The organism is Streptomyces sp. NPDC002680 (genome assembly GCF_042889145.1).
GTDB lineage: Bacteria > Actinomycetota > Actinomycetes > Streptomycetales > Streptomycetaceae > Streptomyces > Streptomyces adonidis.
Genome location: NZ_JBIAQP010000016.1, coordinates 115,344 through 173,014 on the forward strand (window position 1 = coordinate 115,344; position 57,671 = coordinate 173,014).

Here is a 57,671-nt window from a genome sequence, read left to right on the forward strand (position 1 = left end):
GTCGAAGCCGGCGACAAGGACGAGGAGGCGGCCAAGTGACCGAGCTCACCACGATGAAGTTCCACCCCCAGCCCCAGGCGGGCGAGGCCAGGCCCTGGGCCTTCCCGGCCCCCGGCCGCGGCACGCTCGACAACGGCCTGACCGTCCTGCGCTGTCACCGCCCCGGCCAGCAGATCGTCGCCGTCGAGGTGCTCGTCGACGCCCCCCTGGAGGCCGAGCCCGCCGGTCTCGACGGCGTGGCCACGATCATGGCCAGGGCCTTCTCCGAAGGCACCGACAAGCACTCCGCCGAGGAGTTCGCCGCCGAACTGGAGCGCTGCGGCGCCACCCTCGACGCGCACGCCGACCACCCCTGCGTACGCCTCAGCCTCGAAGTCCCCGTGTCGCGGCTCCCCAAGGCGCTCGGTCTGCTGGCCGACGCCCTCAGGGCACCCGCGTTCGCGGACAGCGAGATCGAGCGGCTGGTGCGCAACCGGCTCGACGAGATCCCGCACGAGACGGCCAACCCGGCCCGCCGCTCCGCCAAGCAGCTCTACAAGGAGCTGTTCCCGGAGACCTCGCGCATGTCCCGTCCGCGCCAGGGCACCGAGGAGACGGTCGCGAAGATCGACTCCGCGGCCGTACGCGCCTTCTACGAGAGGCACGTCCGTCCCGCCACGGCCACCGCCGTGGTCGTCGGCGACCTCACCGGCGTCGACCTGGACGCGCTGCTCGGCGACACCCTGGGGGCCTGGACCGGCTCGACGGCCCAGCCGCGGCCCGTGCCGCCGGTGACCGCCGACGACACCGGCCGGGTCGTGATCGTGGACCGCCCGGGCGCCGTACAGACCCAGCTGCTCATCGGCCGCGTCGGCGCCGACCGGCACGACCGTGTCTGGGCCGCCCAGGTCCTCGGCACGTACTGCCTCGGCGGCACCCTCACCTCCCGCCTGGACCGCGTCCTGCGCGAGGAGAAGGGCTACACCTACGGTGTGCGGGCGTTCGGCCAGGTCCTGCGCTCGGCCCCGGACGGCTCGGGCGCCGCGCTTCTCGCTATCAGCGGCTCCGTCGACACGCCGAACACCGGTCCCGCTCTGGAGGACCTCTGGAAGGTGCTGCGCACGCTCGCGGCCGAGGGGCTCACCGACGCCGAGCGCGATGTCGCGGTGCAGAACCTGGTGGGCGTCGCCCCGCTCAAGTACGAGACGGCGGCGGCCGTGGCGAGCACGCTGGCCGACCAGGTCGAGCAGCACCTGCCCGACGACTACCAGGCCACGCTGTACCGGCAGCTCGCCGCCACCGGCACCGTGGAGGCCACCGCGGCGGCCGTGAACGCCTTCCCGGTGGACCGCCTGGTGACGGTCCTCGTCGGTGACGCGGCGACGATCGAGGAGCCCGTCCGGGCCCTCGGCATCGGCGAAGTGAGCGTCGTCCCCGCCGAGTAACGGCACTCGCGTACACGACAGGGGCCCGGTGACGGAAGCGTCACCGGGCCCCTCTTGTCCATATTGATGGGCAAGTTGCCCGTATTGATGGAGAGGTTGACTGTCTGCCCTGTGGCATGCGCTACAAAACCCGTGATCGGTTTGTTGATTGAAAGTTACGCGGCTTAGCGTCGGTCCGGCTGTCCGTCATGCAGTGCGCCGCAGCCGCGGCACCCGGGCAGTCATCGCCGAGTCCCCACATGGCGCGAGCCAGGGGAGCCGGGGACCCACTTTGTGCAGTCCCTGGGGTGAATCGGACGCCCGCGCGTGCTGCGAGGGGGTCCGTAGGAGACCTTCCTGCTCCGAACCCGTCAGCTAACCCGGTAGGCGAGAAGGAAGGAAAGGACCAGCCACTACATGGCGTTCACCCGCGCCACCGGGAAGCACCGTCGTCCCCGCCGCCCCAGTCTTGTCACCCGTACGACCGTCCGCGCGGCCGGCGTCGCGGCCCTCGCCACCACCGGCGCCGTCGGCAGCCTCGCAGCCCCGGCGCTCGCCGCCGAGTCCGCGGTCGAGCAGACCGGCCTCACCCCGGTGATCTCCATCGGCGAGACGCTCGCCGACAAGATCGACGCGCAGGCCGCCGCCCAGGAGCAGGCCGCCGAGAGGGCCGCCGCCGAGAAGCGGGCCGTCGCGGCCGAGAAACGCGCCCTGGCCGCCGCGAAGAAGGAGGCGGAGGAGCGGGCCGAGGAGGCACGCGAGGCGGAGGCCCGCGCCGCCCGTGCGGCCGAGCGCAAGCGCCTCAACACCTTCGTCGCCCCGATCTCCGGCTCGTACATCTCCACCGGCTACAAGGCGGGCGGCGCCGTCTGGTCCTCCGGCAGCCACACCGGCATCGACTTCCACGCCTCGTCCGGCACCACCGTCCACGCGGTGGGCTCCGGCACGGTCGTCGAGGCCGGCTGGGGCGGCGCCTACGGCAACAACATCGTGATCAAGATGGTTGACGGTACGTACACCCAGTACGGTCATCTGTCGTCCATCAACGTCTCCGTCGGGCAGACCGTCACCCCGGGCCAGCAGATAGGTCTCTCCGGGGCCACCGGCAACGTCACCGGTGCGCACCTCCACTTCGAGGCCCGCACGACCCCGGAGTACGGCTCGGACATGGACCCCGTCGCCTACCTCCGCTCGCACGGTGTGAACGTCTGACAACCACGCGCATCTCTTGTCGTGGCCCCGGCTCCCCGAGCCGGGGCTTTCGGCGTTTCCGGCGGCCCTGTGTCCAAAAAATATCCCCGGATTCCGGCCTGCCGTCGGAAATTCCGGTTCTCTGCAATAGAGTCACTGAACACACGTCAATCGTCGACGTTTCACGGGGATTAAAGCGGAGGTCGGACATGCGTATTCCGGCGCACTCGGTATGCACGGCGATCCGGGACGACATCGTCGCCGGTGTCTACGAGCGCGGCAGCCGGCTCACCGAGGAACTGCTCGCGCGCCGGTACGGCGTCTCGCGCGTCCCCGTCCGCGAGGCCCTGCGCACCCTGGAGGCCGAGGGCTTCGTGGTGACCCGGCGGCACGCGGGCGCGTGCGTGGCGGAACCCACCGAGCAGGAGGCCTCCGACCTGCTGGAGATGCGCATGCTCCTGGAGCCGTTGGGTGCCTCCCGGGCCGCCCAGCGGCGCACCGAGGCCCATCTGAAAGTTCTGCGCGGCCTGGTCAGGCTGGGGCAGGAGCGGGCCAGGAGGGGCAACAGCGAGGATCTGCGCTCCCTGGGCGGCTGGTTCCACGAGACGCTCGCCCAGGCCTCCGGGAGCCACGCCCTGACCTCGACGCTCACCCAGCTCCGGCACAAGATCGCCTGGATGTACGCGGTGGAGGCCCCGGCCAACCCCGTCGAGTCCTGGACCGAGCACGGGGCGATCGTGGACGCCGTGGCGCGCGGCGACAGCGACCGGGCGCGGGCGATCACGGCGCTGCACACGGAGCGGGCGACCGGCGCGCACCGACTGCGTTTTCCGGGCGGCGGAGACCGCCCGGAGCGCGTGAGGACTTCGCAACATCCCGTAAACATGACGGGCCTGCGTCATTAACACGGGCGCCGTATACAAAGAGGGTGGAATTCGCGGGGGATTATTTCTGCTGCCCATAAACGATAAACGTGAAGGGCTCACCCGGAATTCCGGGTGAGCCCTTCACGTGTGCGGGTGGTGCCTTTGAGGCGACGGCTGACAGCGGCAGTCGGCGCCTTCAATTTCTCAGACCGTCTCGGGGAGTTCTTCCAGTCCCTCGGCCACCAGCTTCGCCAGGCGGTCGAGCGCCGCGTCGGCGCCCTCCGCCTCGGAGGCGAGGACGATCTCCTCGCCGCCCTGGGCACCCAGGCCGAGGACCGCCAGCATGGAGGCCGCGTTGACGGGGTTGCCGTCGGCCTTGGCGATCGTCATGGGGACGCCGGCGGCCGTGGCCGCACGGACGAAGATGGAGGCGGGGCGGGCGTGCAGGCCCTCCGCCCAGCCGACGTTGACGCGGCGCTCAGCCATGTGATGCTGCCCTTCACTGTCTCAGGGTTGTCTAGACCATTGTTCCATAGCGTGGAGCGTGCCGGGAAGCAGGAGGAAACCCGTCCCGGAACCGCGTTCGGACACCGGCCTGGGCCCGACTTCGGTCCCCCACAGACTGCCTCGCGACGTTGTCGGACGCGAGCCGTACTCTGGGGCGCATGCAGAACTCGTCGGACCGGCACGAGTACCCCGCCCACTGGGAAGCGGATGTCGTGCTGCGCGACGGCGGCACCGCCCGCATCCGGCCCATCACCGCGGACGACGCCGACCGGCTGGTCAGCTTCTACGAGCAGGTTTCGGACGAGTCGAAGTACTACCGCTTCTTCGCGCCCTACCCGCGCCTGTCCGCAAAGGACGTCCACCGCTTCACCCACCACGACTTCGTGGACCGGGTGGGGCTCGCGGCCACGGTCGGCGGCGAGTTCATCGCCACCGTACGCTATGACCGCATTGATGCCGACGGCCTGCCCGCGTCCGGTCCCGCCCACGAGGCCGAGGTCGCCTTCCTGGTGCAGGACGCCCACCAGGGCCGGGGCGTCGCCTCCGCCCTCCTCGAACACATCGCGGCCGTCGCCCGCGAACGCGACATCCGCCGCTTCGCCGCCGAGGTGCTGCCGGCCAACAACAAGATGATCAAGGTGTTCACGGACGCCGGATACACCCAGAAGCGCAGCTTCGAGGACGGCGTCGTCCGCCTGGAGTTCGACCTGGAGCCCACCGACCGCTCCCTGGCCGTCCAGCGCGCGCGGGAGCAGCGGGCCGAGGCACGCTCCGTACGACGGCTGCTCGTCCCGGGCGCCGTGGCCGTCATCGGCGTCGGCCGGGCTCCCGGCGGCGTCGGCCGCAGCGTTCTCGACCACATCAGGGACGCCGGTTTCACCGGTGACCTGTACGCGGTCAACAGTGCCTTCCCGGAGGAGCAGAAGGACATCGACGGGGTGCCGGCCCACCGGTCGGTGCGGGAGATCGAGGGCTCCGTCGATCTCGCGGTCGTCGCCGTCCCGGCCGCGCACGTCCCCGATGTCGTCGCCGAGTGCGGAGAGCACGGGGTGCAGGGGCTCGTCGTGGTCTCCGCCGGGTACGCGGAGAGCGGCGGGCCCGAGGGACGGGAGCGGCAGCGTGAACTCGTACGGCACGCGCGCACGTACGGGATGCGCATCATCGGCCCCAACGCCTTCGGTGTCATCAACACGGCCGAGGACGTCCGGCTGAACGCGTCGCTCGCCCCCGAGATGCCGAGGCCCGGCAGGATCGGCCTGTTCGCGCAGTCCGGCGCAATCGGGATCGCCCTTCTCTCCCGGCTGCACCGGCGCGGGGGAGGGGTCACCGGGGTCACCGGTGTGTCGACGTTCGTCTCCTCCGGCAACCGGGCCGACGTGTCCGGCAACGACGTACTCCAGTACTGGTACGACGACCCGGACACCGATGTCGTCCTGATGTACCTCGAATCCATCGGCAACCCGCGCAAGTTCACGCGCCTCGCGCGGCGTACGGCGGCGGCTAAGCCGCTGGTGGTCGTGCAGGGGACGCGGCACGGCGGTGCCGCTCCACAGGGACATGCCGTACGGGCCACACGGCTGCCGCACACGACGGTGTCCGCGCTGCTGCGGCAGGCCGGGGTGATCCGCGTGGACACGATCACCGAACTCGTCGACGCGGGGCTGCTGCTGGCCCGGCAGCCACTGCCCGCCGGGCCCCGGGTGGCGATCCTGGGGAACTCGGAGTCGCTTGGGCTGCTGACGTACGACGCGTGTCTCTCCGAGGGGCTGCGGCCGTTGTCCCCGTTGGACTTGACGACGGGGGCGTCGCCGGAGGACTTCCGCAGGGCGCTGTCGGAGGCGTTGGCGGACGAGGGGTGCGATGCGGTGGTCGTGACCGCGATCCCTACGGTGGGGGAGGGACCCTCACGGGACGCCGCGTTGGCCGAGGCGCTTCAGTCGGCCGCGGCGGAGGTTCCCGGGAAGCCGGTGCTGGTGGTGCACGTGGAACTGGGCGGACTCGCGGAGGCGCTGTCGGCCGCCGTGAGCACCGCACCACAGGCGGGTTCCCAGGCGCCCGGCGCTGCAGGCGGTGCCCACCCTCCCCCACTCTCGGCTTCGCTCGAGCGGGGGGACCCCCATCGCCCTGCGGAACGCCTGCCCACCGCGGTGGCGGATCGCCCGCTCACGGCGGGGACGGGGGAGCCCGCCGCCGGGCCGGGACAGCTGCCCACCCCGCCCGTGTCACAGACACAGGCATCGCCGCCCCCGCCCACCCCTGACTCCTGCTCCCGCCTGATCCCCGCCTACCCCGCCGCCGAACGAGCCGTCCGCGCCCTCGCCGAAGCCGTGAAGTACGGGCAGTGGCGGCGGGAGGTCGCCGAGCCCGGGAAGGTGCCGGGGTATGAGGACATCGACGAGAAGGGCGCCGCCGAGCTGATCGGCGGGCTCCTTGCGCGTGGGCAGGGGCTCACGCTCGGTACGGACGAGACGTGCGAGCTGCTCGGGACGTACGGCATCCCGGTGCGCGAGGCCCTGTCCGCGCTGAGCCCCGACGACGCCGTGGCCGCCGCGCGGACCATCGGTTACCCCGTCGCTCTCAAGGCCACCGCCCCGCACCTGCGCCACCGCGCCGACCTGGGCGGCGTACGCCTGGATCTCGCGGACGAGGAGCAACTGCGGCGGGCGTACGCCGAGTTGACCGGTCTCTTCGGGAATCCGCACGAGGTGCGGCCCGTCGTGCAGGGGATGGCGTCGCGGGGAGTCGACACCGTCGTACGGGCGGTCATCGACCCGGCGGCCGGCGCGGTGCTGTCCTTCGGGCTCGCCGGGCCCGCCTCGCAGCTGCTCGGGGACACCGCGCACCGGCTGATACCGGTCACCGACCGCGACGCGGCCTCACTGATCCGGTCGATCCGGACGGCCCCGCTCCTCTTCGGCTGGCGCGGTTCGGCGCCGGTCGACACCGGGGCGCTGGAGGAACTGCTGCTCAGGGTGTCGCGGCTCGTCGACGACCACCCCGAGGTGATCGCCGTGTCCCTGGAGCCGGTGGTCGTCGCACAGCACGGGCTGAGCGTGCTCGGGGCGTCGGTGCGGCTGGCGCCGCCGCCCGTCCGTGACGACCTGGGTCCCAGGACACTTCCTGTGTACTGAGCGGTGCCTCGCAGTCAGTGGGCCCCCGTAGGATGGGCACATGGCCAAGACCAGTACGACGACCCAGGGGCTGCGAGCGGCGATCGAGCGCAGCGGCTACTACCCGGCCCTCGTGGCCGAGGCGGTGGAGGCCGCGATCGGCGGCGACTCCATCAGGTCGTACCTGGTCCACCAGGAGACGACGTTCGACGCGAACGAGGTGCGTCGGCATGTGACCGTGCTCGTCCTCACGGGCAACCGTTTCATCGTCAGCCACACCGACGAGCAGGCCGCGGACACCACGTCCCCGACGCCGTACGCCACCACGTCCACGGAATCCGTGAAGCTCGGCCGGATCTCGTCCGTCGTGCTCAGCAGAGTCGTCGCCAACCCGGAGTCGTACACGCCGGGCACGCTGCCCCGTGAGGTCGTCCTGACCATCGGCTGGGGCGCCGTCGCCCGTATCGACCTGGAGCCGGCCGCCTGCGGCGACCCCAACTGCGAGGCCGACCACGGCTACACGGGCAGTTCCACGGCGGACGACCTGAGCCTGCGCGTCAGCGAGGCCGGCGACGGCCCCGAGACGGTGCGCCAGGCCCTGGTCTTCGCGCAGGCCCTCTCCGAGGCGACCGCGGACGTCGCCCGCTGATGTCCCAGCCCACCACCTGGGACCACCCGGAACCACTCGCAGTCTCCTCCGCCCCCGTCCCGCACTACGGCACGGGTTCGCTCGCCGACCTGCTGCCCACCCTGGCCGCCGGTATGGACGTACCGGGCATGTCCTCGGTCATCCCGGAACTGGCGCCCGCCGACCGGAACTGCGTGTTCCTGATCGACGGACTGGGCTGGGAGCAGCTCCTCGCCCACCCGGACGAGGCCCCCTTCATGAGCTCCCTCATAAGCAGCTCGCGAGGGAACACGGGCCGCCCGATCACCACCGGCTACCCGGCGACCACCGCGACCTCCCTCGCCTCCGTCGGCACCGGGCTGCCGCCGGGCGCGCACGGCCTGCCCGGCTACACCGTCCGCAACCCGGCCACCGACGAGCTGATGAACCAGCTGCGCTGGCAGCCGTGGACGGAACCGCGCGCGTGGCAGCCGTACCCCACGGTGTTCCAGCAGGCGCACGAGGCCGGTGTACACACGGTCCAGGTCTCCTCGCCGACCTTCGAGAACACCCCGCTGACGAAGATCGCGCTCAGCGGCGGAACGTTCCGGGGGAAGCTGTCCGGCGAGGACCGCATGGACCTCGCGGCCGAGCAGCTGGCCGCCGGTGACCGCTCGTTGGTCTACACGTACTACGCCGAGGTGGACGGCAAGGGCCACCGCTTCGGCGTCGACTCGGACGCCTGGCGCGGTCAGCTGATGTACGTCGACCGGCTCGTCCAGCGGCTGGCGGAACAACTCCCGCCGCGCGCCGCGCTGTACGTCACCGCCGACCACGGCATGATCGACATCCCGTTCGACGAGCAGCACCGCATCGACTTCGACGAGGACTGGGAACTGCGCGCCGGCGTCGCCCTGTTGGGCGGCGAGGGCCGGGCGCGCCATGTGTACGCGGTGCCGGGTGCCCAGTCCGACGTACTGACCTGCTGGCGCGAGGTCCTCGGCGAGCAGTTCTGGGTGGCCTCGCGCGACGAGGCGATAGCGGCGGGCTGGTTCGGACCGACGGTCGACGAACGGGTGTACGCCCGCATCGGCGACGTGGTCGCGGCGGCGCGGGACGACGTCCTGATCGTCGCCTCCGAGCGGGAGCCGAGGGAGTCGGCGATGGTCGGCAACCACGGCTCGATGACCCCCGCGGAACAGCTCGTCCCGCTGCTCCAAGTACGCTCCTGACGCTCGCCTCCTTCCCGACCCGCCTGCCCCTCTCCCGTGTCCCTCGCCGAAAGGTGCTCAACCTCCCATGTCCGAGCTGGTGTTCTTCTCCGGGACGATGGACTGCGGGAAGTCGACCCTGGCGCTGCAGATCGCGCACAACCGGTCGGCCAGGGGACTGCAGGGCCTGATCTTCACCCGGGACGACCGCGCGGGCGAGGGCAAGCTCTCCTCGCGGCTCGGTCTGGTGACCGACGCGGTCGAGGCGGTCCTGGGGATGGATCTGTACGGCTATGTCGTGGACCGGGTGTCGCAGGGCGGCCGGGTCGACTATCTGATCGTGGACGAGGCGCAGTTCCTGGCGCCGGACCAGATCGACCAACTCGCGCGCGTGGTCGACGATCTGCGGCTGGACGTCTACGCCTTCGGTATCACCACCGACTTCCGCACGAAGCTCTTCCCGGGCTCGCGGCGGCTCATCGAGCTGGCCGACCGGATAGAGACGCTCCAGGTGGAGGCGATGTGCTGGTGCGGCGCGCGTGCCACGCACAACGCCCGCACCGTGAACGGCGAGATGGTGGTGGAGGGCGAGCAGGTCGTGGTCGGCGATGTGAGCAGCCTCGCCGCGGAGGTCGGCTACGAGGTGCTGTGCCGACGCCACCACCGTCGCCGTATGACGAGCGCCTCCGCCCATGCCGGCGCGCTCTCCCCGGACGTCCTGCCGGTCGGCCCTGCCTGAGCACCGCAGACTGAACGGAGCACCCCGTTCCGCCAGGTCGTCTCGCCTTCCCCGAACGCCCCGCCCGAACCCCTCGCAACCCCCGATACGACGAAGGTCACAATTACGTATCGGACATTTCGCGCTTCAACCTTCACTTGAACCGCACAAGTTGGCTAAGTTGACCTCCGTACGACTTCTTCCCAAGTCGCTGTTCGAAGCAGACAGTTGACTCGGGGGTGGAACACGGAAGGAGCTCGTCCCGCATGGCGCCGGAACGAACCCGTAATGATGGGCCGAGCCGTGAGGAGGTCCAGCAGCGGATCAACAGCCTCTACGACCAGGCCGAAAGCGCCACCGGGACCTTCAACGCCACCCGCGCGATGAAGGTCGGCATGCGCAGGCGCGTCGAGCCGACGCCCGACACCGCGCGCAGGCGCTCCGACCCCGCTCTCGACGAGGTCACCCGACCGTGGTTCGACGCGGCGCGCGCCAAACTGGGCCCGACCCTGCCGGCCGTACTGCCGCCCGACAGGAGGCCGGCCCGCGCGGCCGAGTCCCGCCCCGCTCGCCCCGCGAGCCCTCCCGCCGAACCGGCCGCCCGCGCCGTGCCGGAGCTGACCGCCGGACCCATGCCCGAGCTGCCCTCGGGATCCGCGCGCGAACTGTCGCCGGTACCCAGGGCCGAACTGCCGCCCGCGCCGGTCGCCGAACTGCCCGCCGCGCCCATGAACGCGCTGTCGGCTGTGCCTTCACCGCGTCAGGAAGCCCCGGGGGGCCTGACCACGCTGCCCGCCGAGCCCAGCTGGTTCCCGTCGCCCGCCACGAGCACCGCTCCGTTCCCGGCCGAGGTGCCGCAACTGCCCCAGTCGGCAGGCCCGAGCACGGACGCGTCCCTCGAGGGCACCCCCCTCTACGCGGGCACGCTCCGCGACGGGAACTACGCCCTCGTCACCGAACTCCCCCTGGTCGCCGACCCGTTCCCGGCGGTGGACCCGTTCCCCGCCGCCGCCCCGTTCCCCGTCGCGGAGATGCCCTACGTCGCCCAGGCACCGCACGTCGCCCAGGCGCCCCACGTCGCGCAGACCTCGTACGTCGCACAGACCTCGTACGTCGCGCAGACGTCCTACGGCACGGGAACCTACTTCGGCACCGACCCGTTCCTGGGCGCCGGTGCCGTGGTCGGCGCGAGCATCGGCAACGGCATCGCGTTCGGTCTGGAGCCCGGCGCGAAGGCCGCGAAGGCGGCCGCCTTCGCCCGTGCGCAGATCGGCAGGCCGTGCGTCTGGGGCGCGGTGGGACCGGGGTCCTACGACAACTCCGGTCTCATCCAGGCCGCCTGGAAGGCCGCCGGGGTCGCGCTGCCGCGTGCCGTGCACGAGCAGGCGAGCGCCGGTATGGCGATCCACCTCGCCGACATCCGGCCCGGCGACCTGGTCTTCTTCCACGGCGACATGGGCCATGTCGGTCACGTGGGCATCTGTGTCGGCGACGGAACGATGATGCACGCACCGAGTCCGGGCGCGACGGTCCGCGAGGACTCGATCTTCGCGGCCGGCGAGGCGGCGATCCACAGCGTCCTGCGGCCGGCGTAGGGGCCCTTCAAAGGGGCTGTCAGTGGGCCCCCTGGATCAGCGCGAACATCGCCCCCTCCAGGTCCGTCACCGTCGCCACGCGCCCGTGTGCGCTGTCGTGCGGAGGCTTGACGACATGGCCGCCCAGGTCCACCAGACGGGTGACCGCCGCGTCCGCGTCGGAGACCTCGAAGTACGTCATCCAGTGCGGACCCCGGTCCCGGGGCAGGGAGTTGCCCACGCCGTGGATGCCGGCGACCGGTCGGCCCTCGACGTTCAGGGTGACGTAGTCGAAGTTCGCCGACACCACGGGCTCCTCCTCGTAGCCGAAGACGGTCTTGTAGAACTTGGCGACGCTCGACGAGTCACGGGTCACCAGCTCGTTCCAGGCGGGCGTGCCGGGGACGCCGGTGATGTCCGTGCCCAGATGGGCGGCGGCCTGCCAGATGCCGAACACCGCTCCCATCGGGTCGGAGGCGATCGCCAGCCGACCCGCCTCGGCCGCGTCCAGGGGGCCGACGCCCACGGTGCCGCCCGAGTGGCGGACCATCTCCGCCGTGAGGTCCGCGTCGTCCGAGGCGAGGTACGGCGTCCACGCGATGGGGAGATGGCGGTCCGGCGGCAGCTGGCCGATGCCGGCCACCTCATGGCCGTCCAGCCGGGCCCGGACGTACCAGCCGAGCTGCTGGGGGCCAGGTTCGAACTCCCAGCCGAACAGCTCCCCGTAGAAGTCCTGGGTCGCCGCCATTCCGTGCACCATCAGACTCACCCAGCAGGGTGTGCCGGGCGCGTGCCGGTCGTGCGCCTCGCTGTTCCGGCCGGCCGACTCCCGTGCCTCGGTCATCGTCACTCTCTCCTCGACCCCTCGCGGTGGCCGTGTCACTTCCGCTGTCCGCCGCGTCGGCGGACCTGCCGCATACCGTCGTACGGCGTGCCTCGTCCCGTACGTCCGTCGTGCCGTGCCGCGATCCCGCGCGCACGCACGCCCCGTGCCGATGCTCGCACCACCCGCGGTACCGCGCGCTCCGGCCGCGCCGACCCCGGCACGTCCTCGTCGTGAGGGTGCCCGATCCGCCGTTTCCCGCCCGTTTCCATGCGATTGCCGCAGGGTGTCCATCGGTCGTACAGCATGTGCCCGATCCAGTACGCCTGGTGATCGAACCTGTCCGGCGGGAGAGTAGCCCGACCTGGCCGTCGCGGCCACCCCGTGCGCAAGGATGGAGCCATGAACGCCATCATCTCCGCACCCGAACTAGTGAACGAGCTGGCTGGTTCCCGTCCGCCGGTCCTGCTCGACATCCGCTGGCAGCTGAGCATGCCCGGCGCGACGCCGTTCGACGGGCGCGTCGCGTACACGGCCGGGCATCTCCCCGGCGCCGTCTTCGTCGACCTGGACCGGGAACTGGCCTCCGCGTCGGGGACGGGCGGCCGGCATCCGCTGCCCGACCCAGAGGTGTTCGGCGCGGCGATGCGCCGCGCGGGTGTCTCGTCCGCCGTCCCGGTCGTTGTGTACGACGGTGGACAGGGCTGGGCGGCGGCCCGCGCGTGGTGGCTGCTGCGCTGGACGGGTCACTCGGACGTGCGGGTCCTTGACGGCGGGTTGCCGTCCTGGGAGGGGGCGCTCGACACGGACGTACCCGCGCCCGCCGAGGGCGACTTCACGCCGGTGCCGGGAGCGGTGGAGCTGCTGGACGCGGACGGGGCCGCAGCGCTGGCCCGCTCCGGGCTGCTGCTCGACGCGCGCGGGGGAGCGCTACCGGGGCGAGGTCGAGCCCATCGACCGGGTCGGCGGCCACATCCCGGGCGCGGTCTCGGCACCCACGAACGAGAATGTGGGGCCCGACGGCCGCTTCCTGCCCACGGACGAGCTGACGGCCCGCTTCAAGACCCTGGGCGCGACCGACACCACCGCGGTGGGCGTCTACTGCGGATCAGGCGTCTCGGGCGCCCACGAGGTCCTCGCTCTGGCGGTAGCGGGCATCCCGGCAGCGCTGTACGTCGGCTCGTGGTCGGAGTGGTCGAGCGACCCGACGCGACCGGTGGCGGTGGGCCCGGACCCGCAGTAGCCCAACAGTTCCATGCCCCCCGTTCGGCTGAACGGGGGGCGCGCAGCGCCCCGTCAGGGGCGCGGGGAACTGCGCGACCAGCCACGGCGGCGCCGCAGCGAACCGACAACCCCTCGCGGCCCCTCCAGCGGAGCGCTACTCCTTGTTCTTTCGGCGTGTGCCGAACACGATCTCGTCCCAGCTCGGTACAGCCGCTCTACGCCCAGGACGCACCCCATCCGCCTCCGCCTGGCGGTCAGTCGCACCGACCAGCCGGTCACGGTGAGCGCCGACCGAGCGAGGCATCAGCACGTCCGCGTACGCGGAACCCGCCGAGGCCGCGGGAGCCGGGGGCTCCTCCACCTCGGGTTCGGGTGCCGGTTCCTCCGGGGTCTCCGTGGAGGAGGGTCGTTCCGGCACGACCATGTCGCCGCGGAAGCTCGGTACCGCCTCCAGCAGACTGGTCAGCGAGTCCCGCTCGCTCTCCTCGACCGGCTCGGCCGACGGCGCGGGCAGCGCCGGACGGTCCAGCGGCCGGTCGCGCGGCAGCCGGGCGATACGCGGTACGAACGGGAAGCTGGGCTCGGGTGCCGAGAGGTCGTCCGACTCGCCGATCAGCGAGCGGGCCTCCTCGTCGACGGCCTGGACGAGCCGCCGGGGCGGGTCGTACGTCCAGCTCGCCGAGTGCGGTTCACCGGCGACCAGATAGACCAGCAGGACTTCCCAGGTGCCGTCGTCGCGGCGCCACGAGTCCCACTGGACGGTGTCCTTGTCGGCGCCACGGATCGTCAGCCGCTCCTGCACGGCCTCGCCGAGCTGTGGACCGGCGTTCTCACCGGGCCGGCGGACCGGAGTCTTCCGGGCCCGCTCGGCCATGAAGGCTCGTTCGGCCAGCACGGGGCCCTCGAAGCGACGCACACGATCGACCGGAATCCCGGCGAGCTGCGCCACCTCTTCCGCGGACGCACCGGCACGTATGCGTGCCTGGATGTCGCGGGGGCGGAGATGACTCTCCACCTCGATCTCGATCTGGCCGAGGCGGGGACGGTCGCCGCGAACGGCGGCGCGCAGACGCTCATCGATCGGAAGCGTGTACTCCGTGCTGTCCGCAGCCTTCAGCACCAGCCGTGTGCCGTCGTTAGAGACGGCCACGACACGCAGTTCGGGCATGGGGACCTCCCGGGTGGTGCCTGCCGACGTCACGTGCGTCGCTGCTTCCGCTAGTCGAGTGTGGCCTGCCCGGGTGCAGCCTGCCACAACCTTGCCGAGTTGCCCGGCGTGTCGGGCGCGGGCCCGAGATCGCCGTTATGTCACGGTTATCTATTCGCAACGCTAAGTGACAAACTCCGTCACCCTGTGCAACGAGCCCCCTCTTGGCGGTCCTGGAAGGCCCCGGACGCCCAGGCGGGAGACCGGACCCAGGGCTCGCAACAGTACTCCATTTGGGCCACGTGCGTGGATTGGCACGCCACCCAATTCCAGCAGGGGAGTGCGAGTTGGCCGATCTCCCACCGGTTCCGTGACCTCGGACGCAACGAGGTTCACGTAAACATCGGAAACGGAACCAATTGCTTCGCTACGCGCCGAGAACCCGTCGCAAGTAGTCGTTCTGGAACAGCCGTTCGGGGTCGAGTCGGTCCCGCAGGGCCGTGAACTCACCGAAACGGGGGTAGACCCCCGCGAAGTAATCGGCGTCCCGCGTGTGCACCTTGCCCCAGTGCGGCCGTCCCTCGTGCGCCGTGAAGATGCGTTCGGCGGCGGTGAAGTACGCCTGATAGGGCGTCCCCCGGAACATGTGGACGGCCACGTAGGCGCTGTCGCGGCCCGAGGCCGTGGAGAGTGCGATGTCGTCCGCCGGGGCCGTACGCACCTCCACGGGGAAGCTGACCCGCAGATCCGACTTGTCGACCATCGCCTTGAGTTCGCGCAGCGTCTCCACCAGGGCCTCGCGCGGAACGGCGTACTCCATCTCCACGAAGCGCACCCGGCGCGGAGATGTGTAGACCTTGTACGGGATGTCCGTGTACGTCCGCGCGGACAGGGCCTTGCTGGAGATCTGCGCGATCGTCGGGATCGTGGCCGGCGCCGCGCGGCCGACCAACTGGGCCGCCTGGAAGACGCCGTTGGAGAGGAACTCGTCCTCGATCCAGCCCTTGACCCGACTGACCGGTTTCTCGGGGCCCGCGCTGCGGTTGTTGCGCTTGGTGTTGGTGTTGCCGGTGTGCGGGAACCAGTAGAACTCGAAGTGCTCGTTCTCGGCCCAGAGTTCGTCGAAGGCGCTGGTGACCTTGTCGAAGGTCATCGGCTCCTCGCGGGCGGTGAGGAGGAAGAGCGGCTCCACGGCGAACGTGATCGCGGTGATGATCCCGAGGGCGCCGATCCCGACCCGGGCCGCCGCGAAGACCTCCGGATTCTCCTTCTCCGAGCAGGTGAGGACGGAGCCGTCCGCCGTCACCAGCTCAAGGCCCTTGATCTGGGCGGCTATCGAGCCCGACTCGCGGCCGGTGCCGTGGGTGCCGGTGCTGGTGGCGCCCGAGACCGTCTGCTCCATGATGTCGCCCATGTTGGTGAGCGACAGACCCTCGCGCGCGAGGGCCATGTTGAGTCTCTTGAGCGGGGTGCCCGCCTCGACCGTGACCGTCAGGTTCTCGCGGTCAATATTGCGGATACCGGTCAACAGTTGAGGGCGGATCAACACCCCGTCGGTGGCGGCGGTCGCCGTGAAGGAGTGCCCGGTGCCGACGGCCTTCACCTTCAGACCGTCCGCGGCAGCCTTCTGTACGGCCGCCGACAGTTCCTCCACGGAAGCGGGCGTGACCTCCCGGGCGGGCCGGGCGGTGACGTTGCCCGCCCAGTTACGCCACGTGCCGCTCTTGCCGCTCGCTGTGCTGCTCAACGGTGCCTCCCCGACGCGGAGCCGGCCTGCTCAGCCGGCGGTACCCGAGGAAACCGACCGCGACCGCGACGGCCCCGGACGCCACCGGAACCCCGTACCCGGCGCTCGCACCGGCGGCGTCGATCACCCAGCCGGACACGGAGGAGCCGAGCGCGACACCGACCGCGAGCCCGGTGCTCACCCAGGTCATGCCCTCGGTCAGTTGCGCGCGTGGTACGTGCTGTTCGATGAGGGACATCGTCGTGATCATCGTGGGAGCGATGGACAGACCCGCAACGAACAGCGCCACGGCCAGAAACGGCAAGTTTCCGACCAGTAGGAGGGGGATCATACTCACGGCCATCGCACATATGCCCAGCAGCCACCGGCGTTCCGGGGCTCCCGGAAGGCGCAGCAGCCCGAACACCGCCCCCGCCGTGCAGGAGCCCGCCGCGTAGACGGCCAGCACGACGCTCGCGGCGCCCTGATCGCCCCGTTCCTCGGCGAAGGCGACGGTGACCACGTCGACCGCCCCGAAGATCGCCCCGGTCGCCGCGAAGGTGACCACCAGGACCTGGAGACCGGGGGAGCGCAGCGCCGAGCCGCTCTTGTGCCGCGAGCGCGGATGCGGCTCGGGTTCGGTCTCCCGCTGTGCCGTCAGCCAGAAGACACCGGCGGCCAGGAAGCAGGCGGCGAGCAGCGGCCCCGCCTCCGGGAACCACACCGTGGACAGACCGATGGAGATGATCGGCCCGAAGATGAAGCAGATCTCGTCCACCACGGACTCGAAGGAGTACGCGGTGTGCAGCTGCGGGGTGTCCCGGTACAGGGCCGCCCACCGCGCGCGGGTCATCGCGCCGACGCTCGGTACGCAGCCGATGCCGGCGCCGCACACGAACAGCACCCAGTCCGGCCACTCGAAGTGCGCGGCGAGCAGCAGCCCGGCCGAGGCCACCAGGGCGCAGAGGGTCGCGGGCCGCAGTACCCGCCGCTGCCCGTACTGGTCGACCAGCCGCGAGACCTGCGGGCCCGCCACCGCGCCCGCCAGGGCGATGGTCGCCGTGAGCGCGCCCGCGAGCCCGTACCGCCCGGTGAGCTGGGAGATCATCGTGACCACGCCGATGCCCATCATCGACAACGGCATCCGGCCCAGGAACCCCGCGGCGGTGAAACGCCCGGAGCCGGGGGCGGCGAACAGGGCGCGGTAGGGGCTGGGCACGAGGAGACTCCGGTCGATCCGGTGAGACGTGAGGGAAGCGCGGGTAAGGCGTGAAGGAAACCGATACAGCTTACGGGCCAGGTGACCCTGACGCACCCGTCGGGACGGGCCGCGATCCCGGCTGTCAGAGGGGGGTGGCAGGATCGGAACCATGCGAGAAGCGCTCGACGCCACCCCCTACGACGCCCTGCTCCTGCTCTCCTTCGGCGGCCCCGAGGGCCCGGACGACGTGGTTCCGTTCCTGGAGAACGTGACGCGTGGGCGGGGCATCCCCAAGGAACGCCTCAAGGAAGTCGGACAGCACTACTTCCTGTTCGGCGGGGTCAGCCCGATCAACGACCAGAACCGCGCCCTCCTGGACGCCCTGCGCAAGGACTTCGCGGACCACGGCCTCGACCTGCCGGTCTACTGGGGCAACCGCAACTGGGCCCCGTACCTCACCGACACCCTCCGCGAGATGGTCCAGGACGGCAGACGCCGCGTCCTCGTCCTCGCCACCAGCGCGTACGCCTCGTACTCGGGCTGCCGCCAGTACCGCGAGAACCTCGCGGACTCCCTGGCCGCCCTGGAGGCCGAGGGCCTCGACCTCCCCCGGGTCGACAAACTGCGGCACTACTTCAACCACCCGGGCTTCCTGGAGCCGATGATCGAGGGCGTGCTCACCTCCCTCGCGGACCTCCCCGAGGACGTCAGGGACGGCGCGCACCTCGCCTTCTCGACCCACTCCATCCCGACCGCGTCCGCCGACACCTCCGGGCCCGTCGAGGACCACGGGGACGGCGGCGCGTACGTGAAGCAGCATCTGGACACCGCCCGGCTGATCGCGGACGCCGTGCGCGAGCGGACCGGCGTCGACCACCCCTGGCGGCTCGTCTACCAGTCGCGCTCCGGCGCCCCGCACATCCCGTGGCTGGAGCCCGACATCTGCGACCACCTGGAGGAGCGGCACGGCGCCGGCGTCCCGGCCGTCGTGATCGCGCCCATCGGGTTCGTGTCGGACCACATGGAGGTCCTGTACGACCTCGACACGGAGGCGAAGGCCAAGGCGGAGGAGCTGGGCCTGCCCATGCGCCGCTCCGCGACCGTGGGCGCCGACCCGCGCTTCGCCGCCGCGGTCCGCGAACTCGTCCTGGAGCGCGCCGCCACCGAGAGCGGCCAGGACATCACGCCGTGCGCCCTGGGCGCGCTCGGCGCGACCCGCGACCTCTGCCCGGTGGGCTGCTGCCCGTCCCGTGCCCCCAGGCCCGCCGCCGCGGGCGCCGACAGCCCGTACGCGTGAGGAACCCCGTGACCGACCCCCTGCTGCCCGAACTGCTCCGGCTCGCCCAGGAGGCCGCCCGCCGCGCGGGAGAGCTGCTGCGGGACGGCAGGCCGGCCGACCTCGCGGTCGCCGCCACCAAGTCCAGCCCCATCGACGTCGTCACGGAGATGGACATCGCGGCGGAGAAGCTGATCACCGACGTGATCTCCGACCACCGCCCGGACGACGGCTTCCTCGGCGAGGAGGGCGCCTCCAGCGAGGGCAGCAGCGGCATTCGCTGGGTCATCGACCCGCTCGACGGCACGGTCAACTACCTGTACGGGCTGCCCACTTGGTCCGTCTCCATCGCGGCCGAGCGGGACGGCGAGCGGATCGTCGGCGTGGTCGCGGCGCCGATGCGCGGCGAGACGTACCACGCGGTGCTCGGTGGGGGAGCCTGGGCCACCGGCGCCTGGGAGGGCGAACGCCGGCTCGCCGTCCGCCCGGCCCCGCCCCTGGACCAGGCCCTGGTGTCGACGGGCTTCAACTACGTCGCCGAGGTCAAGGCCCACCAGGCCGAGGTGGCCCGGCAGCTGATCCCGCTGCTGCGCGACATCCGGCGCGGCGGCTCGGCGGCGGTGGACCTGTGCGATCTGGCGGCGGGCCGTCTGGACGGCTACTACGAGCGGGGCCTCAACGCCTGGGACGTGGCAGCGGGCGACCTGATCGCCCGGGAGGCGGGCGCCCTAACCGGTGGACGCCCCGGAGAACGCCCGTCACGCGATCTGACGGTCGCGGGCACCCCAGGCGTCTTCGAACCCCTCCAGCGCCACCTGGAGGACTTGGGCGCCTGGCACGACTGACAGGGAACCGGCCCAGGGGCCGGAAACAGCAGAACCCCGGCGCTGGATTCGCCGGGGTTCCGCTGTTGTGCCGCGTGGTGCGTACGCACCACGTCAGACGCTTGTCGCGCCGACCTCCACACCGTGTTCGGCGGCGAGGCGGCGCAGGTCGTCGAGTTCGGCCTGTTCCACTTCGACGAGGAAGTCGTCGCCCTCGTCGCGAGCCCGCGTGAGGTCGGTCTCGGTCGCCCTTATGCGCTGCAGAAGTCCTGCGGTGAATGCGTCCATGCTGCGCCCCCTCGTCCTGGGTCGTGGGTCGATGGCACGGGGGTGTGCCGTTCGGAAGGGGCGATCACGTCTCCAACTGGGTGCCCAGCGCTGCCCTGCCGGGCGGCGACGGTGCCGGACACCCACGCCCGCTCTGCGGAAAGCGGTCCGTTGTGCCACTAGGTGTCATGGCACACGCAGAGCGTGATCGCGGGGTGTAAAGCCGTCCTCCCCCCGCTCCGTTCCGGGGAAACCTCAACCCGCCAAGAATTCTTCCCTCCGCTGTCGGCGGGAGTGGCCCGGGTCGGCCGGGAAGGTGTCCCGCGGTGATCGTTCTGAGCCCTCTTACAACCGGTTTACGGGCGAAAGCGGCAGGATGGAGGCCTGACCACACGAAAAGATTCCGCCAACGTGCCGACCGGGCCCGCGGGCGACCCCGAGGAAGGACAAACGACGTGCGCGTACTCGTCGTCGAGGACGAGCAACTGCTCGCCGATGCGGTGGCCACCGGACTGCGCCGGGAGGCCATGGCCGTCGACGTCGTGTACGACGGTGCGGCGGCCCTGGAGCGCATCGGCGTCAACGACTACGACGTGGTCGTCCTCGACCGTGACCTCCCACTGGTGCACGGCGACGACGTCTGCCGCAAGATCGTCGAACTCGGCATGCCCACGCGCGTGTTGATGCTCACGGCTTCCGGAGACGTCAGCGACCGGGTCGAGGGACTGGAGATCGGCGCGGACGACTACCTCCCCAAGCCCTTCGCCTTCAGCGAGCTGACGGCACGCGTGCGTGCCCTCGGCCGGCGTACGAGTCTGCCGCTGCCGCCCGTCCTGGAGCGCGCCGGGATCAAGCTGGACCCGAACCGCCGTGAGGTCTTCCGCGACGGCAAGGAGGTCCAGCTCGCGCCGAAGGAGTTCGCCGTCCTGGAGGTGCTGCTGCGCAGCGAGGGCGCGGTCGTCTCCGCCGAGCAGCTCCTGGAGAAGGCCTGGGACGAGAACACGGACCCGTTCACCAACGTCGTACGCGTGACCGTGATGACCCTGCGCCGCAAGCTGGGCGAGCCTCCCGTGATCGTCACCGTGCCGGGCTCCGGTTACCGGATCTGAGGATTCGATGGCCACGACACCCGCTCCCCCGAAGGCGCCCCCGAAGCCCACCTGGGACCCGAGGAAGCCCCAGCAGCTACCGCTGCCCTGGCTGCGCCCGACCATCCGCATACGCCTGACGCTGCTCTACGGCGGCATGTTCCTGATCGCCGGCATCCTGCTGCTGTCGATCATCTATCTCCTGGCCGCCCAGGCCATCCGTGAGGGCAGCAACCAGTCGTTCGCGATCGAGGGCACCGTCACCAGGATCACCAGTGACACCTGCCCGGTGCTGAACACCGCGACCACCGACGACCAGCGCAACTCCGCGCTCAAGGCATGCAGCGACGCCCTGCGGCAGCACGCCCTGGACAGCCTGCTCAGCCGCTCGCTGCTCACGCTGCTGGGCCTCGCCGTGATCGCCTTCGCGTTCGGCTACGCCATGGCCGGCCGGGTCCTGACCCCGCTCGGCCGGATCACCCGTACCGCCCGCGCGGTGGCCGGCTCGGACCTGTCCCGCCGGATCGAGCTGGACGGCCCCGACGACGAGCTGAAGGAGCTGGCGGACACCCTGGACGACATGCTGGAGCGCCTCCAGCGGGCGTTCACGGCCCAGCAGAGGTTCGTCGGCAACGCGTCGCACGAGCTGAGAACGCCGCTGGCGATCAACCGCACGCTCCTTGAGGTGCACCTGTCGGATCCGGCGGCGCCACCGGAACTCCAGCAGCTGGGCAAGACGCTGCTGGCCACCAATGAGCGCAGTGAGCAGCTGGTCGAGGGGCTGCTGCTGCTGGCCCGCAGCGACAACCAGATCGTCGAGCGGAAACCGGTCGATCTGGCCGAGGTCGCCTCGCAGGCCGTCGACCAGACGCATGCCGAGGCCGAGGCCAAGGGCGTCGAGTTCCGGGGGAAGCGTGATCCCGTGGTCGTCCAGGGCAACGGCGTACTGCTGGAGCGGATCGCGCTGAACCTCGTACAGAACGCGGTGCGGTACAACGTGCCGGAGGACGGCTGGGTCGAGGTGAACACCGTGGTCCAGCACGGGCAGGCGGTGCTGGTCGTCTCGAACACGGGTCCTGTGGTCCCGGCGTACGAGGTGGACAACCTCTTCGAGCCCTTCAGGCGGCTGCGTACGGAGCGTACGGGCAGTGACAAGGGTGTGGGCCTCGGACTGTCGATCGCGCGCTCTGTGGCGCGCGCTCACGGCGGCCACATCTCGGCCACACCGCGTGAGGGGGGTGGGCTCGTGATGCGAGTCGCCCTTCCTATCTGAGATCATGTCGCCGACACGCGAGGATGTTCGCTTTGCGCGGAATTTCCGGGGCGACTTCCCGGTGACCTCGTGTGTGATCGATCACAAGGGCGAAATTCCGGCCATCTACTGTCCGTGATCATGCGACCTGCCATAAGGCCCGGATAATCCGGGTTTTCGGGGGTCTTGATCACGGGAAGTACACGGTGGGGCGCCTTTGAAGTGCGGTATTCGGACCGTGTACGGTCCGCATCGCCATCCATGCCGATCTCTCTTGAGGAGGTCGGTTGGGTGTCGATTGAGTAACAGACCTTGATGTGAGGCAAAATCTCCGCCTCAGGTCGGGCACAAGTCCGGCCTCTCACGCGTTACCTGCGCTGAGACACCGCAGACACCCAGAGGGGGAGAGCGCGACATGGCAACGGATTACGACACCCCACGCAAGACCGACGACGACGTCGACTCGGACAGCCTTGAAGAACTGAAGGCCAGGAGGAACGACAAGTCGACTTCCGCCGTGGACGTCGACGAGTTCGAGGCCGCCGAAGGCCTCGAACTGCCCGGAGCGGACCTCTCGAACGAGGAGTTGGCCGTCCGGGTGCTGCCCAAGCAGCAGGACGAGTTCACTTGCATGACCTGCTTCCTGGTGCACCACCGCAGCCAGCTGGCCCGCGAGAAGAACGGTCAGCCGATCTGCCGCGACTGCGACTGAGGGCGGGTCGGCCGTGACTGGCTCGACCCCTCCTTGGAAGCGCCGCTTCCCTTCGCGGGGAGCGGACCAGGGGCCGCAGAACGGCCCTCACGGTGCTCGTGACGACGAGCGAGGCTCATCCGGTACAGGATCGGCCTCGCTCGAACCGGCCGACAGGCCGGCCGACCACGGGGATGACCTCCCGGTGCCGGCCGAGCCTTCCGTCCCCGTCGCCGGGCGACGGACGGCCGCGATCCGGCAGAAGGCCAGGGAAGGCGTCCTCAAGGGCGGCAGCCGGGCGAAGGCGAGCCTGGCGTACCTCACCGACCGGATCATCGAGAACGCCCCGCGTATCCCCGTACGCGACCTCGCCACCCTCCGCAGACAGTTCCCGGGCCTCGGGCCCGAGGAGATCGCGGACAAGCTCGTCGCCGGCGCCGCGAGCGCGACGGCGACCGTCGGCGCGGGCATCGGGGCCGCGGCGATGCTGCCGGTGCCACCGGCCATGCCGACCGAACTGGCCGCCGAGATCACCGGTGTGGCCGCGATCGAGCTGAAGATGATCGCCGAGCTGCACGAGGTCTACGGCGTACGGCCACCGGGCAATCTGAAGCAGCGCAGCACCGCGTACCTCAACTCGTGGTCGGGCGAGCGCGGCATCGACGTGACCAAGCCGTCGACGTTCAACTCGGCCCTCGGGGGCCAGATGAAGCGCGAACTGCGCCAGCAGATCATGAAGCGGATGGTCCGGGACCTGCCCAACCTGATCCCGTTCATGGTGGGCGCGGCCGTCGGCGCGGTGATGAACCGGCGCGACACCAGAAAGCTCGCGGGCCACGTCCGCAAGGACCTGCGTAAGTTCCAGGTCCCCTGGGACCAGCTCCCGGAACTGCCCCCGCTGCCGCCGCCCACCGACGCGCTGGACATCGCGAACGGGCCGAGGGAACTCGGGAAGTAGGCGGCCCGCACGGGCCCGGAAACCTCTGGGTACAGGAGCGGCGGGCAAGTCTTTGCCCGCCGTCGAAGAAGAATTTGCCGACCGGTTCAGCCGGCGTCGCGCGCGGCGGCCGCCCGCGCCGATTCCAGCGCCGCCACCAGCTGCTCGGGCTCCCGCGTCGACAGATACAGGTACGGGGTGGGGTCCTCGGGGTCCGTGACCTGGACGCGCAGCGCTGTCGGGATGTAGGCGCGCAGCAGCATGAAGGCGCGGGTGTCGGCCTTGTACGTGCGCCAGGCGCGGGCCTCCTCCGCGTCCAGGATCTCCGCCTCGCCCAGGGCCGCCACCGGGATCTTCGCCTCGCCCGCGATCAGGGCGTCACCCACGACCCGGATCCGGATCGAGCCGTACGAACTCGCCGCCACCGCGGCCGCCGCCGTACCGCCCACCAGGCCGCCGAGCAGGGGCAGCGTGCCGAACGGGAGCAGGATCAGGGCGAAGGAGACGCCGACCAGGAAGGAGATCAGCCACCAGGAGCGGGGGGCCGTGAGGCGTTCTTCGTACGGGGAGGCCGAAAGCTGCATGGAGCCAAGCTTGGCATGGTGTCGGTCGACGGCCGACTCGCGGGTAAGGTCTGCGGCTGTGAGTGGTACATCCGCAGCTCTGAAGCCCCCCGCCGACGCCGTGGCGCCCGTGCGGCACCCGGACGCGCCCGCGCCCGGAGAGCTGCTCGGTGCCCACTACGAACAGTGTTTCGGATGTGGCAGCGAGCAGGCCCACGGGCTGCACCTCGCCGCGCGGGCCGGCGACGGGGTCACCGTCACCGCCGAGTTCACCGTCAGGGAGGCCCACCAGGGCGCCCCCGGTCTCGCCCACGGCGGGGTGCTCGCCAGCGCGCTGGACGAGACGCTCGGCTCGCTGAACTGGCTGCTGCGCACCATCGCGGTGACCGGACGGCTGGAGACCGAGTTCGTCCGGCCCGTGCCCGTCGGCACCCTGCTGCATCTGGAGGCCGAGGTCACCGCGGTGGCACGGCGGAAGATCTACTCGACCGCCACCGGACGCATCGGCGGCCCCGACGGGCCCGTCGCGGTGCGCGCCGAGGCCCTCTTCATCGAGGTCAAGGTCGAGCACTTCATCGACAACGGCCGCCCGGAGGAGATCCAGGCGGCCATGAGCGACCCGGACCAGGTCCGGCGCGCCCGCGCATTCGAGGTGAACCCGTGAGCCCCGCACCCATGGGCCGTGAGCCCCTGGACGTCCTCATCCGCCGCGTCGACCCGGACGTACCGCTTCCGGCGTACGCACAGCCCGGCGACGCCGGAGCCGACCTGCGGACGACCGAGGAGTGCGAACTGAAACCGGGCGAACGAGCCGTTCTGCCCACCGGGGTGTCCATCGCGCTCCCGGACGGGTACGCGGCCTTCGTGCACCCCCGTTCGGGGCTCGCCGCCCGCTGCGGTGTCGCTCTGGTGAATGCCCCGGGGACGGTTGATGCCGGGTACCGTGGGGAGATCAAGGTGATCGTGGTGAATCTCGACCCGCACGAACCCGTGCGATTCGAGCGCTTCGACAGGATTGCCCAACTGGTCGTCCAGCAGGTCGAGAAGGTCCGCTTCCGGGAGGTCGCGGAACTTCCCGGCTCGGCGCGGGCCGAGGGGGGCTTCGGGTCCACCGGAGGTCACGCCTCGGTGGGCGGTGCGAGCGGTCACAGCGGTCAGGCCGCAGTGGGCGGCACAACGGGTGGGAATCGATACGCTTCGGTCGTATCCGACCGGGAAGGACAGTGACGTGTTCGGACGTCGCAAGAAGAAGGGTGCCGCCGAGGACGCGGCCGGCGAGGCCGAGCAGGTCGTCGACAGCGGCACTGAGGCGGACGAGGAAGCCACGGGCGGGCGCGCACGCGTCCGGCTGGAGCCGGAGCCGCGTCCCGACGGGCCCTGGGACGACACCGAGGTCCGCGAGCCCGGCGAGGGCCGGGTGGACCTGGGCGGACTGTTCGTGCCCGGAGTCGACGGCATGGAACTTCGGGTCGAGGTCGCGGGCGACGCGATCGTCGCGGCGACCGTAGTGCTGCGCGACAGCGCCGTGCAGCTCCAGGCCTTCGCCGCGCCCAAGCGCGAGGGCATCTGGGGCGAGGTACGCGAGGAGATCGCCAGCGGCATCACCCAGCAGGGTGGCATCGTCGACGAGGTCGAGGGGCCGCTGGGCTGGGAGCTGCGTGCGCAGGTGCCGGTGCAACTGCCGGACGGCACGGGTGGTTTCCAGGTCGTGCGGTTCGTCGGTGTGGACGGTCCGCGGTGGTTCCTGCGGGGTGTCATCTCCGGGCAGGGCGCGGTGCAGCCGCAGGCGGCCGGGCTGCTGGAGCAGATCTTCCGGGACACGGTCGTCGTCCGTGGTGAGGGGCCGATGGCGCCTCGGGACCCGATCGTGCTGAAGCTGCCGAACGACGCGCAGATGGTGCCCGAGGGTGTTCAGCAGGAGGAGCAGGCTGGGTCCCGCTTCTCCGGTGGTATGGGGCAGCTGCAGCGTGGGCCGGAGATCACTGAGGTTCGTTAAGCGGTTTGTTGGCTGCGGGCCGGTGGGGGCTGGTCGCGCAGTTCCCCGCGCCCCTTTCGGGCTGCGCCCCTTCGGGTCGCGCCTCGAAAGGGGCGCGGCTCGTTTGTGGCGCGTCAGGGTTGTGTCAAAGACCTGTTCCTGCCTGCTTCCCGTCCTAATTGTCGGCATTGTTCGACGTATGGTCGACGCTGCGTACACAGCGGGCGCGGGAAGACAATGAGGCCATGGGACGCGGCAAGCTTCGGATCTATCTCGGTGCGGCACCGGGCGTCGGCAAGACGTACGCGATGCTCTCCGAGGCGCATCGCCGTGTCGAGCGGGGAACGGACTGTGTGGTGGCCTTCGTGGAGCACCACAGTCGGCCGCGTACGGAGGTGATGCTCCACGGACTGGAGCAGATCCCGCGCAAGGAGTTGGACTACCGCGGATCCGTGTTCACCGAGATGGACGTGGACGCCGTGCTCGCCCGCCGGCCGCAGGTCGCCCTGGTGGACGAACTGCCGCACACCAATGTCCCGGGCTCGCGCAACACCAAGCGCTGGCAGGACGTCGAGGAGCTGCTGGCCGCCGGTATTGACGTGATATCGACTGTCAACATTCAACATCTTGAGTCGTTGGGTGATGTGGTTGAGTCGATCACTGGTGTACGTCAACAGGAGACCGTTCCCGACGAAGTGGTCCGGCGTGCGGATCAGATCGAGCTGGTCGACATGTCCCCGCAGGCGCTGCGCCGGCGGATGGCCCACGGCAACATCTACAAGTCGGACAAGGTCGACGCGGCTCTGTCCAACTACTTCCGGCCGGGGAACCTGACCGCCCTGCGGGAGCTGGCGCTGCTGTGGGTGGCGGACCGGGTCGACGAGTACCTGACCGAGTACCGCAGTGAGCACCAGGTCTCCAGGATCTGGGGTTCGCGGGAACGGATCGTGGTCGGACTCACCGGCGGACCCGAGGGCCGTACGTTGATCCGGCGGGCCGCGCGGCTCGCGGAGAAGGGTGCCGGCGGCGAGGTCATGGCCGTCTACATCGCCAGCAGCGACGGGCTGACCAACGCCTCGCCGAAGGAACTGACCGTCCAGCGGACCCTGGTCGAGGATCTCGGCGGAACGTTTCACCATGTGGTCGGGGACGACATCCCGGTGGCGCTGCTGGACTTCGCGCGGGGCGTGAACGCCACCCAGATCGTGCTGGGCGTCTCCCGGCGCAAGACCTGGCAGTACGTCTTCGGGCCCGGGGTCGGCGCGACCGTGGCCCGGGACTCGGGGCCCGACCTCGACGTCCACCTGATCACCCACGGCGAGGCCGGCAAGGGACGCGGGCTGCCCGTGGCCCGGGGGGCCAGGCTCGGGCGGGCGCGGATCATGTGGGGCTGGCTGGTCGGCGTGGCCGGTCCGCTGGGCCTCGCGCTGCTGCTGAACGCCGTCGACCTCGGCCTCGCCAACGACATGCTGCTGTTCCTGGCGCTCACCGTGGCGGCGGCCCTGCTCGGCGGCCTGTACCCGGCGCTCGCCTCGGCGGCCTTCGGCTCCATGCTGCTGAACTACTTCTACACGCCGCCGTACCACCGGCTGACCATCGCCGACCCGAAGAACATCGTCGCCCTCGTGATCTTCTTCGGGGTCGCCGTGGCGGTGGCGTCCGTGGTGGACCTCGCCGCCCGGCGTACGCATCAGGCGGCCCGGCTGCGGGCCGAGTCGGAGATCCTCTCCTTCCTCGCGGGGAGCGTCCTGCGCGGCGAGACCAGCCTGGAGGCGCTCCTCGAACGGGTCCGGGAGACCTTCGGGATGGAGTCCGTGGCGCTGCTGGAACGGGCGGGCGACGTCGATCCCTGGACCTGCGCGGGCAGCGTCGGCACCCGGAAGGCCGTGGAGCGGCCGGAGGACGCGGACGTGGACATGCCGGTCGGCGACCACATGGCGCTCGCGCTGTCCGGACGGGTACTGCCCGCCGCCGACCGGCGTGTACTGGCCGCGTTCGCCGCCCAGGCGGCCGTGGTCCTGGACCGCCGGCGCCTCCAGTCCCAGGCCGACCAGGCCCGTACCCTCGCCGAGGGCAACCGGATCCGCACGGCGCTGCTCGCCGCCGTCAGCCATGACCTCCGTACGCCACTGGCCGGGATCAAGGCGGCGGTCACGTCGCTGCGGTCGGACGACGTGGAGTGGTCCGAGGAGGACCGGGCCGAACTGCTGGCCGGCATCGAGGACGGCGCCGACCGGCTCGACCACCTGGTGGGCAACCTGCTGGACATGTCCCGGCTCCAGACCGGGACGGTCACCCCGCTGATCAGGGAGATCGACCTGGACGAGGTGGTGCCGATGGCGCTGGGGGGCGTACCCGAGGACAGTGTCGAGCTGGACATTCCCGAGACGCTGCCGATGGTCGCCGTCGACCCCGGGCTGCTGGAGCGGTCGGTGGCCAACCTGGTCGAGAACGCCGTCAAGTACAGCCCGGACGGGGAGCCGGTGCTGGTGGCCGCCAGTGCCATCGCCGACCGGGTGGAGGTGCGGGTGGTGGACCGTGGGCCGGGCGTGCCGGACGAGGCGAAGGACCGCATCTTCGAGCCCTTCCAGCGGTACGGTGACGCTCCGCGCGGGGCCGGGGTGGGGCTGGGGCTGGCGGTGGCCCGGGGGTTCGCCGAGGCGATGGGCGGCACGCTCCAGGCCGAGGACACGCCTGGGGGCGGGCTGAGCATGGTGCTCACGGTGCGGGCGGCGGGGACGGGCGCGGGGGTCGAGCCCCTGCGGAGTGGTGGAGTGACGGGGGCCGTGGCAGTGGGAACAGAAGTGCGGGCGGAGAGGCAGGTTTCATGACCCGGGTGCTGGTGGTCGACGACGAGCCGCAGATCGTGCGTGCGCTCGTGATCAACCTCAAGGCACGCAAGTACGAGGTCGACGCGGCTCCCGACGGTGCCACCGCCCTCGAACTGGCCGCCGCCCGCCATCCCGACGTGGTCGTGCTCGACCTGGGGCTGCCCGACATGGACGGCGTCGAGGTGATCAAGGGGCTCCGGGGCTGGACCCGGGTGCCGATCCTGGTGCTGTCGGCCCGGCACACGTCCGACGAGAAGGTCGAGGCGCTCGACGCGGGCGCCGACGACTACGTCACCAAGCCCTTCGGCATGGACGAGCTGCTGGCCCGGCTGCGGGCCGCCGTCCGCCGGGCCGAGCCCACCGGGAGCGCCGAGGACGAGGTCGTGGTGGAGACCGACGAGTTCACCGTCGACCTCGCCGCGAAGAAGGTCCACCGCGGGGGGCGCGACGTACGGCTGACTCCCACGGAGTGGCATCTCCTGGAGGTGCTCGTACGCAACACGGGCCGGCTGGTCAGCCAGAAACAGCTGCTCCAGGAGGTGTGGGGGCCGTCCTACGGGACGGAGACCAACTATCTGCGCGTGTACATGGCGCAGCTGCGGCGCAAGCTGGAGACGGATCCCTCGCATCCGAAGCACTTCATCACCGAGCCGGGGATGGGGTACCGGTTCGAGCGGTAGGCCACGGGGGTACGTCGGTGTCGGTGGGCGCCGGTACGCTTCAGGTATGAGTGCTGTTCCTCGTTCCGAGAAGCCGACGGGCCGGTTTCGGCGCATGCTCGACCGGCTCTCCTCGTCGCAGGAGGACCTGGAGTCCGAGGAGCTGCGCGAGGACACCGCGACCGCGGGCTGTACGCGTATCGGTGACTGCCACGACCGACAGATAGTGACGGTTACTGGTACCTTGCGCACGGTCACGCTACGGCCGAGGGCGGGGGTCCCGGCCCTGGAGGCCGAGCTGTTCGACGGCTCGGCCGCGCTGGACGTGGTGTGGCTCGGCCGACGTTCCATCGTCGGGATAGAGCCGGGGCGCAAGCTGATCGCGTCGGGGCGGATCTCGATGAGCCGGGGACGCCGTGTGCTGTTCAATCCGAAATACGAACTGAGACCTCTCGGACGGGAGTAGCCGGTGACGTCGCTCGACAAGCCGACCGAAGACGCCCAGCACGATTCCAGGGCGGTGACCGAGGCCGCGCTCTTCGAGGCGTTCGGCGGTCTGCGGGGCATGATCGAGACGGTCCTGCCGGGGCTGCTCTTCGTCACGATCTACACGATCAAGAAGGACCTGCACGCGTCGGCCATCGCGGCCCTCGCTGTCTCGGTGGTGCTGGTCGTGGTGCGCCTCGTCACGAAGGACACCGTCAAGCACGCCTTCAGCGGGGTGTTCGGGGTCGCCTTCGGTGTCGTCTTCGCGATGATGACGGGCAATGCCAAGGACTTCTATCTGCCCGGCATGCTCTACACGCTGGGGCTGGCGCTGGCGTACATCATCACGACGCTGTTCGGAGTTCCGCTGCTCGGGCTGATCCTCGGCCCGGTCTTCAAGGAGAACCTCTCCTGGCGTACGCGTAATCCTGGGCGCAAGAAGGCCTATGCGAAGGCCAGTTGGGCTTGGGGGCTGATTCTGCTCGCCAAGTGCGCGATTCTGTTCCCGCTGTACTGGTGGGCGGACACGGCGTCGCTGGGGTGGGTGCTGGTGGCGTTGAAGATTCCGCCGTTCCTGTTGGCCGTGTGGCTCACTTGGGTGTTCCTGGCGAAGGCGCCGGCGCCTATTGATGTGTTCGCGGAGATGGAGGCGGAGGAGCGGGCGGAGGAGGAGCGGCGTAAGGCCGCGGCTTCTTCCGAGTAGGGGGTGTGGGGGTCGGCGTTGGGTTTTCTCGCCCCCGCCACCCCTACCCGTCCCATCCTTCTGGGGGCTGTGCCCCCAGACCCCCCTTCGTCCTCAAACGCCGGACGGGCTGAAATACGACGCGCTCGTCCTCAAACGCCGGACGGGCTGAAAAGCTCAGTCCTTCCGTACCGACAGCAGGTCCTCCAGCTGTTCCTCCCTTGCCTGGGCCGCTACGAACAGGAGTTCGTCGCCTGCTTCCAGGGAGTCCTCGCGGGACGGGGTCAGGACTCGGGTGCCGCGGATGATCGTCACCAGGGACGTGTCCTCCGGCCATTCCACGTCGCCGACCTGGGTGCCTGCCAGGGCCGACTCCGGGGGGAGGGTCAGTTCTACGAGGTTCGCGTCGCCGTGGCTGAAGCGGAGGAGGCGGACCAGGTCGCCCACGCTCACCGCTTCCTCGACCAGGGCCGACATCAGGCGGGGGGTGGAGACCGCCACGTCCACGCCCCAGGCCTCGTTGAACAGCCACTCGTTCTTGGGGTTGTTGACGCGGGCGACGACGCGTGGGACGCCGTACTCCGTCTTCGCGAGCAGGGAGACGACGAGGTTCACCTTGTCGTCGCCCGTCGCGGCGATCACCACGTTGCAGCGCTGCAGCGCGGCCTCGTCAAGTGAGGTGATCTCGCAGGCGTCGGCCAGGAGCCACTCCGCCTGGGGGACTCGTTCGACCGAGATGGCCGTCGGGGCCTTGTCGATCAGCAGGATCTCGTGGCCGTTCTCCAGCAGCTCGCCCGCGATCGAGCGGCCGACGGCACCGGCACCGGCAATGGCGACCCTCATCAGTGACCGGCCTCCTCTTCAGGGCCCTCGGCGAAGGACGCCTCGACCTTCTCGACGTCGTCCGTACGCATCATCACGTGCACCAGGTCGCCCTCCTGCAGCACCGTCTGAGAGGAGGGCAGGACCGCCTCGCCCAGCCGGGTGAGGAAGGCGACACGCACGCCGGTCTCGTCCTGCAGCTTGCTGATCTTGTGGCCGACCCAGGCCGACGAGGCGTGCACCTCGGCGAGCTGGACGCCGCCGGTGGGGTCGCGCCACAGGGGCTCGGCCCCGGACGGCAGCAGCCTGCGCAGCATCTGGTCGGCCGTCCAGCGGACGGTGGCGACGGTCGGGATGCCCAGGCGCTGGTAGACCTCGGCACGGCGGGGGTCGTAGATACGGGCCGCGACGTTCTCGATGCCGAACATCTCGCGCGCCACCCGGGCGGCGATGATGTTCGAGTTGTCACCGCTGGAGACGGCGGCGAAAGCGCCTGCCTCCTCGATGCCCGCCTCGCGCAGGGTGTCCTGGTCGAAGCCGACCCCGGTGACGCGCCGGCCGCCGAACCCGGAGCCCAGTCGTCGGAAGGCGGTGGGGTCCTGGTCGATCACGGCGACCGTGTGCCCCTGTTGCTCCAGGGTCTGGGCGAGAGCGGAACCCACTCTGCCGCAGCCCATGATGACGATGTGCACGACCGTCCTTCCGATCCGAGGTCGAAGCCCGCCGTTGTCGACTTGGCTCGATTGGCTTGAACAGGGTCTCAGACCCTCGCCCAAGCTACACACGCACGGTCGGCCGAGGGCACCCCCTTACCTGCGGCTGATGCTGCGGACGCTGGCCAGAGTGAGCAGGGCTAGGACGACAAGTGAGGCGACGGCGCCGATCAGCTCCGCGGCGAGGTGGGGCATGGGGGGCTCCCGGAAGGCGATGAAAGGGTTAAAGAGCACATAAGGCATGCTGTGTTTTCGTCATATAGCCATGAGGACGCGGTTCCGGCGGCATTTGCCTGTCTCGGATGTCGGGATTTCACTCGGCGGACCGCCGGGATTTCACCCGGATGTGCCCAGAACAAGGCGGGGAGCTTACGATCCTGTCCGTGTCCAAACTGACCGACGTGCCCAAACGCATCCTGATCGGGCGCGCACTGCGCAGTGATCGGCTCGGCGAAACGCTCCTGCCGAAGCGCATCGCTCTCCCCGTCTTCGCCTCCGACCCGCTCTCCTCCGTTGCCTACGCTCCCGGGGAAGTGCTGCTGGTCCTGTCGATCGCGGGCGTGTCGGCCTACCACTTCAGCCCGTGGATCGCGGTCGCTGTCGTCGTACTGATGTTCACCGTGGTCGCCTCCTACCGGCAGAACGTGCACGCCTACCCGAGCGGCGGCGGCGACTACGAGGTGGCGAACACCAACCTCGGCCCCAAGGCCGGGCTCACGGTCGCCAGCGCCCTGCTCGTCGACTACGTGCTCACCGTCGCCGTGTCGATCTCCTCCGGCATCGAGAACCTCGGCTCCGCGATCCCCTTCGTCGTCGAGCACAAGGTGCTCTGCGCGGTCGCCGTCATCGTGCTGCTCACGCTGATGAACCTGCGGGGCGTCAAGGAGTCCGGGAAGCTGTTCGCGATTCCGACGTACGTGTTCGTCGCGGGCGTCTTCATCATGATCGCGTGGGGCGCCTTCCGCGGGCTGGTGCTGGACGAGACCATGCGCGCGCCGACCGCCGGCTACGAGATCAAGGCCGAGCACCAGGGACTGGCCGGATTCGCGCTGGTGTTCCTGCTGCTGCGCGCCTTCTCCTCCGGCTGCGCGGCGCTCACCGGCGTCGAGGCCATCTCCAACGGTGTGCCGGCCTTCCGTAAGCCGAAGTCCAAGAACGCGGCGACCACGCTGGCGGCGATGGGCCTCCTGGCCGTCACCATGTTCTGCGGGATCATCGGGCTCGCCATGGCCACCAAGGTGCGGATGGCCGAGAACCCCGCGCACGACCTGCTGAACAAGGGCGTCGAACTGGGCGCCGACTACGTCCAGAACCCGGTGATCTCCCAGGTCGCCGAGGCGGTGTTCGGCGACGGCAGCTTCTTCTTCATTCTGCTCGCCGCGGCCACCGCGCTGGTGCTGTTCCTGGCCGCCAACACCGCGTACAACGGCTTCCCGCTGCTCGGCTCGATCCTCGCCCAGGACCGCTACCTCCCGCGCCAGCTGCACACCCGCGGCGACCGGCTCGCCTTCTCCAACGGCATCGTGCTGCTCGCCGGTGCCGCCGTCCTGCTCGTGTGGATCTACGGGGCCGACTCGACCCGCCTCATCCAGCTCTACATCGTCGGCGTGTTCGTGTCGTTCACGCTCAGCCAGACCGGCATGGTCCGGCACTGGAACCGCCACCTGGCCACCGAGAAGGACCAGGCGAAGCGCCGGCACATGGTCCGCTCCCGCGCCATCAACACCTTCGGCGCCTTCTTCACCGGTCTGGTCCTGGTCGTCGTACTCGGCACGAAGTTCACGCACGGTGCCTGGGTGGCGCTGCTCGGCATGGTGATCTTCTACGCGGTGATGACCGCGATCCGTAAGCACTACGACCGGGTCTCCGCGGAGATCGCGGCCCCGGAGGGCCCGAGCGACGACAGCGTACGGCCGTCACGGGTGCACTCCGTCGTGCTGATCTCGAAGATCCACCGGCCCACCCTGCGCGCGCTCGCGTACGCGAAACTGATGCGCTCCGACACGTTGGAGGCGCTCAGCGTCAACGTCGACGCGGAGGAGACGAAGGCGCTGCGGGAGGAGTGGGAGCGGCGCGGGATCACCGTCCCGCTGAAGGTGCTCGACTCGCCGTACCGGGAGATCACCCGGCCGGTGATCGAGTACGTGAAGGGGCTGCGCCGGGATTCGCCGCGCGACGCCGTGTCCGTGATCATCCCGGAGTACGTGGTCGGCCACTGGTACGAGCATCTGCTGCACAACCAGAGCGCGCTCCGGCTCAAGGGACGCCTGCTGTTCACGCCGGGTGTCATGGTGACGTCGGTGCCCTACCAGCTGCAGTCGTCCGAGGCGGCGAAGAACCGCGCCCGCAAGCGGCAGGACTGGAACGCGCCCGGATCGGTCCGGCGCGGCCCGGCCGAGGAACGGCCGAAGGAGCCGAGCACCAAGGGTTGAGCCGACGGGCCCCTGTGCGGGCTTGTGGTGAGCGGTCGGGCGGGGTCCACGTAGACTGGTGGGCTGTTGTCCGGCCGTTCTCTCTTTCTCTCTTACGGAGTCACCCCACCATGCAGGCAGAACCGAAGAAATCGCTGGTGGGGCTGGAGTACGAGGTCGAGGTCGGTCCCGTCGCCCATGGCGGCCACTGCATCGCGCGTACGGAGGAGGGGCAGGTCCTCTTCGTCCGGCACACGCTGCCCGGTGAGCGGGTCGTGGCCCGGGTGACGGAGGGCGAGGAGGGCGCGCGTTTCCTGCGCGCGGACGCGGTGGAGGTGCTCACGGCGTCCAAGGACCGAGTCGAGGCCCCCTGCCCCTACGCCGGCCCCGGCCGCTGCGGCGGCTGCGACTGGCAGCACGCCAAGCCGGGCGCACAGCGCCGCCTCAAGGGCGAGGTCGTCGCCGAGCAGCTGAAGCGGCTCGCCGGCCTGACCCCCGAGGAGGCCGGCTGGGACGGCACGGTGATGCCGGCCGAGGGCGACAAGCTGCCGCCGGGTGAGGTCCCTCAGTGGCGTACGAGGGTGCAGTACGCGGTCGACGCGGACGGCAACGCCGGGCTGCGGCGCCACCGTTCGCACGAGGTCGAGCCGATCGAGCACTGCATGATCGCGGCGCCGGGCGTCAGCGAGCTGGGCATCGAGGAGCGCGACTGGTCGGGGATGGAGTCCGTCGACGCGATCGCCGCGACCGGATCCCAGGACCGCATGGTCATCCTGGAGCCGAAGCCGGGTGCTCGGTTGCCCCTGGTCGAGCTGGACAAGCCCGTCTCCGTCATGCGGGTCGAGGAGCACGACGGCGGCATCCACCGCGTCCACGGCCGCGCGTTCGTGCGCGAGCGCGCCGACGGCCGTACGTACCGGGTCGGCAGCGGCGGCTTCTGGCAGGTCCACCCGATGGCGGCCGACACCCTGATGAAGGCGGTCATGCAGGGCCTGCTCCCGCGCAAGGGAGACATGGCCCTCGATCTGTACTGCGGCGTCGGCCTGTTCGCGGGTGCGTTGGCCGACCGGATCGGCGAGAAGGGCGCGGTCCTCGGCATCGAGTCGGGCAAGCGGGCGGTCGAGGACGCGCGTCACAACCTTGCCTCGTTCGATCGGGTTCGCATCGAACAGGGCAAGGTCGAGGCGGTTCTGCCGCGCACGGGCATCACCGAGGTGGATCTGATCGTGCTGGATCCGCCTCGGGCGGGGGCGGGGCGGAAGACGGTCGAGCAGTTGGTGAAGCTGGGGGCGCGGAAGATCGCTTATGTGGCTTGCGATCCGGCTGCGTTGGCTCGGGACCTGGGGTATTTCCGGGAGGGGGGGTATCGGGTGCGGACCTTGCGGGCCTTTGACTTGTTCCCGATGACGCACCATGTGGAGTGCGTTGCCATCCTGGAGCCGGTGGCCAAGGGATCCTGATCTGCGGCTCGGCAGGGCGCGACCCTCGTCCGGGTGATCGCGGGCCGTTCCGGCCCGGTCGTGTCCGTGGTGCGCGACCCTCGTCCTTGTCGGACGTTCCTTCCGTCCGGCTGTCATGGCGCGGTCGTGGAGGTGTGGATTGGTTCGGTCCCCGGCCCGGTTCGGCGTATGGCGTGCCGGGCCGGGGCACCGTTCAGAAGTCCCAGCTCTGGCTTCGTGCTCCGTTGCAGCTCCAGCTCACCAGGAGTTGGCCGTTCTCAGGCCGGCCGCCCAGGATGTCGAGGCACTTTCCGTTCATCCGGCTGCGGATCTCGCTGCCGTTGCGGAACCACCGCTGGTTGGCGCCGCCGGTGCAGTCCCAGGTGCTCACCGATCCCAGGTCGCCGGGGTGGTGGGCGTAGATCTCCAGGCACTTTCCGTTCAGGCCGGAACGGATCTGCTCCCCGTCCCAGCGCCACTGCTGGTTGGTGTTTCCGTGGCAGTCCCACGTCACGACGGAGGAGCCGTTCTCCTGGTGGAACGCGAAGACGTCCGCGCACCTGCCGTTCAGGTTGGACTTGAGCAGCGGTGCCGCGGCGTAGGCCGGCGGTCCCGTGAAGGCACCGCCGACCGCGAGTCCCATCGCCGCCAGCAGCAGTGCCAGTCGTTTCGCAGCCCTCATGATTTCCCTCCGTATTGCCGGTGCGCGGTTGCGCTGACTCCTGACTACCGGCCTGGTGTTGTCCGGCGCCGGGGCGTCGCCGCCGGACATCAACAGCCGGACAAGCACCGCGAATCGCGGCTGCGGAGAGGCTCGGGAGAGGACGGGCATGCCACGCGCCGAACGCCCGCTTGACCCGGACCCCGGTCCGCTGACGCGGTTCGCGGCCGATCTGCGGAAGCTGCGCGAGGCGGCGGGACGGCCCCCTTATCGGGCACTGGCCAAGAGGGCGCACTATTCGTCCACGACGCTGTCGGACGCCGCGGGCGGGCGCACGTTTCCCAGCCTGGGTGTCACGCTCGCGTATGTCGAGGCGTGCCAGGGCGACCGTCGGGAGTGGGAGTGCCGTTGGCACACGGTCGCCGCCGAGATCGCCGCGCGTGTGCCCGGCGACGAGCCCGGGGAGACCGGCGGGAAGGGGACACCGTACGCAGGTCTTTGCGCGTTCCAGCCGGAGGACTCCGACCGCTTTTTCGGGCGTGAGCGGCTGACCGGCGAGGTGCTCGCGAAGGTGCGCGAGGGCCGGTTCCTGGCGGTCTTCGGGCCGTCCGGATCGGGGAAGTCCTCGCTGCTGCGGGCAGGGCTCGTCGCCCGGGTACGGGCATCGGGGTGGCCCGTGATGCTCTTCACGCCGGGGCCCCACCCGGTGGAGGAGTGCGCGATCCGCCTGGCCGCGGCGACAGGAGAGGACCCCGGCACGCTGATGGCCGACCTGCGCGCCGATCCCGCGGCGCTGCACCTGCGGCTCCGTCAGGCCACGCTCGACGCCGAACCGGACATCGACACACTGATCGTGGCCGACCAGTTCGAGGAGGTCTTCACCCTCTGCCGGGACCGCGACGAGAAAGACGCGTTCATCGCCATACTGATCGCCGCCGCCACCGCGAGGACCAGCCGGACCCGGGTGGTGCTCGGCGTGCGCGCCGATTTCTACGGCCACTGTGTCCAGGACCCCAGGCTGGTCGAGGCGATGAGGGACGCACAGCTCGCCGTCGGCCCGATGAACAGCCAGGAACTGCGCGAGGCCATCACCCGGCCGGCCGGGCTCGCCGACTGCACGGTGACCGGCCCGCTGCTGGCGGCCGTGGTCGCGGACGCGACCGGTCAGCCGGGTGCGCTGCCCCTGATCTCCCACGCCATGGTCGAGACCTGGCGCCGCCGCAGCGGCAACCGCCTGACCCTGGACGGGTATCTGGCGGCCGGCGGGATCCAGCACGCACTCGTGCGGACCGCCGAGACCGCCTACCGCGCGTTGTCACCGGTGCAGCAGAACCTCGCGAGGTCGCTGTTCCTCCGGCTGACCGCGCTGGGCGACGGTACGGAGGACACCAGACGCCGGATCACCCGGGATGAGCTGGACCCGGGTCCCGACACCGCCCTCGTGCTCGAATCCCTCGCCCGGCAACGGCTGGTGACGCTGGACGAGGAGTGCGTCGAGATCACCCACGAGGCGATCATCCGGTGCTGGCCGAGGCTGCGCGGCTGGCTGACCGAGGACCGGGACCGGCTGGTCCGGCACCGGCAGCTCACCGACGCGACCGCCGACTGGGAGGAGCACGGCCGCGACCCGCACGCCGTCTGGCGGGGGGCCCGCCTCGCCGCGGCACTGGACCTGGCCGCCGCGGATCCCGGCCGGCTGACATCCAGGGAGCGGTGCTTCCTCGACGCGAGCAGCGACGCGCAGGCCGGCGAGACGGCGGCGGCCAGACGGCGGACGGTCCGGCTGCGGCAGCTGGTCACGCTGCTCACCGTACTCATGGTCACCGCGGTCGCGGCGGGAGTGCTGGCCGTCGGCTCGCGCGACTCGGCCGTCCGGCAGCGCAACGTCGCCATCGCGCGGAAGGCCGCCGCGGACGCGGCCGAGGTTCGGCACCGGAACCCCGCGCTCTCCGCGCAGCTGAACCTGGCCGCGTACCGACTGGCGGGCACGGACGACGTTCGCGACCAGCTGATGAGCACGTTCGCGACGCCGTACGTCAGTCGGCTCATCGGTCACACGTCCGACGTGGTCTCGATCTCCTTCGCCCCGGACAGTACGGTCCTGGCCACCGCGAGCTGGGACGGCACCGTGCGGCTGTGGGACGTCGGGGACACCCACCACCCCGTCCAGCTGGCGGTGCTGAAGCAGCCCGGGCGGCTGTCGTCGGTCGCGTTCGGGCAGGGCGGGCGGGTTCTGGCGGCGGCGGGCGAACGATCGGTGCGGCTGTGGGACGTGGCCGACCGGCGGGCGCCCGTCGAGCTGAGCACCCTGCCGGTTCAGCCTGCCGCGCCGAAATGGGTGGCGTTCCGGCCCGACGGTGACATCGTCGCCACCGGCCACACCGACGGCGCGACACGGCTGTGGAACGTGCGGGACCCCCGTCATCCGCTGCCGCTGGCCACCCTGCCCGGCCATACCGCCGCGGTCACCTCGGCGGCGTTCAGCCCGGACGGCCGCAGGCTGGCGACCACCGGCGACACCACCGCCCGGTTGTGGGACGTCGCCGACCCCGCGCGTCCGCGCCGGCTCGACGTGCTGCGCGGACACACCGACACGGTGACCTCTGTGGCGTTCAGCCCGGACGGCCGGACCGTGGCGACCGGCGGCTGGGATCACACCGCCCGGATCTGGCACCTCGGCAGTGGTCCTCGGACACGGCCTGCGGCTGTTCTGTCCGGCCATGCCACGATCGTCTGGTCGGTGGCGTTCCACCCCGACGGCCGGACACTCGCCTCGGTCGGCGGGTCCACCCTGCTCTGGGACGTCGACGACCCGGCACACCCGAAGCGCGTCAGCGCGATTCCCGGTGGGGCCTACCAGGCCGCGTTCAGCCCGGACGGGCGTACGCTCGCCGACTCCGACCGGCTCCTCGACCTGCGGGATCTGTCGCTCGGGACCCACGACGACGTCGTCACGTCCCTGGCGTTCGCGCCTGACGGCCGGCTGCTCGCCAGCGCCAGCTGGGACGGCACCGTCCGGCTGTGGCAGGTCACCGGCGGCCGGGCCCTGTGGCCGCTGGCGCTTCTGCGCGGGCACACCAGGTTCGTACGGTCCGTGGCGTTCAGCCCGGACGGGCGCACCCTCGTCACCGCCGCCGAGGACGGCACCGTCCGAGTCTGGAACGTGACCGATCCACGCGGACCGCGGCTCATGTCGGTCCTCAGCCCCGAAGCCGGTGAGGTCGCGGGGGCCCGCTTCGGCCCCGACGGCCACGTGCTGGCCGTATGGGCGAAGGCCGAGACCGGACTGTGGGACCTGACCGATCCCGGCCGTCCCCGGCGGCTGAGCCGGATCACCGAGGGCGGGCCGGACGTCACGATGGCATCGTTCCGCCCCGACGGCCGCACCCTGGTGACGAGTACCGGCGAGTCCGGCTCGCTGCGGTTCTGGGACATCGGTGAGCCGCGCGTCCCCAGGGAACTCCGGTCCCCGTTCCGGTCCGACCCGCTGACCAGTGGCATCTTCAGCCCCGACAACCGGACCCTGGCCGCCGTCCACCGGCCGGACAGGACGGTCTGGCTGATCGACATCGACGACATCGACGACACCGGCAACCCGATGAAGCCGGCGAAGGCGCTGAAGGCGGTCACGGTCGCGCGGCTACGGGCGTCCGGCTCCTGGCTCTACGCGCTGGCCTTCTCCGCGGACGGCCGCCGGCTCGCGGCCGGTGGCGCGGACGGCCGGATCCCGCTGTGGGAGGCGAGGGGTACGGCTCGGGACGCGAGGGGTGCGGCTGCCTCCGTCCTCCTCACCGGCCAGTCGAGTCCGGTACCGGCCGTGGCGTTCGACCCGCGCGGCAACACCGTGGCCACCGGCGGCAACGACTTCACGATCCGGCTCTGGGACACCGGTCCGGACCGGGTCGCCGCCCGCGTCTGCGACAGCGTGTACCCGCGGATCACCAGAGCCGAATGGGTGCGGTACTTCGCGGCGGTCGACTTCGACCCGCCGTGCCCCGCCGTATGACGCCCATATGCAGCCCAACGGCCCCGGCCGGCCGGGAGACCTAGGACGCGGACGGGAACACCCCGGCACCGCCCCCCGTCGACTCCCGCGCGATCACCACCGTGTCGGACGTCGTGTCCCGAGGGGGAAGCGGGCGGCCGTCGGCCTCATGGAGGGCGAGGGCGGCGAAGTGGCGGCTGAGGCCGACGATGTCGATCCGTACGCTGGAGATCGACGGGACGAACATCGCGGCCAGGGGCGTGTCGTCGTGGCCGATCACCGCCAGCTCGGTGGGGACGGACACACCCGCCCGGACCGCCGCGCTCACCACGGCCGCCGCGCTGTCGTCGTTGTACGCGGCGACAGCGGTGATGCCCTCGGCGCGCCAATGGCGGACCGCCTCGTGGGCGGAGGCGTCGTGGTGGTCCACCGGCCGGACGTCGAGCGGGGCGAGGCCGAGCCGGGCGGCGGCCCGCTGGGCTGTGTGCACGCGGTGGTCGAGCAGGGACGTGCGGGGGTCGGCGGGGGTGGCGAAGGCGATCCGGCGATGGCCCTGTTCGTGCAGGTGATCGATCTGCAGGGCGGTTCCCGCGGCGAGCGCGGGCCAGTCGTCCAGCGTCGTCGGGTGCTCGGGGGCGGGGATGACGCTGGTGATGCCGGCGGCGCGCATCGAGGCCAGCTCGTCGGCGTCGAAGGGGTTGAAGCCGACGACGACGTCGGGGGTGAGCAGTTCCCACAGGGGGCGTGCCCGGCCTGCGGCGTAGCGGGGGCAGGTGACGAGGGAATAGCCTGCCTCGTCCAGCGCGAGCGCGGCCTCGTCGAGGTGCTGCTGCATGGGGAGACCGGCCGCCCAGTCCGGCAGGACGAACAGGATCACCTTGCTGCTGCCGCGCCGCAGGGTCTGTGCCGCCCGGTGCGGGCGGTAGCCCATGCGCGCGGCCTCGGAGAGCACCCGCTGACGCGTGCTCTCCGGGATCGTCTGCCCCGGGGTGTCGTTCAGGACGAACCCCACGGTCGCCCGCGAGAGCCCCAGGGACCGGGCCACATCCGCCGCCGTGACCCGCTTGCTCCCCGTCGCACTCACAGTGCCTCCCCGCTCTTCTTCTCTTCTTCTCTTCATTCTTCTCGCTCACGAGTCACGGCGAGAGCAATCCCGAGGCGGGTCTACTCCACGGTGACGACCACGTCGACAGGAGCGCACTCCGGTGCCGAGGCGGTCAGGTGGATCTTGCCGGGGCCGGTCGGGCGGAGGACGGCGAGTGCGCGGCCCTCGTAGGTGCGGCGTTCGGGTGCGTCGAAGCGTTCCTCGGAGGCCGGGTCCGCGCTCCCGAAGCCCAACAGGGCACCTGCGCCGGTGACTTCAAGGCGTACGGGGCGGTCGGCCGCCGTGTGGAGGGTGCCGTCCGGGTCGGTCAGGGTGAGGGTGACGTACGCGAGGTCGCCGCCCTTCGCGGTGATGACCTGGCGGTCGGCTCCCGCGCGCAGCTCCAGCGGACCGGTCGCGGAGCGCAGGGTGTGGCGGCCGGTCTCGGTGCCGTCGCGGTAGGCGATCGCGAGGAGTTCGCCGGGTTCGTACGTCGTGTCGAACTCGGTGCGGAAGCGGTGGTTCTCGCCCACCGGGTGGCGTCCCAACGAGCGTCCGTTGACCAGGAGTTCGACCTCGTCTGCGTCGCCGTAGACCTCCACGGCGACCGGCTTGCCCTCGGAGTCGGGCCAGGTCCAGGAGGCGATGCTGTCGCTCCAGGCCCAGGGGGTGCCCGCCCAGGTCCTGCCGTGGTGTTCGGGGCGGCGGACCGCGATGTACGGCTCGGTGCGCAGACCGAAGACGATCTCGCGGTAGTAGGACGCGGGGCGGCGGTGGCCGGTGATGTCGAGGTCGCCGCAGCCCGCGACCAGGTAGGGGTAGGGCGCGGTGTGGGCCGGGCGGGGCGCGTCGGGGGTGAGGTACTGGGGGCGGCCGATGCCGACCTCGCCGAGGTAGTCCCAGCCGGTCCAGGTGAAGTCGCCTATGACGTGGCCGTGTTGCTCGACCAGGCGCCAGTTGCCGTCGATCCGGGTGGGGAAGGTCTCGGTGCCGAGGATGATCCTGTTGGGGAAGAGGTCCTTGTCGAGGGTGTAGCGGGCCTCGGCGTAGTTCATGCCGGCGACGTCGAGCACGGCGAAGGACTCGGCCGTCCTCTCGGTGACCAGGCCCGAGGCGCTGATCGCGTTCATCATGTCGCCGGCGTCGGCCATCAGGGTGTTGATGCCCTTGTCCTCGCTCTCGCCCGCGCCGGTCTCCTGTTCTGCCTTCTGCTGTGACTGTGCGCGCAGTTTGCCCAGTTCGGACATGACGGCCAGCATGCCGTTCACCGCGTTGGTGACGTAACGGGTGCTGTCGAGGGAGCGGACCTTCTCGGCGAGTTTGCGTCCCCAGGCGGAGCCGGCCGCCGATCCGGTCTCCGGGATCTCGTTGCCGATCGAGTACATGATCACGCTGGGGTGGTTGACGTCCTTGGCGACCATCGCCTCGATGTCGCGTTCCCACCACTCGGGAAAGCTCAGGCTGTAGTCGAACTCGCTCTTGCCGGAGGTCCAGACGTCGAAGGCCTCGTCCACCACCAGCACCCCGAGGCGGTCGCAGGCGTCCAGCATCGGCCTGCTCATGGGGTTGTGGGACATGCGGATCGCGTTGAAGCCGGCGTCCTTGAGGAGCTGGACCCGGCGTTCCTCGGCGCGGGCGAAGGTGGCGGCACCCAGGACGCCGTTGTCGTGGTGGACGCAGGCACCGCGCAGCTTGACCGTCCCGCCGTTGATCCGCAGGCCGTGCTCGGGGTCGAGTTGGAGGGAACGGATGCCGAAGGTGACGGTCTCGGCGTCCGTGTCTTTCAGGGTCACTGTGGTGGTGTAGAGGGTGGGCGCGTCCGGGCTCCACAGCGACGGGGAACGGACGTACAGGCGTTGGCGTACGGTCGCGGGCTCGCCCGGCAGCACCGTGATCTTCGAGAGGTCTGTCGCGACGGTGTTCCCGTCGGCGTCGCGGATCTCGGTGACGACATCCACCGTACGGATCGCGATCGAGTCGTTCTCGACCCGCGTCGCGACCTCCACCACCGCCCGCTCCGCGTCGATGTCCGGGGTGGTGACCCGGAGCCCGCCGGGCGCGATCCGGACCGGCTCGCCGACCAGCAGCCAGGTGTCGCGGTAGATGCCCGCGCCGGTGTACCAGCGGGAGTCACGGTGGGCGCGGGCCTCGACGCGGATCTCGTTGTCCTCGCCGAAGCGCAGGAAACGGTCGGCGTCGATGCGGAAGTGCGAGTATCCGTACGGGCGTTGTCCGGCGTAGTCCCCGTTGATGAATACCGTGGCATCCCGGTAGACGCCCTCGAACTCCACGAGGATCCGCTTGCCCCGGTCTTCCTCGGCCACGGCGAAGGTCTTGCGGTACTCGTACGCGCCGCCTGGGAAGTAGGCGCCCGCGCCGCCCTCCATCGTGACCTCGCCGCCCGGGGCCGCACGGGCCCGCTCGATCATCGCGTCGTGCGGCAGCGTCACCGGCCGGAAGGGGACCTTCGTCCCGGACAGCTCGGCGAAGGGGTTGACCTTGGGGCGGACCTGCCAGCCGTCGTTGAAGGACGTACGGATCATGTGGGCTCCATGAGGCGCGGGGAGTTCGGCGTGGACCGGTGGTCAGCTGGAACTTGCACGTGCTAGTTACGCTATCAGGTGTGAGCTGCGAGATAGGGCAAAGGCGGCGGGTGAGATACGGTGCGGCAGGGCATATGTGCTGGACACGCCCTTGCGATGGAAGTTAGGTAACCCTTACCGTTCCTACTTGCATCATTCAGGGACTCGGCCGTCACCCCGGCCGGCCCGCGGCGAGCGCTTCACCGACGCAGCCTGGCCGTCCTACCCCAGTGCCTTAAGGGCCTGGAAGGTACCCGCAGCCGGAACCCGCTCATAGGACCCGCACTTGAATCAGCCCGCCTTCGGTCTGTACGACCCTGCCCGCGACCACAGTGACTGCGGCGTCGGCTTCATCACCCGCCTCGACGGGACGCCGAGCCACGACGTCATCCGTAAGGGTGACGAAGCGCTCCGCGCGATCCCGCACCGTGGCGGCGCGTCCGCCGAGGGCGTCGGTGACGGCGCGGGCGTGAGCGTCGACCTGTCGGCGGAGTTCTTCGGCGCGATCACCGGCGAGAGCCTGCGCGCCGGGCACTTCGGCGTCGCCAACTGCTTCGTGCCGACCGATACCGCACGGCGCGACGCCGCGGTCGACCTCGTCGGCCGGTGCATCGCCGAGCAGGGCTTCGAGGTCGTGCTGGTCCGGGACGTTCCCGTCGATCACAGCGTCGCCCGGCCCGCCGCCGAGCAGTACCAACTCCCCGTCGTGCAGTGGGTGTTCCGGGCCCCGGACGAGTGGCGGCGCGCCGACGTCGACACCGCCGCCAACCGCGCCCTGCTCGCCGTCGAGGCCGTCGCCTACGCCGACGACACGGACCGGTACGCCGGGCTGTACGCGCTGTCGCTGAGTGCACGCACGCAGGTGCTCAAGGGGCGGCTCAACTCCGGCGAGGTCATCCCCTACTTCTGCGACCTCCTCGACCCCCGGCACTCCGTACGGTCGCTGTACTTCCACACCCGGTTCTCCACCAACACCGAACCGCACCCGACCATGGCCCAGCCGTTCCGGCTCATGGCGCACAACGGCGAGCTGAACACCGACCGCAAGAACCGGCTGTCCGACGAGGCCCTCGCGCGGGCCCGGACCCGCAGCATCGTGCGCCCGCCCGGGCAGTCCGACTCCAGTCGGCTCGACCAGACCCTCCAGAGCAGGGTCTTCGACGACGGGCTCGATCTCGTCGAGGCCGTCGTGACGCTCATGCCGCCCGCCTGGGAGAACGACCGCACCCTGCCCGACGACGTGCGGGACATGCTGGAGTACTTCTCCCTGTACGAGGAGAAGAACGACGGCCCCGCCGCCCTCATCTTCAGCGACGGGGACGTCGTCGGTGCGCGCCTTGACCGGCTCGGGCTCCGTCCCCTGCGTACGGTCGAGACCGCCGAGTACCTGATGGTGGCCTCGGAGGCCGGACAGGTCGCGTTCCCCGACGACGAGGTCGTGCACCGGGGCCGTATCGAGGCCGGCGGCATGCTCGTCGTCGACCACCGCACCGGCCGGCGGATGCGCACCCGCGAGGTGCTCGACTCGCTCGCCGCGCGCCGCCCGTACAGCGAACTGCTCGACGCGGCCCGGGTGAACCTCGACGACCTGCCCGCCCCCGACTACTACCGGGGCACGACGACCCTCGGCTACGACGGCGACCTGAGTCTCGCGGGCCGGTACGTCGCGTACGCGCTGAACCAGGAGAGCTTCCGGTTCATGCTCGACCCGATGCTCAACACCGGGTCCGAGCGGATCTCCGCCATGGGCTACGGCAACGCCATCAACGCGCTCAGCGACACCGAGGGCGGCATGGCGAAGTACTTCTCGCAGCGCTTCGCCCAGGTCACCAACCCGCCGCTGGACAGCATCCGTGAGGCCGACGGCATGAGCATGCGGGTCGCGCTCGGCCCGAAGCCCGACGGCACGGGCAGCGTCGGCGACCGTCAGCTCGTCGTCTCCTCACCCGTGCTCGGGCATCTCGACATGGTCCGGCTGCGCGACCAGCGGATCGTGCCGCTGGAGCGGTTCCCCATGCTCTACGAGCCGGTGGTCGGGGACGAGACCGCCAACGCCGACGCCCTCCGAGCCGCGCTCCAGCAGCTCTGCGACGACGTCGAGCGGTTCGCCTCGGAAGGGGGCGGCATCGCAGTCCTCACCGACCGGGCCGTCTCCTCCACGCGGGCGCCCCTGCCGGTGATCCTCGCCGTGGCGGCCGTCAACCAGCGGCTCATCGAGACCGGGCTGCGGCTGCGCGTCTCGATGGTGGCGGAGAGCGGCCAGCTGGCCTCCTCCCATCACGTCGCGACCGCGCTCGGCTTCGGCGCCTCCGCCGTCTACAGCCTCAGCGCACGGCTGCGCGCCGAGGAGAAGTTCCCCAGCGCGCCCGCCCCCGCCGGTGAGATCACCGAGACCGACCGGGCACTCGCCAAGTTCCGCAAGGCCGCCGAGAAATCCCTCGCCAAGACCATGGGCCGCGTCGGCCTGTGCACCGCCGAGAGCTACATCGGCGGCGAGTTCTTCGAGCCGAACTACCTCGACACCCGTGACGACGTGTTCGCGCGGACCTTCCCGCACATGGACGCCCCGGTCGGCGGTGTCGGCTTCGCCCGGATCGCCCAGGCCGCGACGGACTGGCACGAGCGGGCCCGTACGGTCGAGACCGAGGGGCAGGTTCCGCTGCTCGGCCTGTTCAAGGAGCGGTCGGACGGCGCCGGACACTCCTTCGGTGTCACGGCCGTACGCGGCTTCGGCGACATGGTCGAGGAGCGCCCGGAGTTCGGCCGCGAGGGTGACCCGGAGGCGCTGCGCCTCCTCACCCTCGGCCAGCTCGACGACGCGTTCGGCATCACCGACGCCGCCTACCGCAACACCGGGTACGACGCCCTCAGCGACGCCGAGATCGACGCGTTCCGGATCACGCCCGGGTACCGCGCCTTCCTGCGCACGACCCACGAGGAGCGGTCCCGCCGCCCGGCCGCGCTGCGTGACGTGCTCGCGCTGCCCGCCGACCTCACCGGACTCCGTACCCCGGAGGACTTCGCGCGCGAGCTGGGCCGGTTCTCGGCGACCGGCAACGCGAGCGTCACGGTCCGGGGCGTGGTCGCCTCCGTCACCGAGCAGGGCACCGTCCATCTGCGCCTCACCTCTCCGGGCCCCGAGGCCACCGAGCGCCACGCGGCCCTCGCCGCAGGGCTCGGACACCTGGGCGAGGTCACCACCCTCGCCGTGAGCGCCGACGGCATCGAGGTCGAGGCCACCGGCACGGCCGCCCACCTCCTCACCCTTCTCGACGGCGCTCCCGACAGCGTCCCGCTCGACGAGGTCCAGCCCGCCCACGAGATCACCCGCTCGCTCGCCTCCGGCGCGATGAGCCACGGCGCGCTCGTGGCGACCGCGCACGAGGCCGTCGCCCACGGCACGAACATGGTCGGCGCGATGTCGAACAGCGGTGAGGGCGGCGAGCACCACACCCGGTACGGCACCATCCGGGGCTCCCGGATCAAGCAGTTCGCGTCCGGCCGGTTCGGCATCTGGGCGGGCTATCTCGCCGACCCGATGCTCCAGGAGCTGGAGATCAAGATCGGCCAGGGCGCGAAGCCCGGCGAGGGCGGCCAGCTGCCCGCGCCGAAGGTGACGGTCGACATCGCCGCCGCCCGCGGCGGCACCCCCGGCATCGAGCTGATCTCGCCTCCGCCCCACCACGACACGTACTCCATCGAGGACCTCGCCCAGCTCATCCACGACTGCAAGGCCGCCCGCGTCCGCGTCATCGTCAAGCTGGTGTCCTCCGAGGGCATCGGCACCATCGCGGTCGGTGTCGCCAAGGCCGGCGCGGACGTCATCAACGTCGCCGGGAACACCGGCGGCACGGGCGCCGCAGCGGTCACCAGCCTCAAGTACGCCGGACGCTCGGCCGAGATCGGCGTCGCCGAGGTCCACCAGGCGCTCGTCGCCAACGGGCTCCGCCAGAAGGTCGTCCTGCGCTGCTCCGGCGCGCACCAGACCGGCGGTGACGTGGTCACCTCGGCGCTGCTCGGCGGCGACAGCTTCGAGTTCGGTACGACCGCGCTGATGATGCTCGGCTGTGTCATGGCGAAGAACTGCAATGTGAAGTGCCCGGCCGGCCTCACCACCAACTCCGAGGCCTTCGAGGGCGACCCGCGCGCACTCGCCCAGTACCTCCTCAACATCGCGCACGACGTCCGCCAGATCCTTGCCCGGCTGGGACTGCGGTCGCTGCGCGAGGCGCGAGGGCGTACGGATCTGCTGCAACTCCTCGACCACCCGGCGAGCGTCGGGCGCCTGGACGTCCGCCGCCTGCTCGCGCACGTGCCCGAGAAGGTCGTGGCCGACCCGGAGTACCTGGAGAAGGACTTCACGACCGACGATGCCCTGATCGAGCAGGTCCGGGCCGCGCTGCTCGACCGGCGCGAGCCGTCGCTGCTCGTCGAGGGCATCCACCTCGGCAACAGCGACAAGTCGGTCGGCGGACAGCTCTCCATCGACGTCGAGCGGCTGCTCAACCACGGCCTCAGCGCAGACGGACCCGCGATCACGACCGACGACCGAGGCCGTCGCCGCCTCGTCGACGGCGCCGTCCGCATCCGTACCACCGGCTCTGCCGGACAGTCGTACGGCGTGTTCTGCAACGACGGCATCACCCTCGAACACACCGGTACCGCCAACGACGGCGTCGGCAAGAGCCAGAGCGGCGGCCGGATCGTCGTGCGCGCCCCGGGCGGCGGCAGCGCCGAGCCCGGCGGCAATGTGCTCATCGGCAACTTCGCGCTGTTCGGCGCGACCGGCGGCCGTACGTTCGTGCAGGGCGAGGCCGGTGACCGGTTCGCCGTGCGCAACTCCGGTTCGACGGCGGTCGTCGAGGGCGTCGGCGACTTCGGCTGCGAGTACATGACCGGCGGTACGGTCCTCAACCTCGGCGGCTTCGGCAAGGGCCTCGGCAACGGTATGAGCGGCGGGTTCCTCTACCAGTACGACCCCTCCGGCGACCTCCGTGACCGGGTGAGCGCCGACTCGCTGCTGGTGTTCCCGGTGACCGACACCGCGCGCGGCGCCTTCCACGAGGAGGCCGTACGGCTGCTGCTGGCCTGGCATGTGGAGGCGACCGGCTCGGAGTTGGCGGCTCGGTTGCTGCACGACTGGGACACCGAACGGCAGCACATGTACTGCGGGATGCCCCGCGCGCTGCTCCTCTACCAGGACTCCACCGAGATCCTCGCCGCGGCGACCCGCAACGAACTCCTGGACGAGCTGGCGACCTCCATCGCGACGGACAAGCTCCGCGCGTTCAAGGTCGACTACCGTGACCGCCGTACCGTTCTCGGCGGCCGGGCCCCGGCCTTCGGCGACCAGGGCAGCGACGACATGTTCTCGCTGCTGTCCTCGTACACCGTGCTCGGTGTCGCCCAGGATCTCGCGCTCCAGCGGGTGCCGGGCGCGAGCGGCCCGGACGACCCGAAGGTCACCGAGGCCGTCCGGAATCTCGTCCTCACGGAGGACTTCTTCGTCAAGCAGCGCGTCGTGAAGTACCTGCGCGGCACGCTGGACCGCTTCGACGACGGCGAACTCGCCACCCTCATCGCGATCAAGCGCCTCGACGACTACAAGCGCGCCCTCAAGCAGCGCAACAACCTCAGCGTGGACGCCCCCGGCACCTACGGCTGGATCGTCCACCAGACCACCAAGAACGCAGGCCGCGTCCGCGCCGCCCGGTTCGACGAGCTGCTGGCCACGGCCGCGCTCGACGACATCGCGAGCCGCCGTATCCCGCAGGCCCCGACCGAGACGGTGACCGCGTGACCCTCATGCCCCCGACCGGGTCCCTCATCCCGGTGGACGCGCCGTTCTCCGCCGCCCAGGAGTCCTGGCTCGCCGGGTTCATCGCCGGAATAGCGGCGGCCGGACGCCGGGCCAGTGCGGCGTCCGACGCGCCCGCCGCGACGATCGACGTCCTGTTCGGCACCCAGACCGGCAACGCCGAGTTCGTGGCCGACGAACTCGCCGCCGGAACCCGGGCCCGTGGCCTGGGCGCGCGGACCGCAGCGCTCGACGCCGTCACGCCCGAGCAACTCGCCACGATGACCCACGTACTTGTCGTCGTCTCGACGTACGGCGAGGGCGAACTTCCCGACAACGCCGGGCTGTTCTGGGAGGCGCTCCAGTCCGACACGGCACCGAGGCTCGAAGGTCTGCGGTACGCGGTCCTCGGCCTCGGCGACCGTGGCTACGACGACTTCTGCCAGGCCGCGAAGCTCATCGACACCCGCCTGGAGCAGCTCGGCGCCGGCCGGGTGCACGAACGCGTGGACTGCGACGTCGACTTCGAGGAGCCGGCGGCGGCCTGGACGGGCGCGGTCCTGGACCGCCTGGTCGCGGAGACCGGCGCGAGCGGTTCAGTTGGCGCGAGCGCGCCCGCGGCTACACCGGCCCGCGTCCGTTCCCCCTGGAACAAGCGCACGCCTTATCCGTCCCGGCTCACGGTGAACAGGCTGTTGTCCTCCCCCCGCAGCGCGAAGGAGATCCGGCACTACGAGTTCGACCTCGGCGACAGCGGCATCACGTACGAGGCGGGCGACGCGCTGGCCGTCGTACCGCTGAACGACGACGCCCTCGTGGGCACGCTGCTCGATCACCTCGGCGCGAGCGGAGACGCGGAGACCGCCCAACTCCTGCGCACCGAACGGGAGATCCGCACCCCGTCGAAGGAGCTGATCGCCGACCTCGTCGAGCGGGCGCCGTCGAGCGAGCTGGCCGCGGTCGTCGCGCACGGCGACCGCTCCGACCTCGACTCCTGGCTCTGGGGCCGGGATGTGCTCGACCTGCTCCAGGACGCCGGTTCCGCCGCGCCGGACCTGGCCGAACTCCTGCCGCTGCTACGGCCGTTGCAGGCCCGCCAGTACTCGATCGCGTCGAGCCCGCTCGCCCACGCGGACCACATCCACCTCACGATCGCGTCCGTCCGGTACGGCACCGGGCAGCGTACGTACGAGGGCGTGGCATCGACGTACCTGGCGGACCGCATCGGCGAGGACACGCCCGTCGGCATCTACGTCCAGCCGAACGCCTCCTTCGGCGTCCCGGCCGACGACGACGCCCCGATGATCATGATCGGCCCCGGCACGGGCATCGCGCCGTTCCGCGGCTTCCTGCACGAGCGGGCCGCGAAGGGTGCCGCCGGGCGCAACTGGCTGTTCTTCGGCGACCAGCACCGCGACACCGACTTCGTGTACGAGGACGAGCTGACGGAACTGCGGCAGCGCGGCGTGCTCACCGAGCTGGATCTCGCGTTCTCGCGCGACCAGGCCGAGAAGATCTACGTACAGACCCGGATGCGGGAACGGTCGCGCGAGCTGTACGGCTGGCTGGAGGACGGCGCGCACGTCTACGTCTGCGGCGACGCCTCCCGCATGGCGAAGGACGTCGAGACGGCCCTGCTGGGCGTCATCGGCGAGGAGCGCGGACGCGGTGACGACGACGCGGCGGAGTACCTCGCGGACCTGCGGCGGGCGAAGCGCTACGTCCGGGACGTGTACTGAACATGGCGGAGCAGCACGGCGACCGGCGTTGCGCGTTGGAAGGGTGCTGCTCCCGGCGGAACAGCAGTGTGCGGCTGATCGACGCGCGGATGCCGGAGCTGGCGCGGTGTCTGACGCTCTTCCAGTACGTCCAGGCGGTCACCGGAGGGCCGGTCGCGCGGATCGACCAGGCCGGGAGCTATGCCGTACCGAGTCTGCGCGGTGACGCGTTCGCCGTCCGGCCGGGCTCGATCGCGCTGCGTCTCGACGGTGACGGTGTCGCCTCGGCCGTGGTCGAGCGGGACGAGAGCAGCGGGTCGGTGGCCGTTCACCTGATCGACGGGGGCGGCCGGACCGTGCATCAGGGGCGGCTGCTGTCGGAGGGGGACCGGCTGTTGGTCGGTCTCGCCCGGACGGTCGAGGCGGGGGCGGCTGTGGTCGGGGCGTCCGTCGTTCCCGAAGTGCCGGCTTGGGAGAACGGTGACCAGCTCGCGCAGTTCGACGCGGTTCTCGCGGACGGTGGGGTTGCCCGGCGGGCGGCGTTCGACCGGTATCGCGGTGAGCACCGGGCGATCGACGTCGGCGTCGTGCCGTCGGTGCTCGACCATGTGTGCTCGGTCGGGCTGCCGGTCGGGGTCGCCGTGTTCGCCCCGGCGGTCATGCAGGCGTGTGGTGGGCGGGTTCATGTGACTGACCGGACCGTGGGCGGGCGGGTGTTCGCGGCGGTTGCGGAGAGTTCGGTGGAGATCGATCTCGCGGGTGTGCGGGAGTGTCACCTTGTTCGGTCCTCGGGGGCGCATGGCCCGACCTCGGCGTTGGAGTTGGACGACGAGGACGGGCGGTGCGTTGCCGTTTTTACGCAGTTCGGGGTGGTTGGGGTGGATGTGTACGAGGCGTGGGAGCGGCTTGCGGTGTCGTTGCCTGACGCGTAGTGCTCCGCGGGGTGGGTGGTTTGTTGGCTGCGGGCCGGTGGGGGCTTGTCGCGCAGTTCCCCGCGCCCCTGTCGGGGGCGCTGGCGCGCCACCCGACATCCCCCTCCTGCAGGGCCCCGTTACTTCCCTCAGTGGCCCGTCAGTTCCCTCAGGAACCGCGCCAGTGTGTGCGTCAGGGTGTTGTCGGACGGGGTCGCGAAGAGCGGGTCCAGGTGGTTCATGTTCTCGTCTGTTTCGTAAGTGGCGTATGGGATGCCGGAGTTGGTTACGACTCTGCGGGCCGCCTCCTCCACTGTGCCCTTCGCGTAGCTCGTGCCGAAGGTGTACAAGGGGATGTCCAGGCGGGCGGCGTGGTGGAGGCGTAGGGCCAGGGAGCGGGTGAGGGGGGAGTCCGTGTAGGCGTCCGTGACGTCGAGGTCGATGGAGAGGCGGGCCGGCCAGTACCACTCCCACACGGCCGGCACCGGGCCGGCGTACGACTCCGCTACCCGGCGGATCGGGGTGATCCCGGTGTCGATCCAGCCGCGTACGTCCCCGGTGTCGGCGAGGTGGCCGGAGTGCACCGTGATGGCGTTCGGCCAGCCGAAGCTCGCGTCGGTCAGGAAGCCCAGCAGGGCCGCGTTGGTGACGGGGTACGGCAGGCGCAGGGCCTCGGGCAGGCGGGGCTGGAGGACCGAGGGGCCGTCGGGGTCGTGGAGGGCGTAGTGGCCGGCGAGCTGGTACCAGATCTGGGTGCTCTCCGCGCGGCTGCCCAGCCCCACTCCGCTCAGGGTCAGGTCGAACACCGCCCCGGCGTCGATGGCCGCGAGCCGCTGCCGTACCTGCTCCGGTGAGTCGGCGACCGGGTCGCCCGTGCCGTCGAACGCCCCGAGGACGCCGCCGTCGATGACGGCCAGCGCGGCCAGGTCGCGGTAACCGGGGCAGCCGTCGAAGTCCCAGGCCGCGTACGCCAGTGCGGTCGTCGCGCCCCAGGAGTGGCCGCCGAGCACCACGCGACGGCCGCCCCGGCCCGCCGCGCGGACGACGGTCCGCAGGTCCGCGAGGGTCAGGGGCAGTCCCCAGTGCGCGGCGAAGGGGGAGGCGGCCGGGTCCTGGGTGCGGTAGTGGCCGTCCAGGTAGTAGGCGAGGGGGTCCGGGCCGGTGAAGCCGGTGCGGTCGGCGAGGTTCTCCTCCCGCCGGTCCAGGGCCCACACCTGTGTTCCGGGCACGGCCGCGACCAGGTCACGGGCCAGCAGGCGGAAGTCGTTCGCGGCGCCGAACATGCCGGGCACCAGCACGAAGACGGTGGTCGCCGTGTCGGGGCCGACCTTGAGGACATGGACGCGGTCGGTTCCGGTGGGCCCGCCGCCGGCGCCCACGGCCACGGGCACGTACGGCTCGGGGGCGAGGGCTCCGACGGTCCCGACGGCTCCTTGTCCGGTGGTGGCGCCCGGTGCGCGACCTGCGGCGACTGCGGATCCGGCCCCCGTGCCGGCCGCGGTCGAGGCCAGTGCCAGACCGCCGATCATTCCGCCCAGCACCGTACGGCGCGGCAGACGGCTCGTCATCTCACGTACCTCCAGGGAGAGTTGGTCGCGACCAGCTTCCTCCACTCCCTTGAGGTCTCAAGCACCAGGGTGCGCCCGCCTGGTGAACGTCTGGCGTCAGACGGCGGACCAGCCGTTGTCGACCGCCAGGATCACGCCGTTGATGTTGCTGGCCGCGTCCGAGGCGAGGAACACGATCGCGGCGGCCTGCTCCTCGGGCTCGGCCACCCGGCCGACGCTGGCCAGGTACGGGACGAGCGTCTTCGGCCCGTGCGCCTCCCAGTCGGCCGTCGGGATCATGCCGGTCCGCGTGCCGCCGGGGGCGATGGCGTTGGTGCGGATGCCCTGGTTGCGGTACATCACGGCGAGGGACTTCGTGAGGCCCACGATGCCGTGCTTGGACACCGTGTACGCGGTCCCGGAGGCGCTGCCGCGCAGGCCCGCCTCGGAGGCGGTGCTCACGATGGCGCCCTTGCCCGCCTCGATCATGTGCGGCAGGACGGCCCGGGAGAGCAGGAACGGCGCGGTCAGGTTGATCCGGATGACCCGCTCCCACTCCGCGTCGGTCACGTCCGCCGCGGCCGACATGCTGTCCATGATCGCCGCGTTGTTGACCAGCGCGTCGACCCCGCCGAAGCGCTCCACGGTGGTGGCGACCACCTCGTCGACGACGGTCTGCTCGCTCAGGTCGCCGACCACGGCTACCGCCGTGCCGCCGGCCTCCTCGATCTCCTTGACGGTCGTGGCGGCGCCGTCGGCGTTGAGATCGGCGACCACGACGCGGGCGCCCTCCGCCGCGAAGGCCAGCGCGGTGGCTCGGCCGATGCCCGAACCGGCGCCGGTGACGATGACGCTGCGGCCGTTGAGTCCAGTGGTCATGACGTGCTCCAGGGGTGGTGCGTGAGGGTGCAACGGGGTGTTGCGGTGCCACCGTACGACTTAATGTCTCTGAAAGACATAAAGTCGAGGTGTCTTCTCTGGATCACTACAATGGGCCGGTCCTCGATGACGGGGCGGGAGTACGGGGTGGAAGCGAGGAGTCGCTGGTGCCGGACGGCGGGCAGGGCGAGGCTTCCGGTCGTGGGCGCGGGCGGACGGGGCGGCCTCGGCTGACCGAGCAGCGCAAGTCCGAGATCCGGCTGGAGATCGCCCTCGCGGCGGTGGAACTGTTCGTGGCCCAGGGTGTGAGCGCCACGACGGGTGAGCAGATCGGGCAGGCGGTGGGGGTCTCGTCGCGGACCGTGTGGCGGTACTTCCCGAGCAAGGAGAGCTGCGTCAGTCCTCTGTTCGCGGCCGGTATCGACAAGATCGCCGCCGGTCTGCGGGAGTGGGGCCACGGCCGGCCCCTGGAGGAGGCGCTGGCGCCGGCGCTGGACACCGGGGGTCGGGCGGGTGGGCCTGGGATTCCGGAGCTGCGCGAGTTGGTACGGCTGACCCGTACCGAGCCGGGGCTGCGTGCGGTCTGGCTCCAGGCGCACGACGAGGCCGAGCCGGCGTTCGCCCGTGCTCTCGCCGCACGGGCGGGGCTGCCTGCCGATGATGTGCGGCCGGTGATTCAGGCGGCGATGCTCAATGCGGCGTTGCGGGCGGCGGCTGAGCGGGATGCCTGGCGCGGGGGCGAGGTGGAGTCCGGTCCGGGTGAGGCGGGGGCCGAGCTGGCGGCCAGCTTTCGGTCGGCGCTGGCTGTTGCGGAGGAGGGGTTGTCCTAGCGGGGCTCGACGGGTCATGCGGGGGTGAGCGGTTGTTCGTCCGGTGCGGGTTCGGTGGGGGCTGGTCGCGCAGTTCCTCGCGCCCCTAGGGGGCGTTGTGGTGCGCTCGGGGTGCGGGATGGCGCTGCGAGTGCTTGGTTGTCTGGTGCGGGTTCGGTGGGGGTTGGTCGCGCAGTTCCTCGCGCCCCTTAAGGGGCGTTGTGGTGCGCCCGGGTTCGCGTGCTTGAGCCGGTGGTGCGGGTTCGGTGGGGGCTGGTCGCGCGGTTCCCCGTGCCCCTTGGGGGCGCGGGGGTGCGCCCATATGGATCAGCCCCGCGTCCCTGAAGGGGCGCTGTCGCGCACCTGGCTTCGTGTGCCCCGGACCCTGTGTACGAGGTCGGTCGCCGCCTTTGGCCACTCCTCGTGGCCGAAGGTGAAGCCCGCGTCGAGCAGGCGGCCCGGGACGACGCGGCGGCTCTTCAGTAGGAGTTCTGTGTCCGAGCGGAGTGCGAACGCGCCCAGTTCTGCCATCCAGCGGGTTGCGGGGAGGCCTACCGGGACTCCCCACGCCGCGCGCAGCGCCCGCATGAACTCGCGCTGGGGGACGGGGTGGGGAGCGGCGAGGTTCACCGGGCCGGTCAGGTGCTCCTGGGTGATCAGGAAGTCGATGGCGCGTACGAAGTCCTGGTCGTGGATCCAGGACACGTACTGCGCGCCGCCCGCGACCGGGCCGCCCAGGCCGAGCCGGGCCAGCCGGAGGAGGACGTCGAAGACGCCGCCGCGATCCGGGCTCATCACCATGGCGGTTCGCAGGGCGACCTTGCGCGTGGCGGGCGTCGGCGCCTGCTGCTGGGCCGACTCCCAGGCCTTGGCGATCTCGACGCTGTAGGCCCAGTAGTCCGGTACGCCGGGTTCGGTGCCGCCGATGACACCGGTCGCCTCGTCGTTGGGGGCGTCGAAGCGGTGGGCGTAGACGGTCGCGGTGCTCATCTGGAGCCACAGGCGGGGAGGCCGTGCGGCTCCCGCTATCGCCTCGCCGACGACCCTGGCCGAGTGCACCCGCGAGTCCATCATGGCCCGCAGATTGGCGGGGGTGTAGCGGCAGCTGACGCTGCGGCCCGCCAGGTTGATCACGACGTCGCTGCCGTCGACCGCCTCGGTCCAGTCGCCCAGGGTCTCGCCGTCCCAGGCGATCTCGCGGTCGTGCGTCGGCCGCCTGGTCAGGACGGTTACGTCGTGACCGGCGGCGGTGAGCGCACGGTTCAGGACCGTACCCACCTGACCGGTTCCTCCGGGAATGACGATCCTCATGGCTCCCCCTGGGGCTTGAACGTGTGCGCTGAACGGCTGTGCTACGAGCCCGGCGTGGATATTTGAACACGTTCAAAAGCGGGCGTCCAGTCGGACCGGCTACTACTTCACCAACCTGGCGATCCTCGTCGCGTCCCCCATGAGGCGCTCCAGCGGCCCGCGC

The 57,671-nt window shown here is 70.9% G+C and carries 45 protein-coding genes, 1 pseudogene and 1 riboswitch (2 of these 47 cut by a window edge); of the genes and pseudogenes, 30 read left to right on the forward strand and 16 right to left on the reverse strand.

Annotated elements, in window-relative coordinates; translation table 11 throughout:
• The 4 genes from ACFYXF_RS35820 to ACFYXF_RS35835 all read left to right on the forward strand — a co-directional run.
• On the forward strand, window positions 1-39 hold the 3' portion of the coding sequence (locus tag ACFYXF_RS35820) for a M16 family metallopeptidase (RefSeq protein WP_389356125.1). The gene continues 1,356 nt to the left of window position 1, outside the view; 39 of the gene's 1,395 nt are visible here — the last part of the coding sequence; the start codon falls outside the window, past its left edge; its stop codon occupies window positions 37-39.
• On the forward strand, window positions 36-1,424 hold the full coding sequence (locus tag ACFYXF_RS35825) for a M16 family metallopeptidase (RefSeq protein WP_389356126.1): 1,389 nt from the start codon (window positions 36-38) through the stop codon (window positions 1,422-1,424). Before ACFYXF_RS35820 ends, ACFYXF_RS35825 begins: the two co-directional genes overlap by 4 nt.
• A gap of 215 nt (window positions 1,425-1,639) precedes the next feature.
• Window positions 1,640-1,808: riboswitch (cyclic di-AMP (ydaO/yuaA leader) on the forward strand.
• Window positions 1,809-1,820: 12 nt separating this feature from the next.
• Window positions 1,821-2,615, forward strand: coding sequence for a M23 family metallopeptidase (locus ACFYXF_RS35830; protein WP_389356127.1), 795 nt, complete (start codon window positions 1,821-1,823; stop codon window positions 2,613-2,615).
• A 188-nt stretch (window positions 2,616-2,803) separates the two neighbouring features.
• The gene (locus ACFYXF_RS35835) at window positions 2,804-3,499 is read left to right on the forward strand and encodes a GntR family transcriptional regulator (RefSeq protein ID WP_389356128.1); all 696 of its coding nucleotides are present in this window, start codon (window positions 2,804-2,806) and stop codon (window positions 3,497-3,499) included.
• A 165-nt stretch (window positions 3,500-3,664) separates the two neighbouring features.
• Here the strand turns inward: ACFYXF_RS35835 and ACFYXF_RS35840 are convergent, their stop codons facing one another.
• Window positions 3,665-3,946 carry an HPr family phosphocarrier protein gene (locus ACFYXF_RS35840; protein ID WP_006379745.1) on the reverse strand — a complete coding sequence of 94 codons (282 nt, stop codon included), beginning with the start codon at window positions 3,944-3,946 and terminating at the stop codon, window positions 3,665-3,667.
• Between the two features lie 179 nt (window positions 3,947-4,125).
• On the opposite strand from ACFYXF_RS35840, the gene ACFYXF_RS35845 reads away from it, so the two are divergent.
• The 5 genes from ACFYXF_RS35845 to ACFYXF_RS35865 all read left to right on the forward strand — a co-directional run bounded on the left by ACFYXF_RS35845 (window position 4,126) and on the right by ACFYXF_RS35865 (window position 11,208).
• Window positions 4,126-7,098: a GNAT family N-acetyltransferase gene (locus ACFYXF_RS35845; protein ID WP_389356129.1), complete on the forward strand. Its 2,973-nt coding sequence runs from the start codon at window positions 4,126-4,128 to the stop codon at window positions 7,096-7,098.
• A gap of 40 nt (window positions 7,099-7,138) precedes the next feature.
• A complete protein-coding gene (locus ACFYXF_RS35850; RefSeq protein WP_389356130.1) occupies window positions 7,139-7,726 on the forward strand; it encodes a DUF5998 family protein in 588 nt (195 codons plus the stop codon).
• On the forward strand, window positions 7,726-8,916 hold the full coding sequence (locus ACFYXF_RS35855) for an alkaline phosphatase family protein (protein ID WP_389356131.1): 1,191 nt from the start codon (window positions 7,726-7,728) through the stop codon (window positions 8,914-8,916). Before ACFYXF_RS35850 ends, ACFYXF_RS35855 begins: the two co-directional genes overlap by 1 nt.
• Before the next feature lie 67 nt (window positions 8,917-8,983).
• Window positions 8,984-9,634 (forward strand): thymidine kinase, encoded by a 651-nt coding sequence (locus tag ACFYXF_RS35860; protein ID WP_369029356.1) that lies wholly within the window; start codon window positions 8,984-8,986, stop codon window positions 9,632-9,634.
• A 245-nt stretch (window positions 9,635-9,879) separates the two neighbouring features.
• On the forward strand, window positions 9,880-11,208 hold the full coding sequence (locus tag ACFYXF_RS35865) for an NlpC/P60 family protein (protein WP_389356132.1): 1,329 nt from the start codon (window positions 9,880-9,882) through the stop codon (window positions 11,206-11,208).
• Window positions 11,209-11,227: 19 nt separating this feature from the next.
• On the opposite strand, the gene ACFYXF_RS35870 is transcribed toward ACFYXF_RS35865, so the two are convergent.
• Entirely contained in the window at window positions 11,228-12,031 is an 804-nt protein-coding gene (locus ACFYXF_RS35870; protein ID WP_389356133.1) for a VOC family protein, read from the reverse strand.
• Between the two features lie 381 nt (window positions 12,032-12,412).
• Here ACFYXF_RS35870 and ACFYXF_RS35875 point away from each other — a divergent pair.
• Window positions 12,413-13,253: pseudogene (locus ACFYXF_RS35875) on the forward strand (sulfurtransferase).
• 135 nt (window positions 13,254-13,388) lie between these two features.
• Here the strand turns inward: ACFYXF_RS35875 and sepH are convergent.
• The 3 genes from sepH to ACFYXF_RS35890 all read right to left on the reverse strand — a co-directional run bounded on the left by sepH (window position 13,389) and on the right by ACFYXF_RS35890 (window position 17,326).
• A complete protein-coding gene (sepH, locus tag ACFYXF_RS35880; protein WP_389356134.1) occupies window positions 13,389-14,402 on the reverse strand; it encodes a septation protein SepH in 1,014 nt (337 codons plus the stop codon).
• Between the two features lie 406 nt (window positions 14,403-14,808).
• Window positions 14,809-16,128, reverse strand: a complete 1,320-nt coding sequence (locus tag ACFYXF_RS35885; RefSeq protein WP_389356135.1) for a D-arabinono-1,4-lactone oxidase — start codon at window positions 16,126-16,128, stop codon at window positions 14,809-14,811.
• Entirely contained in the window at window positions 16,088-17,326 is a 1,239-nt protein-coding gene (locus ACFYXF_RS35890) for an MFS transporter (RefSeq protein WP_389356136.1), read from the reverse strand. Before ACFYXF_RS35890 ends, ACFYXF_RS35885 begins: the two co-directional genes overlap by 41 nt.
• A 151-nt stretch (window positions 17,327-17,477) precedes the next feature.
• On the opposite strand from ACFYXF_RS35890, the gene ACFYXF_RS35895 reads away from it, so the two are divergent.
• Together ACFYXF_RS35895 and ACFYXF_RS35900 are read left to right on the forward strand one after the other, a co-directional pair.
• A complete protein-coding gene (locus ACFYXF_RS35895) occupies window positions 17,478-18,605 on the forward strand; it encodes a ferrochelatase (RefSeq protein WP_389356137.1) in 1,128 nt (375 codons plus the stop codon).
• Window positions 18,606-18,613: 8 nt separating this feature from the next.
• Window positions 18,614-19,429: an inositol monophosphatase family protein gene (locus tag ACFYXF_RS35900; RefSeq protein WP_389356138.1), complete on the forward strand. Its 816-nt coding sequence runs from the start codon at window positions 18,614-18,616 to the stop codon at window positions 19,427-19,429.
• 93 nt (window positions 19,430-19,522) lie between these two features.
• On the opposite strand, the gene ACFYXF_RS35905 is transcribed toward ACFYXF_RS35900, so the two are convergent.
• Window positions 19,523-19,696 (reverse strand): hypothetical protein, encoded by a 174-nt coding sequence (locus tag ACFYXF_RS35905; RefSeq protein WP_167467697.1) that lies wholly within the window; start codon window positions 19,694-19,696, stop codon window positions 19,523-19,525.
• Between the two features lie 434 nt (window positions 19,697-20,130).
• Here ACFYXF_RS35905 and ACFYXF_RS35910 point away from each other — a divergent pair, with 434 nt between their 5' ends.
• From ACFYXF_RS35910 to ACFYXF_RS35925, 4 genes are all read left to right on the forward strand, one after another.
• Window positions 20,131-20,784 carry a response regulator transcription factor gene (locus ACFYXF_RS35910; protein WP_006380516.1) on the forward strand — a complete coding sequence of 218 codons (654 nt, stop codon included), beginning with the start codon at window positions 20,131-20,133 and terminating at the stop codon, window positions 20,782-20,784.
• A 7-nt stretch (window positions 20,785-20,791) separates the two neighbouring features.
• Entirely contained in the window at window positions 20,792-22,036 is a 1,245-nt protein-coding gene (locus ACFYXF_RS35915) for a sensor histidine kinase (protein ID WP_389356139.1), read from the forward strand.
• 394 nt (window positions 22,037-22,430) lie between these two features.
• Entirely contained in the window at window positions 22,431-22,727 is a 297-nt protein-coding gene (locus tag ACFYXF_RS35920) for a DUF4193 domain-containing protein (RefSeq protein ID WP_235474357.1), read from the forward strand.
• A 13-nt stretch (window positions 22,728-22,740) separates the two neighbouring features.
• Complete coding sequence (locus ACFYXF_RS35925; RefSeq protein WP_389356140.1) at window positions 22,741-23,664, forward strand: hypothetical protein; 924 nt, start codon at window positions 22,741-22,743, stop codon at window positions 23,662-23,664.
• Window positions 23,665-23,750: 86 nt separating this feature from the next.
• Here the strand turns inward: ACFYXF_RS35925 and ACFYXF_RS35930 are convergent, their stop codons facing one another.
• Entirely contained in the window at window positions 23,751-24,227 is a 477-nt protein-coding gene (locus ACFYXF_RS35930; RefSeq protein WP_389356141.1) for a DUF3093 domain-containing protein, read from the reverse strand.
• Between the two features lie 58 nt (window positions 24,228-24,285).
• Between ACFYXF_RS35930 and ACFYXF_RS35935 the strand changes: the two genes are divergently transcribed.
• From ACFYXF_RS35935 to ACFYXF_RS35965, 7 genes are all read left to right on the forward strand, one after another.
• Complete coding sequence (locus ACFYXF_RS35935) at window positions 24,286-24,870, forward strand: PaaI family thioesterase (protein ID WP_389356142.1); 585 nt, start codon at window positions 24,286-24,288, stop codon at window positions 24,868-24,870.
• A gap of 11 nt (window positions 24,871-24,881) precedes the next feature.
• Window positions 24,882-25,433 (forward strand): dUTP diphosphatase, encoded by a 552-nt coding sequence (gene dut, locus ACFYXF_RS35940; RefSeq protein ID WP_389356250.1) that lies wholly within the window; start codon window positions 24,882-24,884, stop codon window positions 25,431-25,433.
• 1 nt (window position 25,434) lies between these two features.
• A complete protein-coding gene (locus ACFYXF_RS35945) occupies window positions 25,435-26,202 on the forward strand; it encodes a DUF3710 domain-containing protein (protein WP_389356143.1) in 768 nt (255 codons plus the stop codon).
• Between the two features lie 224 nt (window positions 26,203-26,426).
• The gene (locus tag ACFYXF_RS35950) at window positions 26,427-29,012 is read left to right on the forward strand and encodes an ATP-binding protein (RefSeq protein WP_389356144.1); all 2,586 of its coding nucleotides are present in this window, start codon (window positions 26,427-26,429) and stop codon (window positions 29,010-29,012) included.
• The gene (locus ACFYXF_RS35955; protein ID WP_389356145.1) at window positions 29,009-29,692 is read left to right on the forward strand and encodes a response regulator; all 684 of its coding nucleotides are present in this window, start codon (window positions 29,009-29,011) and stop codon (window positions 29,690-29,692) included. Before ACFYXF_RS35950 ends, ACFYXF_RS35955 begins: the two co-directional genes overlap by 4 nt.
• A gap of 46 nt (window positions 29,693-29,738) precedes the next feature.
• Window positions 29,739-30,137 (forward strand): OB-fold nucleic acid binding domain-containing protein, encoded by a 399-nt coding sequence (locus ACFYXF_RS35960; RefSeq protein ID WP_318320876.1) that lies wholly within the window; start codon window positions 29,739-29,741, stop codon window positions 30,135-30,137.
• Window positions 30,138-30,140: 3 nt separating this feature from the next.
• Window positions 30,141-30,860: a DUF3159 domain-containing protein gene (locus tag ACFYXF_RS35965; RefSeq protein ID WP_389356146.1), complete on the forward strand. Its 720-nt coding sequence runs from the start codon at window positions 30,141-30,143 to the stop codon at window positions 30,858-30,860.
• Window positions 30,861-31,016: 156 nt separating this feature from the next.
• Here ACFYXF_RS35965 and ACFYXF_RS35970 read toward each other — a convergent pair whose 3' ends face one another.
• Together ACFYXF_RS35970 and ACFYXF_RS35975 are read right to left on the reverse strand one after the other, a co-directional pair.
• On the reverse strand, window positions 31,017-31,682 hold the full coding sequence (locus ACFYXF_RS35970; RefSeq protein WP_235474348.1) for a TrkA family potassium uptake protein: 666 nt from the start codon (window positions 31,680-31,682) through the stop codon (window positions 31,017-31,019).
• Window positions 31,682-32,353 (reverse strand): TrkA family potassium uptake protein, encoded by a 672-nt coding sequence (locus ACFYXF_RS35975; RefSeq protein ID WP_235474347.1) that lies wholly within the window; start codon window positions 32,351-32,353, stop codon window positions 31,682-31,684. The genes ACFYXF_RS35970 and ACFYXF_RS35975 overlap by 1 nt, the downstream gene beginning before the upstream one ends.
• Window positions 32,354-32,757: 404 nt before the next feature.
• On the opposite strand from ACFYXF_RS35975, the gene ACFYXF_RS35980 reads away from it, so the two are divergent.
• A complete protein-coding gene (locus ACFYXF_RS35980; protein WP_389356147.1) occupies window positions 32,758-34,806 on the forward strand; it encodes an APC family permease in 2,049 nt (682 codons plus the stop codon).
• 110 nt (window positions 34,807-34,916) lie between these two features.
• Window positions 34,917-36,245, forward strand: coding sequence for a class I SAM-dependent RNA methyltransferase (locus ACFYXF_RS35985; RefSeq protein ID WP_389356148.1), 1,329 nt, complete (start codon window positions 34,917-34,919; stop codon window positions 36,243-36,245).
• Window positions 36,246-36,438: 193 nt separating this feature from the next.
• Here ACFYXF_RS35985 and ACFYXF_RS35990 read toward each other — a convergent pair whose 3' ends face one another.
• On the reverse strand, window positions 36,439-36,906 hold the full coding sequence (locus tag ACFYXF_RS35990) for an RICIN domain-containing protein (protein WP_389356149.1): 468 nt from the start codon (window positions 36,904-36,906) through the stop codon (window positions 36,439-36,441).
• Window positions 36,907-37,054: 148 nt separating this feature from the next.
• Here ACFYXF_RS35990 and ACFYXF_RS35995 point away from each other — a divergent pair, with 148 nt between their 5' ends.
• Window positions 37,055-40,891, forward strand: coding sequence for a hypothetical protein (locus tag ACFYXF_RS35995; RefSeq protein WP_389356150.1), 3,837 nt, complete (start codon window positions 37,055-37,057; stop codon window positions 40,889-40,891).
• 40 nt (window positions 40,892-40,931) lie between these two features.
• Here the strand turns inward: ACFYXF_RS35995 and ACFYXF_RS36000 are convergent, their stop codons facing one another.
• The gene (locus ACFYXF_RS36000; RefSeq protein WP_389356151.1) at window positions 40,932-41,954 is read right to left on the reverse strand and encodes a LacI family DNA-binding transcriptional regulator; all 1,023 of its coding nucleotides are present in this window, start codon (window positions 41,952-41,954) and stop codon (window positions 40,932-40,934) included.
• A gap of 80 nt (window positions 41,955-42,034) precedes the next feature.
• Window positions 42,035-44,497, reverse strand: a complete 2,463-nt coding sequence (locus ACFYXF_RS36005; RefSeq protein WP_389356152.1) for a glycoside hydrolase family 2 TIM barrel-domain containing protein — start codon at window positions 44,495-44,497, stop codon at window positions 42,035-42,037.
• Window positions 44,498-44,822: 325 nt separating this feature from the next.
• Between ACFYXF_RS36005 and ACFYXF_RS36010 the strand changes: the two genes are divergently transcribed.
• The 3 genes from ACFYXF_RS36010 to ACFYXF_RS36020 are packed head-to-tail and all read left to right on the forward strand — an operon-like array spanning window position 44,823 to window position 52,983.
• The gene (locus ACFYXF_RS36010; RefSeq protein ID WP_389356153.1) at window positions 44,823-50,336 is read left to right on the forward strand and encodes a glutamate synthase-related protein; all 5,514 of its coding nucleotides are present in this window, start codon (window positions 44,823-44,825) and stop codon (window positions 50,334-50,336) included.
• Between the two features lie 5 nt (window positions 50,337-50,341).
• Window positions 50,342-52,072, forward strand: a complete 1,731-nt coding sequence (locus ACFYXF_RS36015; protein WP_389356251.1) for a sulfite reductase flavoprotein subunit alpha — start codon at window positions 50,342-50,344, stop codon at window positions 52,070-52,072.
• A 2-nt stretch (window positions 52,073-52,074) separates the two neighbouring features.
• On the forward strand, window positions 52,075-52,983 hold the full coding sequence (locus ACFYXF_RS36020; protein WP_389356154.1) for a hypothetical protein: 909 nt from the start codon (window positions 52,075-52,077) through the stop codon (window positions 52,981-52,983).
• Window positions 52,984-53,111: 128 nt separating this feature from the next.
• On the opposite strand, the gene ACFYXF_RS36025 is transcribed toward ACFYXF_RS36020, so the two are convergent.
• Window positions 53,112-54,530: an alpha/beta hydrolase gene (locus ACFYXF_RS36025; RefSeq protein WP_389356155.1), complete on the reverse strand. Its 1,419-nt coding sequence runs from the start codon at window positions 54,528-54,530 to the stop codon at window positions 53,112-53,114.
• Window positions 54,531-54,626: 96 nt separating this feature from the next.
• Complete coding sequence (locus tag ACFYXF_RS36030) at window positions 54,627-55,388, reverse strand: SDR family NAD(P)-dependent oxidoreductase (protein WP_389356156.1); 762 nt, start codon at window positions 55,386-55,388, stop codon at window positions 54,627-54,629.
• A 167-nt stretch (window positions 55,389-55,555) separates the two neighbouring features.
• On the opposite strand from ACFYXF_RS36030, the gene ACFYXF_RS36035 reads away from it, so the two are divergent.
• Window positions 55,556-56,218 (forward strand): TetR/AcrR family transcriptional regulator, encoded by a 663-nt coding sequence (locus ACFYXF_RS36035; RefSeq protein ID WP_389356252.1) that lies wholly within the window; start codon window positions 55,556-55,558, stop codon window positions 56,216-56,218.
• 306 nt (window positions 56,219-56,524) lie between these two features.
• On the opposite strand, the gene ACFYXF_RS36040 is transcribed toward ACFYXF_RS36035, so the two are convergent.
• Window positions 56,525-57,508 (reverse strand): TIGR01777 family oxidoreductase, encoded by a 984-nt coding sequence (locus tag ACFYXF_RS36040; RefSeq protein WP_389356157.1) that lies wholly within the window; start codon window positions 57,506-57,508, stop codon window positions 56,525-56,527.
• A 102-nt stretch (window positions 57,509-57,610) separates the two neighbouring features.
• Window positions 57,611-57,671 carry the final stretch of a heparan-alpha-glucosaminide N-acetyltransferase domain-containing protein gene (locus tag ACFYXF_RS36045; protein ID WP_389356158.1) on the reverse strand. 1,187 nt of this gene lie beyond the right edge of the window, so 61 of the gene's 1,248 nt are visible here — the last part of the coding sequence; the start codon falls outside the window, past its right edge; the stop codon is at window positions 57,611-57,613.

Excerpts from the sequence above, each read along its gene's own strand:
- ACFYXF_RS35830 (WP_389356127.1), top strand. The coding sequence starts at position 1,821 with ATGGCGTTCACCCGCGCCACCGGGAAGCACCGTCGTCCCCGCCGCCCC.
- ACFYXF_RS35835 (WP_389356128.1), top strand. The coding sequence starts at position 2,804 with ATGCGTATTCCGGCGCACTCGGTATGCACGGCGATCCGGGACGACATC.
- ACFYXF_RS35840 (WP_006379745.1), bottom strand. The coding sequence starts at position 3,946 with ATGGCTGAGCGCCGCGTCAACGTCGGCTGGGCGGAGGGCCTGCACGCC.
- ACFYXF_RS35845 (WP_389356129.1), top strand. The coding sequence starts at position 4,126 with ATGCAGAACTCGTCGGACCGGCACGAGTACCCCGCCCACTGGGAAGCG.
- ACFYXF_RS35850 (WP_389356130.1), top strand. The coding sequence starts at position 7,139 with ATGGCCAAGACCAGTACGACGACCCAGGGGCTGCGAGCGGCGATCGAG.
- ACFYXF_RS35855 (WP_389356131.1), top strand. The coding sequence starts at position 7,726 with ATGTCCCAGCCCACCACCTGGGACCACCCGGAACCACTCGCAGTCTCC.
- ACFYXF_RS35860 (WP_369029356.1), top strand. The coding sequence starts at position 8,984 with ATGTCCGAGCTGGTGTTCTTCTCCGGGACGATGGACTGCGGGAAGTCG.
- ACFYXF_RS35865 (WP_389356132.1), top strand. The coding sequence starts at position 9,880 with ATGGCGCCGGAACGAACCCGTAATGATGGGCCGAGCCGTGAGGAGGTC.
- ACFYXF_RS35870 (WP_389356133.1), bottom strand. The coding sequence starts at position 12,031 with ATGACCGAGGCACGGGAGTCGGCCGGCCGGAACAGCGAGGCGCACGAC.
- sepH (WP_389356134.1), bottom strand. The coding sequence starts at position 14,402 with ATGCCCGAACTGCGTGTCGTGGCCGTCTCTAACGACGGCACACGGCTG.
- ACFYXF_RS35895 (WP_389356137.1), top strand. The coding sequence starts at position 17,478 with ATGCGAGAAGCGCTCGACGCCACCCCCTACGACGCCCTGCTCCTGCTC.
- ACFYXF_RS35905 (WP_167467697.1), bottom strand. The coding sequence starts at position 19,696 with ATGGACGCATTCACCGCAGGACTTCTGCAGCGCATAAGGGCGACCGAG.
- ACFYXF_RS35915 (WP_389356139.1), top strand. The coding sequence starts at position 20,792 with ATGGCCACGACACCCGCTCCCCCGAAGGCGCCCCCGAAGCCCACCTGG.
- ACFYXF_RS35920 (WP_235474357.1), top strand. The coding sequence starts at position 22,431 with ATGGCAACGGATTACGACACCCCACGCAAGACCGACGACGACGTCGAC.
- ACFYXF_RS35930 (WP_389356141.1), bottom strand. The coding sequence starts at position 24,227 with ATGCAGCTTTCGGCCTCCCCGTACGAAGAACGCCTCACGGCCCCCCGC.
- dut (WP_389356250.1), top strand. The coding sequence starts at position 24,882 with ATGGGCCGTGAGCCCCTGGACGTCCTCATCCGCCGCGTCGACCCGGAC.
- ACFYXF_RS35950 (WP_389356144.1), top strand. The coding sequence starts at position 26,427 with ATGGGACGCGGCAAGCTTCGGATCTATCTCGGTGCGGCACCGGGCGTC.
- ACFYXF_RS35955 (WP_389356145.1), top strand. The coding sequence starts at position 29,009 with ATGACCCGGGTGCTGGTGGTCGACGACGAGCCGCAGATCGTGCGTGCG.
- ACFYXF_RS35960 (WP_318320876.1), top strand. The coding sequence starts at position 29,739 with ATGAGTGCTGTTCCTCGTTCCGAGAAGCCGACGGGCCGGTTTCGGCGC.
- ACFYXF_RS35970 (WP_235474348.1), bottom strand. The coding sequence starts at position 31,682 with ATGAGGGTCGCCATTGCCGGTGCCGGTGCCGTCGGCCGCTCGATCGCG.
- ACFYXF_RS35985 (WP_389356148.1), top strand. The coding sequence starts at position 34,917 with ATGCAGGCAGAACCGAAGAAATCGCTGGTGGGGCTGGAGTACGAGGTC.
- ACFYXF_RS35990 (WP_389356149.1), bottom strand. The coding sequence starts at position 36,906 with ATGAGGGCTGCGAAACGACTGGCACTGCTGCTGGCGGCGATGGGACTC.
- ACFYXF_RS35995 (WP_389356150.1), top strand. The coding sequence starts at position 37,055 with ATGCCACGCGCCGAACGCCCGCTTGACCCGGACCCCGGTCCGCTGACG.
- ACFYXF_RS36005 (WP_389356152.1), bottom strand. The coding sequence starts at position 44,497 with ATGATCCGTACGTCCTTCAACGACGGCTGGCAGGTCCGCCCCAAGGTC.
- ACFYXF_RS36015 (WP_389356251.1), top strand. The coding sequence starts at position 50,342 with ATGCCCCCGACCGGGTCCCTCATCCCGGTGGACGCGCCGTTCTCCGCC.
- ACFYXF_RS36020 (WP_389356154.1), top strand. The coding sequence starts at position 52,075 with ATGGCGGAGCAGCACGGCGACCGGCGTTGCGCGTTGGAAGGGTGCTGC.
- ACFYXF_RS36025 (WP_389356155.1), bottom strand. The coding sequence starts at position 54,530 with ATGACGAGCCGTCTGCCGCGCCGTACGGTGCTGGGCGGAATGATCGGC.
- ACFYXF_RS36030 (WP_389356156.1), bottom strand. The coding sequence starts at position 55,388 with ATGACCACTGGACTCAACGGCCGCAGCGTCATCGTCACCGGCGCCGGT.
- ACFYXF_RS36040 (WP_389356157.1), bottom strand. The coding sequence starts at position 57,508 with ATGAGGATCGTCATTCCCGGAGGAACCGGTCAGGTGGGTACGGTCCTG.